We start from the raw sequence: 54140 nt of genomic DNA, 5'->3' as shown, positions 1-54140 counted from the left end.
CGGCTGCAATGGGACATCGACCGCGTGGTGCGCGACCATCCCGAGCTAAAGCTGACCGCGACCAAGGAAATGATGGTCTGACCTCCGGCCCGGCAGGGCGGCAGGCTCAGCGCGCGGGGCCGGTCCAAGCAGAGAAGGTCTCCGGATCGCACAGCACCGCCACCCGTTCGGCCGGGGTCAGCAGGGCAAGTGCTTCGGCCTGGCTGCCGGCGGCATCGATTTTGGCGCGCGCGGTCAACGCGTCCAGCCGTTCAGCCAAGGGTCGCTCGGGTAGGGCAACGGGCAGCAACGCGCGGTGACGCTCCGCGACGTCGGGCTCGGTCGCCATCCGCGCCATAAGATCGCCCTGGCCGATGCTGGCGGCCAGTTTGTGGCCCAAGGCGACGGCGGCGGTGATGATCGGCGGAATTTCACGCTCTTCCGGGGTGACGAGCAGGTTCTGGCGACGGGTCCAGCGGCCGAGGACCGGGCTGCCGGACCAGCGCGAGGTCAGGGGCGCCAGGATCAGTCCGGCGAGGATCGGCGACAGCCAGACCAGTTGGCCCGGCGCCAAACGCGCCAGGATGATGACCGTGGCGACGCCAATGGCGACATGCAGCCAGTGGTGGCGCAGCACGACCCCCCAGGGGGGCAGCTGCCCGGCGCGGACCTGCGCCTCCCATCCGCTATCGCGGCCGCGCAGGATCTCGCCAATCTGGCGGGTCTGGGTCAGCATCTGCACAGGCGCGATCAGGGTCGACAGAACGATCTCGAACAGCGCCGACATCAGCACCCGGCCACGGCCACCGGCGTTCTCGGCCAGTGGCCGGCGCCAGGCGCGGGCCACGGCGGCGAACTTGGGCAGCAGCAGAAACGACATCGCCGCGACGAACAGCCAGCGCAGCGGGACGGGATCGAACACGGGCCAGGCCGGGAACAGTTGGTACGTCGAAGGGAAATAGTCGGGCCGCGCCAGCAGCGCGTAGAGCGACGTGCCGAGCCCGACGAGGATCATGCCCAGCCAGATCGGCGACATCAGAAACCCGAGGATGCCGATGGTGAAATGCACCCGGCTGATGGCGCTGAAGCCCCGCGCGCCGATCACCTTGAGGTGCTGCAGGTTGCCCTGCGCCCAGCGCCGCTCGCGCACCGCCATGTCCAGCAGCGTCGGCGGCGTGCCCTCGAAGCTGCCGCGCAGGTCGTGGTCCAGCCGGACGGCCCAGCCGGCGCGCCGCATCAGCGCCGCCTCGACGAAATCGTGGCTGAGGACCGCGCCGCCCCATGGCGGCCGGCCTGGCAGCAGCGGCAGACCGCAACACTCGGCAAAGGCATGCACGCGGATGATGGCATTGTGGCCCCAGAAATTGCCGTCATCTCCTGACCAGGCGCTGATGCCGCGCGCGATGGCCGGGCCATAAACGCGGCCGGCGAACTGGACGACGCGGGCAAAGACCGACTGCCCGCCGACCAGCACCGGCATGGTCTGGATCAGCCCAACGTTGGGCTCGGCCGCCATGCGGTCCGACAGGGCGGCAATCGTCGCGCCGCTCATGATGCTGTCGGCGTCCAGGACGACCATCTGCTCGTAGCGACCGCCCCAGCGACGCACGAATTCGGCGACGTTGCCGGCCTTGCGCCCCTCCGGGCGGGTGCGGCGGCGGTACCAGACCGGCACCGGCGAGAGCGCGCGGAGCTGGGCGATGGCCTGCATCTCGGCCGCGATAGCATCGGGCTTGCGGCTGTCGGAGAGCACGAAAATCTCGGCCCGGCTGCCAAGGCCGTTGGCCTCGAGGTCCGCTGCCAGCGCCGCCAGCAGACCCGCCGAGCGGGCCGCATCCTCGTGGTAAAGCGGCATCAGGACGGCGACGCGGGCGTTGTTCTCCGCGCTCGTCTCCCGTGGCTGCGGCGGAAAGATGACTCCCGCCAGCATCGACGCGAACGACATCCCGATCCAGGCGAAGGTCAGCGTGAACAGGACCAGCAGGACGCCCTGGGCTAGCGTCGGGCCGCCGCCGAAGGCGTGCAGCATCTGCCAGAAGCCGACGCCGGCGATGATGGCGGTCAGGCCAAAGGTCACAACGCGCGCGCCGATGGTCGCGGTCGAGGCCGGGCGGCGGGCCGGCCCCTCCGGCACCTCGCCAAAGAACTCCTGTGCGGGCATCTCCAGCGGCGCCTCGGGGGGCGTCGGGGGCAGGGCTGTCAGCGCCAGCGGTGCGAGATCGCCCGGCGCCCCCGCTTCGGCGGCCCTTGCCACCTGCCTCGCCCCTGTCAGCCCTTGACCCATCGCGCCATCCACGTCTCTGTCAGCACCGTGCCGTCAGGCGCGCTGAGGCTGGCGCTGAGGTCGGCCAAGGGGGCATCGCCCGGCAGAAAGTCGAAGGCAAGCCGCAGCCGATCCTCTGCCGCCAGACGCTGCACGTAGTTATGGCCGATCTCGCCGACCGAGGTGGTGATGGTGATCCGTGGCTCAATTCCGATGAAGGGCGCCAGGTCGAAATCGAGGAAGTAGCTGCGCGCATTCGGGTTGTTCACCGACTTGCCCGAGCGGGTCGAATTCACCCGCGCCAGCGGCGCGAGGTCCGGCGGCAGTTTCGAGAATATCAGGTCATAGCCGAAATCATGCCGACGGCCGGGTTCCAGCGGCTCGCCCGGGCGCCAGAAGCTGACGATGTTGTCGTGAAACTCGTTCTCGACCGGGATCTCGACCAGTCCGACCGAACCCTTGCCCCAAGGCGAATGTGGCTCGAGCCAGGCCGAGGGACGGGTCTCGTAGCGCGCCTCGGCGTCCTGGTAGTCGTCAAAGCTGCGGGGCCGCTGGGCGAGACCAAAGCCTTCGGGGTTCTCGTCCTGGAAATCGGAAAGCTGCAGCGTGGGCGGCCCGGACAGGGCGCGCCACAACCGGCGGCCGCCGCCGGTGATCATCTGCAGGCCGTCGCTGTCATGGACTGCGCGGCGATAGTCGTCGATCCCGTCGCGGTCGGCATCGCTGAACCAGAACATCGATGTCAGCGGCGCGATCCCGGCGGCCGTAAGGCGCTTGCGCGGAAACAGGGCGACGCGGGTTGCGATCACCGTATCGGCGCCGGGGCGCATGATGAACTGGTAGGCGCCGGCGACCGAGGGGCTGTCGAGCAGCCCGTGGATGGTCAGCGCGCCATCTGCTACCCCCGGAGTGTGCAGCCAGAAGGCGCGAAACAGCGGAAACTCCTCGCCCTCGGGCAGGCCGGTGTTCAGCGCGAGCCCGCGCCCGGACAGACCGTATGTCGTGCCGCGTGCCACCGCGCGGAAGTAGCTGGCGCCCTGAAAGACGGCGAATTCGTCCAGCACGTCGGGACGGTTCAGCGTCGTGCGCAGGCGGAAGCCGGACCAACCCATCTTTCCGATATCGTCCAGATCGATGGGGTCGGGGAACAACTCGGCCTGGAAGTCCAGCGCGCGCGGGTCGAACGGCATCGGCCGCGCCTCGCCCTCGGGCGTGACGATGTTAATCTCGATCCGGTCGCGGTAGAGCAGGCCCGGCGGCAGCAGGTCGAGTCCGAAGCGGCTGTGATCCGCCCAAGGGTCGTGATCACGGCGAAAGCGGATGGCGCGAAACTGGTCGTAGCTGAGCTTGGCAAAAATGCCCGCGAGATCCACCTTGGGATCGACAAAGCTCTTGGCTGCGGTGGCTTCGGCGATGGCGACGACGTCGTCAAAACCGAATGGTCGGGGCGGTGAGACTGGCGCAGCCTTGGCCGGCTCGCCATCAGTGGTGGCGGCGATTTCCGCCGCGCCCTGGGCCAGGGCACTCGTTCCCAGCCAGAGTGCTCCGCCCGTGGCCGCCGCTGCCGTCAGAAACTCTCGCCGCTGCATGAGCCCGCCCCCGTTACGATCCGTCTGGGTGTCGCATCTGCCACAGGGCGCCACGCGGGGAAAGCCGCCCAGTGCTGCACCGGCGAAAGTCTGTAATTTTTTATATGCGCGGCCCGCGAGACCTGTCTTAGCCGAACGGTTGCATCGGCGCCGACGCCTATCGGCCCCCCGCGCGCTCGGACGCAGGCCTGACCCGCTTGAACACGCCGCTGGCGGTGGCGATCAGCGTGCCGTCGGCGTGGACCAGTTCCGAGGCGATGAATTGCAGGCTGCGCCCTCCGCCGGTGGCGCGGCCGGTGGCCGTGACTTCGCCGAAAAGGCCCGCGGCCAGGAAATCGACATTCAGTGAGACGGTCAAGAACGGTTGGCGACCCGTGGAATCCACCGTCAGGCTGGCCGTCGCGCCAGAGGCGCTGTCCAGCAGCATCGCCGCGATGCCGCCGTGCAGCACGCCATGGCGGTTGGTATGCTCTGGTCCAACCACCAGCCGGCAACGCGCGCGCCTATCGGGCTGGCCGATATCGAGGACATAGCCAACCAGCCGCTGGGTTCCGGTCTCGTCCAAGATCAGGCCGTTGCCTTCGTCTCCTGCGCTCATGATCGGCACCCTGGGCACCGGCCGTTCGCCATCCGCGCACCCATTCAGAAGATCTCGATCAGGCCGGCGGCGCCTTGGCCGCCGCCGACGCACATCGTGACGACCCCCCAGCGTGCCTTGCGCCGACGGCCCTCCAGCAGGATATGTCCCGCCATCCGTGCGCCGGTCATGCCGAAGGGGTGGCCGATGGCGATTGAGCCGCCGTTGACGTTCATTTTGGCCGGGTCGATCCCCAGCCGTTGCTGGCAGTAGAGGACCTGGCTCGCGAAAGCCTCGTTCAGCTCCCAAAGATCGATGTCGTCAACGGCAAGGCCGGCGCGCTCGAGGAGACGCGGGACGGCAAAGACCGGGCCGATGCCCATCTCGTCCGGCTCGCAGCCGGCAACGACAAAGCCGCGAAGGGCGCCGAGCGGAGCGATACCCTGGGCCGCCGCGCGATCGGCGCTCATGACCAGCAGCGCGGCGGCGCCGTCCGACAGCTGGCTGGCGTTGCCGGCGGTGATGAACTTGCCCTCGCCCCGGACCGGGGTCAGCGCCGCCAGACCCTCCAGTGTGGTGCCGGGTCGGTTGCACTCGTCGCGGTCGAGCGTGACCGTCCCGCTCCGGATCTCGCCGCTGGCCTTGTCGGTGACCGCTCGGGTGACCTCGAACGGGACGATCTCGTCGTCGAACAGTCCGCCCGCCTGTGCTGCGGCGATGCGCTGCTGAGAGAGCAGCGCGTATTCGTCCTGCGCCTCGCGGCTGATGCCATAGCGCTCGGCTACGATGTCGGCGGTGTCGATCATCGGCATGTAAAGGCTGGGGTAATTCGCCTCGATCCAGGCCTCGCGCGAATTGCGGGGCGGGGGCTGGACCAGGCTGATCGATTCGACGCCGCCTGCCAGCACCGCCTGCGCCCCCTCGACCTGGACCGCATGCGCGGCCATCGCCAGCGCCTGCAGGCCCGAGGCGCAGAAGCGGTTCACCGTCGTGCCGGCGATGCTGACCGGCAGGCCCGCGCGGACCACGATCTGGCGCGCGATGTTCCCGCCTGTGACATATTCCGGATAGCCGCAGCCCCAGAGCGAATCCTCGATAAGCGTCGGATCGATCCCGGCACGCTCGACCGCAATGCGCGCGACATGGCCGCCCATGGTGGCGCCGTGGGTCAAGTTCAGGCTGCCGCGGACGGCCTTGCCGATGCCGGTCCGGGCGGTCGAAACGATGACGGCGTCAGTCATGCGGTATCCTTTCGGTCAAGATCGGCAAAGCGCCCGCCGCTGTCGGCCAGCCGCGCCAGCAGCGGGGAGAGCTGCCAGAAATACGGATCGTCCTGGGCGTAGCTGCGAATATCCTGTGCGATCCGCTCGAGGCCATAGGCGTCGGCCCAGTGCATCGGGCCGCCCTTGTGGCGCGGAAAGCCGTAGCCGTGCAGCAGCACCGCGTCGATATCGCCCGGCCGCGCGGCGATGCCTTCGTCGAGGATCTTGGCCCCTTCGTTGACCATCGCGGCCATGTAGCGGGCGCGAATCTGGTCGGCATCAAGGCCGGGCTTCGGGGGACGTGAGGCGTCAATGATCGCCTCTGCCTCGGGGTCCGGGCGGCCGTTCGGCGCCTCGGCATCGTAACGGTAATAGCCGCCGCCTGATTTGCGCCCCAGCCGGCCGGCCTCGACCAGTCTGTCGGCAAAGATCGGCGGCCGCTCGCGTGGATCGCGGCTGGCGTCCAGCCGGCGGCGGTTGGCATAGCCGATGTCGAGGCCTGCCAGATCGCCGACCTGATAGGGACCCATGGCAAAGCCGAAGCCGGTGATGGCCCGGTCGACATCATAGGGCGAGGCGCCGTCCAGCACCGCGTGATCGGCGGCCGTGCGATAGGCCGAAAGCATGCGATTGCCGATAAAGCCGTCGCACACGCCCGAGCGCACGGCGATCTTGCCCATGCGCTTGGCCAGCGCAAAGGCGGTGGAGGTCACGTCCTCGGCGGTGGCGTCGGCGACGACAATTTCCAGCAGGCGCATGACATTGGCGGGCGAAAAGAAATGCAGGCCGATCACGTCCTGCGGCCGGCTGGTCGCGGCGGCGATGGCGTTCAGGTCGAGGTAGGAGGTGTTGGTCGCAAGGATCGCGCCGGGACGGCAGATGCGGTCCAGATCGGCAAAGACGGCGCGCTTGACGTCCATGGCCTCGAACACGGCCTCGATGACCAGATCGACTTCGGAGAGGGCGTCCAGTCCGGCGGCGGTGCGGAACTGCTCGGCCAGCATTCGCTCGCGCGCCGCGGCGGTCAGCTTGCCGCGCTTGACGGCGCCGTCCTGCATCGCGGCGATGCCCTTCGCGGCGCGGTCGGCGGCGGCCGGGTCACGTTCGATCAGAGTGACGTCGAGGCCGGCGCTGAGGGCCGAGGCGGCTATGCCCTGGCCCATGGTCCCGCCGCCGACGACGCCGATGCGCGCGACCGGGCGGGGTTTCGCATCGGTCGGCGGTCGGGCGGCGGCCCGCTCGGCGAAAAAGGCGTGGATCAGCGCGGCCCGTTCGGGCGAGGCCATCAGGTCGACGAAGGCCGCGCGCTCGAGTGCCATTCCCTCGGCCAGGGGCAGGGCCATGCCGCCGATGATGGTGTCAAAGGCGCGCAGGGGCGCCGGCTGGCCCTTGGCCGCCTTTTCAACCTTGGCCCGCAGCGCGGGCAGGGCGGGGACATCGATCGCGGGCGCCGGCAGGGCCGAGACGGGACGCGGCCCGCGCCCCTCGGCGATCCAGTGCCGCGCCTCGGCGATGCCCGCCGCGCAGGGGTCGCCACCCTCGGCGACGGTGTCGATCAAGCCCAGACCCAGAGCATCTTCCGCGGAGATCTGACGGCCCGAGGTGATCAGGTCGACCGCGGACTCAAGCCCTGTCAGCCGCGGCAAGCGTTGCGTGCCGCCCGCGCCGGGCAGCAGGCCCAAGGTGACCTCGGGCAACCCGAGGCGGGTGCCGGCAAGGGCGACGCGGCCATGTGCGCCAAGTGCAACCTCCAGCCCGCCCCCCAGGACCGTGCCGTGCAGCGCGGCGATTACCGGCCGCGACGCGGCCTCGATCAGGCCGATGACTTCGGGCAACAGCGGCGGCTGCGGCGGCTTGCCGAACTCCGATATGTCGGCCCCGGCGATGAAGGTCCGGCCGGCGCAGCACAGCACCGCGGCCTGCGCGTCATCCGCTGCAAAGCGCTCCATCGCAGTCACCAGCCCCTGCCGCACCGCCGCCGACAGCGCATTTACCGGCGGCGAGTCGACGGTGATGACGGCGATCTCGCCATTGCGGGCATAGCTAACGGCGTCGGTCATGCGTCAAGCTCCAGCACTGGGCCGGCGCGGCGGCCGGTCGGGGGGGTTCGGGGCGGCATCCTGCGCAGCGCGCCCGCAGGACGCAACGTCGCCTGCGGCAAGTGCCGCTGCAAGATGGCAGAGGCGTTAGGCAGCCAATGCCGACCAACGGGCGTCAGTTCACCGGGGTCAACAGCGGCCTGCCGGCAAAGAAAGCGTCCAAGTTGTCAACGGTCAACTGGGCCATGCGCGCCCGTGTTTCCTCAGTCCCGCTGGCGTGGTGCGGGCTGAGGGTGACGTTCGGCAGCGCGACCAGCGCCGGGTCCGGCTTTGGCTCGCTGAGATAAACGTCCAGCCCCGCCGACCCGAGGCGCCCGTCCTGCAACGCCGCGATCATTGCCGCCTCGTCCACCACCGACCCGCGGGCGATGTTGACCAGCATCCCTTGCGGGCCCAGCGCCTCGATCACTTGGGCCGAGACGAGCCCCTCGGTCCCGGCACCGCCGGGCGTCGCGACCAGCAGCACGTCCGCCCATTCGGCGAGGGCGACGGGATCGGCAAAATACTTATACCCGACGTCGGGCTTGGGATTGCGGCCGCAATAACCGACCGTCATGCCCAGCGCCTCGGCGCGGCGGGCGATCGCCATGCCGATATTGCCGAGCCCGAGGATCCCCGCCCGCTTGCCCGCGCTGGAGGTTGTCAGGGGGAACATCCCCTTCTGGCCCCAGCCGCCCGTGCGGACATAGGCATCGCCTTCGATCAGGCGGCGGCGCGAGGCCAGCATCAGCAGGATCGCCATGTCGGCGACGTCATCGCGCAGCGCCTCGGAAGTGTTGGTCAGGGTGATCCCGCGCCGCGTCAACTCGTCCAGGTCGATCTGGTCAAACCCGGCCGACGAGCAGGAGGCCATTTTCAACGCCGGCAGCCTGTCCAGCAGGGCGCCATCCAGCCTGAAATTGCCGTTGACCACCATGGCCGAGCAGACCGGCCCTGCCGCGGCCAGCACCGCCTCGCGCTCCGCGGGCGAAGCCGCCTGGTCCAGCCGGTGCAACTCATAAAGCTGTGCCAACATGTCCAGTTGCTGCGGGCGCAAAGGGACGGCGACGAGGACATGCGGTTTCATGGGTCTTCCTGCAGTTAGACATGGGCATGGCGCCCGGAACCTCTGTTCGTGACCGGGCCCCACGGGCGCCGAGTATCAACACGGCAACCCAGATGAGCTGGCGCGCACCCCGGGCAGCTTCCGGCACTACGAGAGATCATGTCGGCCATCCTCGGCGGAGGGTCAATGAGGCCCGCCACTCGCATCATCTGGAAGCCGAAGCAGATCAATGGGTTCGCCAGCGAATTTCGCCGATTGCGCCGGACACGGTTGCGCAGGATTTACACGCCAGCGAGTAAAGAGGGGCGGACCAGCGGGCAGATTGCTGGCGGGCAAGGGCAGGGCAGGGCGATGGACACGGAAACCGGAGCGGAAAAAGGCACGCCGGGCGAAGTCTTTGCGACCTTCCTCAAGCTCGGACTGACCTCGTTCGGCGGGCCGATCGCGCATCTCGGCTATTTCCGCGACGAGATCGTCACCCGCCGCCGCTGGCTCAGCGATCATGCCTATGTGGATCTGGTCACGCTCTGCCAGTTCCTGCCCGGACCGGCGTCCAGCCAGGTCGGCTTCGCCCTCGGGATGATGCGCGCGGGCTGGCTGGGGGCTCTCGCGGCATTCACAGCATTCACGCTGCCCTCGGCCCTGGCGCTGCTGCTGTTCGCGATGACTGCGGCGTCCTTCACGGGACCCATCGGTGCGGGAGCCCTTGAGGGGCTCAAGATCGTCGCCGTGGCGATTGTCGCCCAGGCCGTCCTCGGCATGGCGCGAACCCTGTGCCCGGACCGCGAGCGCGCCGCCATCGCAGCGGGTGCTGTGGTTGTTCTGGCCTTCGCGCCCGGACCTTTGGGGATGGTCTGCGCAATTCTGCTCGGTGCGCTCGCGGGGCTGACGCTGGGGCGTGGCGAGGCGGCCCCTGTGGGGGGCCATGTGACGATGCCGGTATCGCGCGGGCAGGGGCTTGCCGCGCTCCTCGCCTTTTTCGCTTTACTGACCCTGCTGCCGCTGGTGGCCGACAAGGCGCCGGCGCTCGACCTGATCGACAGCTTTTACCGCGCCGGCGCCCTGGTGTTTGGCGGCGGGCATGTGGTGCTGCCCTTGCTGCAGGCCGAGGTGGTGCAGCCGGGCTGGGTTACGCCGGGCCAGTTCCTCGCCGGCTACGGCGCGGCGCAGGCGGTGCCCGGGCCGCTGTTCACCTTCGCGGCTTATCTCGGCTCGGTCCGCGGCCCCGCGCCGAACGGGGTGGTGGGCGGTGCACTTGCATTGGCCGCGGTCTTCCTACCTGGCTTTCTGATCCTGATCGGCGTTCTGCCCTTCTGGGACCGGTTCAGGGCGATGACCCCGGCGCGGTCCCTGATGCAGGGCGCGAACGCCGCCGTCGTCGGCATCCTCGGTGCCGCACTTTACACGCCGGTCTTTACCAGCGCCATCGGCGGGATGCGCGACTTCGCGCTCGCACTCGTCTGCTTTGTGCTGCTCGTCGCATGGAAGCTGGCGCCTTGGGCGGTTGTCGTCATTGCTGCGCTTGGCGGGATCGGTCTGGCGCTTACTGGCTAGCCGGGTATCCCGAGCCCAAGCGAATTGCGACCCGGGCGCGGTTCGTGGATACACTCTGGTCGGCGGGACGCACCGCCGACCGGCCGCGCGAGGGGATGACGGGCATGCAGATCGAGGAAACCGCCCTTTCGGGGGTTCTGGTACTGACCCCGGCGCGGTTCGGCGATCACCGCGGCTTTTTCTCGGAAAGCTGGAACCGGCGCACGCTTGAGGAGGCGGGCGTCGCGCTGCCGGAGTTCGTGCAGGACAATCACTCGACGTCCGCAAAGGCCGGCACGTTGCGCGGCCTGCACTATCAGGCGCCTCCGCACGAACAGGGCAAGCTGGTCCGCTGCGGGCGCGGTGCGCTTTATGACGTTGCAGTCGATGCGCGGCGGGGCAGTCCAAGCTACGGCCAATGGTTTGGCACCGAGTTGTCGTTCGACAACGGGCGCCAGTTGTGGGTGCCGCCGGGTTTCCTGCATGGCTTCGTCACGCTGCAGGACGACACCGAGGTGGTCTACAAATGCACCGGCTATTACGACCGGCAGGCCGATGGAGCCGTGCGCTGGAACAGTCTCGGCATCGATTGGGGGATCACGACGCCGATCCTCTCTGACAAGGACGCCGCAGCACCGGCCTTCGCCGATTGGTCCTCGCCTTTCGAGTTCCGCCCATGAAGATCCTCGTCACCGGTGGCGCGGGCTTCATCGGCTCTGCGGTGGCGCGGCTTGCCATCGCGCGCGGCCACTGCGTCGTGAACCTCGACGCGCTGACCTATGCCGCGAACCTCGAAAATGTGGCATCGGTAGCAGGCAGCCCGCTTTACGCCTTTGAACACGCCAACATCCTCGACCGCCCGGCGCTGAGCCGCATCTTTGCCGCCCATCGCCCCGATGCGGTGATGCACCTGGCGGCCGAAAGCCACGTCGATCGCTCAATCGACGGGCCGGGCGTCTTTATCGAGACGAACGTGAACGGCACCTACAACATGCTGGAGGCTGCGCGCGCCTACTGGACGGCCGAGGGCCGCCCGGAGGCTTTCCGCTTCCACCACATCTCGACCGACGAGGTGTTCGGCTCGCTCGGCGAGACAGGCAAGTTCAGCGAAGACTCCCCCTACGATCCGCGCAGCCCCTATTCCGCGTCCAAGGCCGCGAGCGATCATCTGGTCCGCGCCTGGCACGAAACCTATGGTCTGCCAGTCGTGCTGACGAACTGTTCGAACAACTACGGGCCGTTCCATTTCCCCGAGAAACTGGTGCCTCTGGCGATCCTCAGCGCCCTGCACGGCCGACCGATCCCGGTCTATGGAGACGGTGGCAACGTCCGCGACTGGCTCTATGTCGAGGATCACGCCGACGCGCTGCTGCTGTGCCTTGAAAAGGGTCAGGTTGGGCGCAGTTACAATATCGGCGGCGAGAACGAGGCACGGAATATCAATCTGGTGCGCATGATCTGCAGACATCTCGACCGGGTGCGCCCGGACGGCGCGCCCCATGAGCGACTGATCACATTCGTGCCCGACCGGCCGGGCCACGACCGCCGCTATGCGATCGATCCGGCGCGCATCCGCACCGAACTCGGCTGGCGGCCCTCGGTCACCTTGAAGGAGGGGTTGCGCCGCACCGTCGCCTGGTATCTGGCGAACCGGGACTGGTGGCAGCCTCTGCTCGACCGTGGCGAGTTCGGCGCGCGATTGGGAACGGGCCCGCGCATGTTGGCTGGTGCGGGCGACAGTTCCGGGGGGATGGAAGTGTCATGACCGAATTGCTGGTCTTTGGCCGCAATGGGCAAGTGGCGACTGAGCTTGCGCGCCTCGCGCCACAGGCCCGGTTTGTCGGACGGGAAGCTGCCGACCTTTCCGACCCGGCCGCCTGTGCTGCGGTGATCCGCGCCGCGCGGCCAGCCGCCGTCATCAACGCCGCCGCATATACCGGGGTGGACCGCGCGGAATCCGAACCCCAGGCCGCGCAGGCGATCAATGCTAAGGCACCCGGTGCGATGGCAGTGGCCTGCGCCGAGTTGGGCGTCCCCTTCGTTCATATTTCGACCGATTATGTCTTTGACGGGACAGGTGACACGCCGCGAGCCGAAAACGCTCCCACGCGCCCGCTGGGCGTCTATGGCCGGACAAAGCTGGCGGGAGAGCGCGCTGTCACGGCCGCTGGCGGCCAATGGGCGATCCTGCGCACCAGTTGGGTTTTCTCTGCCCACGGGCAAAACTTCGTCAAGACGATGCGGCGGCTGGGGGCCGAGCGGGACCGCCTCAGCATCGTCGCAGACCAGATTGGCGGCCCTACGCCTGCGGCCGACATCGCCGCCGCGATCCTGACGATGGTGGAGGCGATGCGTGCGGACCCGGCCAAGGGCGGCATCTATCATTTCGCCGGCGCCCCGGACGTCAGTTGGGCCGGCTTCGCGCGCGAGATATTTGCCCGCTCGGGCCTGCCCGCGCAGGTGGACGAAATCCCAACCTCCAGCTATCCGACGCCAGCCAGACGACCCGCGAACTCGCGCCTAGACTGTGCAGCCATCCTGCGCGACTTTGGCATTGCACGGCCCGATTGGCAGCAGGGGCTGGACCGCGTCATCGAGGAGTTGTCGTCATGACCCGGCGCAAGGGCATCATTCTGGCCGGCGGCTCGGGCACGCGGCTCTACCCGATCACGCTCGGCCTCTCCAAACAGTTGCTGCCAATCTATGACAAGCCGATGATCTATTATCCGCTGTCAGTCCTGATGTTGACCGGCATCCGCGAGATTGCGGTCATCACCACGCCCGAGGATCAGGCCCAGTTCCAGCGCCTGCTGGGGGACGGCAGCCAGTGGGGCGTCAGCCTGACCTGGATCGTGCAGCCCAGTCCCGACGGGCTGGCGCAAGCCTATATCTTGGCCGAGGGCTTTTTGGACGGCTCGCCCTCCGCGATGGTCCTGGGTGACAACATCTTTTTCGGCCACGGCCTGACCGAACTTCTGTCCGCCGCGGACGGACGCGAGGAGGCGACGGTCTTTGGCTACCACGTCGCGGACCCCGAGCGTTACGGGGTGGTCGCCTTCGACGATCAGGGCCAGGCCGTGCAGATCATTGAAAAGCCACCTGTGCCGCCGACCAACTACGCGGTGACCGGGCTTTATTTCCTCGATGCCGACGCCCCCCGTCGCGCCCGCAAGGTCTCGCCCTCCGCCCGCGGCGAGTTGGAGATCACGACGCTGCTGGAAACCTACCTCCACGAGGGCAGGCTGAAGGTCGAACGCATGGGCCGCGGCTTTGCGTGGCTCGACACCGGCACGCACGGCAGTCTGCTGGATGCAGGCAACTTCGTGCGGACGCTTGCAAACCGCCAGGGCATGCAGTCCGGCAGCCCCGAAGAGATCGCCTACGATCAAGGCTGGATTACCGCGGCCGAACTGCGCGCGCGTGCGGAGCAGTTCGGCAAGAACGATTACGGGCTCTACCTCGCGCGGCTGCTCGAGTGAATGGCGGTGGGGGTCCTGGTCCCCTGGTCACTTCGCACCCACCCGTTTGCTGAGCGGAGGGCGGCTTTCCGATGCGCGGCGGAGGCCCCGACCTTCGGCCCGAAGAGAGCCGGTCGAACCTGCTGTAAATGCCCCGGTCCCTCCTGCCAACATGCGATCAGCCAGAAGACCGCCCGCGCGAATGTCCAGGGTTTATCCAAACTTCTCCATGGGTTAGGATACCTGGGCAGTCTGACTTCCAGACAGTCCGTCTGGTGCGTCCAGTCAGCGAGGGAGGGGGTGAGAGATGGATACCGTGAGTTGGCAGCGGATCGAAGGAGGGCTCGTCTTTCTGTCGGCGCTCGTTTTGTTCGTGTATCTGGGCGGCGGCATCGTCTGGTGGCTGGCCATCATCGTTTTCCTTGCCCCCGACATCAGCTTCGCAGCCTACGCGCTGGGCCCGAAGGTCGGCGCGCTGCTATACAACCTGGTTCATGTCTTTGCGTTTGGTTCGATCGTGCTAGCGGCCGGCGTAGCATTCGGTAGCCCGACGCTATCGGCGCTCGGCGCACTTTGGCTCGCTCACTCGGGGTTCGATCGCATGCTTGGCTACGGCCTGAAATCTCCGGAGGCGTTCAACATGACCCATTTGGGACGGATCGGCCGCCGGTCAAGCGAACCGTGACCGCTGCGGCAGGATTATACCCGGGCGGTCCGCAGTCTGCAGAAGAAACGAGAGTGCGGCGGCCTATTCTTTTGAGCAGTGCGTGAGACTCTTTTGGTTTCCGCCAGGCGGCGAAATCCGCAACCTTCCAAAAAAAACTGGAGCCCGCGGCAACGCGGGCTCCATTCGCATGAGATCGCCAGCAAACGACCCCGCTAGGCGCTCTCGCCGAGCGCACGGCTGACGAGCAGCGTGTCCACATACTGGACCATGCTCGCGATCTTGCCGTTCTCGAGCCGGTAAAGATGGGCGAAAGGCGCACGCATTGCGATGCCCGTGGCCTTGTAGATCCCGGAATAGACACCGAAGACCGCAACCCGATCGCCGTCCTCAAGAAAGGTCTGCGCATCAGCCTTGTAGTCGACCCACTCGGTCGCAAGGCGGTTGAACACACCTGCGATGATGGCATCGGGGCCGACATACGTTCCCGCGTAAGGAAAGCCCTCGGCCTCCGTCCAGGTAGCGTCGGGGGCAAGTGCGGCCATCAGGTTCTGGCCGTTCTGTTCGGGCGGGCCGTTGTAGGTGGCGCGGATCAGATCAAGGTTCTGCCCCATTGGTCAGCCCCACTTCATTTCGCCGGTGGCGACCTTGGAGCCGATGTCGAGCGCGACGCCCATCCCCAGACCCGGGAAACGTTCCTCCATCGCGGCCTTCAGCGCGGCAGCGTCGGCGGCCCGCGCCAGCTCTTCCTCGAAGGCCGCGAGGTAGGCCCGGGTGTGCTCCACCGCCGACAGATCGGTGGCGGCCTCGGGGGTCATGTGGCCGGCCACGACGATGGCGGGCTTGCGGGCCGCGATGCTGTCCAGATTGGCGATCCAGGCGGCGCGCGCCTCCTTGGTGGGAGTGTCGGCGGTCCAGACGTGGACGCCCGCAAACACCAGAACGCCACCGACAACCGCGTTCAGCGACGGGACATAGAGGTACCGGCGATTGTCGAGGCCCTCGGCAGGGACAATCTCGATCGCCTCGCCATCGACCGTCAGGCTGGCCGCGTCATAGGCCTCGGGCAGGATGATGTCGGCCATCGACTGCGGTCCATTCTCCTTCAGCTGGGGACCCCAGGTTTCGAGCTTTTTCGCGATGTTGCCGTTGATCGCTGCCAGGGTTTCGGATGCGGCGATGACTCGCGCCTCGGGGAAGGCCTCGGTGATCGGTTTCAGGCTGAAGTAATAGTCAGGATCGGACTGGCTGATGTAGATGCTGGTCAGCTTGCGGCCGGTCTGCCTGATCGCGTCGGCGACCGCAGCCCCGTCGGGAAAGGTAAAGCCGCCGTCAATCAGAACGGCCTCGCTCGCGCCGGACAGAAGGACGGGCGCGCGGAAAAATCCGTTCTCGCCGGCGGGAAACGGGGTCAGTGTCAGGGGAGTGGCGGCGCGGGTTAGTCCGGTCGTTGCGGCGAGGGCACCGGCGGCCAGGGTGGTCGTCACTACGGTTCTGCGGGTCATCATGACATTCTCCGTGGTTGTGCCCGCCTTGGGGCGGCAGCTGTGGGTGTTTCGCTCAGACTGCGGCGGGGGCGGCCGCCAATTTCGCGGCAAGGTTCGGATTGGCGAAAATCCCCGCGCCGCGGATGAGGCGCTCACCATGTCCGTCGTTCACGACAAGCGCCGGAACGCCATCCACGCCGAGACGGCCAATCAGGGCCTTTGCCCGAGAGATGCGCGCGCGATTTGCGGTCAGCAGCTCGGGATCTGCGGCGGCCAGACGCTCGGCCGCCTCGGCCAGAGGCAGGTCCGCAAGGATTTGTGCGAGCACGGAGCTATCGGTGATGTCACGGCCATCGACGTAGCGGGCGGTCTGGATCGCCCGAAGCGCCGCGATTTCCTGCGCGGGTTCTGTCAGCGCGACAGCCGTCAGCGCCAACGTCGCGGGACCCGAATCGAACCGCGTGGCTTGATCCGTCAGCACCTTGTCGCGATAGGTGTCGCTGAAGGGCTGGCCAGTCAGTTTTGCGATGCGGCGGTCGTTCGCCCAGGCATAGGCGGCAAAATCGTCGTTCATGAGCGGCGCGGACGCGTTGGAAAACAGGCCTGTCGGCAGCAATTCAACCGTCAGTTCGGGTTGGGCGCCCAGCGCCTTGATCGTCGCGGAGGCGCCGTAGCACCAGCCGCACAGCGGGTCGAACAGATAGGTGATCCGGGTCATCTCGGCCTCCTTTCCGCCGAAGATAACACTGTCATCCCAATCGAATTAGACATACGATCCGGACGCACTGTGTGTACTAGGTTGACAGTGGGTTGCGATGAACCTGAACCGCCTCGCCTACTTTGCCGCCGTCGTGGATGCCGGCTCGTTCACACAGGCAGCGGTGCGGTTGGGCGTGACCAAGGCCGTTGTCAGCCATCAGGTCGCCCAGCTGGAGCAGGATCTTCGCACGACGCTGTTGATCCGCACCACGCGCCGCGTGCAGCCGACCGAGGCCGGCGCGGCCTTCCACATCCGCTGCACCCAGATTCTGCGCGAGGCCGAGGACGCCTATGCCGAAGTCACGGCCGAGCATGAAACGCCCAGCGGCACCCTGCGCATCACGGCCCCGTTCGACTACGGAATCGCTAGCGTGGTGCCAGTGGTCACGGCCTTCACCGCGCGCTATCCGGCCTGCAATGTCGAGCTTGTGCTGGGCGACCGGACGCTGGACTTGATCGAAGGGCAGATTGACCTGGCGTTGCGGGTCGGTTGGCTGGACGATTCCAGCCTGCAGGCGCGCAAGATCGGCAGTTTCAGGCAGTACCTGGTAGGCAGCGCCCGCCTGGCCGATCAGATCGCGGCGATCCGCGAACCGGCAGATCTGCCCGCGGTGCCTTTCATCGCCAATGCGGCGCTGCGCAAGCCGCGCGCATGGCAGTTCACCCATGACGATCATCCGCCGCAGGATGTATTCCTGCCGGCCCGTATCGTGATCGACACCACGCTTGGCGTGCTGTCCGCCGTTCGCGCGGGCGGCGGCCTTTCCGTGTTGCCGGAGTTTCTGGTCACGCCTCTGCTGGCGAACGGCGAGTTGCTGTATGTCCTGCCCGATTGGCGCCTGCGGTCGGGGGGCATCCACACCGTGTTTCCCGCCGCGCGGTTCCGGCCAGCCAAGGTGACGGCGTTTGTCGATATGCTAGTGAAATCAGAGCATAAAGTGGCACTTCACGAGATTTTCTAACAAAACGAGCCGCCTTTCAGCGACCCGTTTTGGCTCCCCGCACGTGGACCTCAGCGATTCAGCCGGATCTTCGTTCCCCAAGGGTCTCGAAAGGTGAGGCCATCGGGATTTTGGGTGACCGGGAGACCGGCAGTCTCTGCCCGCGCGGCGATGGCGTCGAGGTTCGCGCCGTCGCGGACGACGATTCCGACTGCGTCCAACCCGGCCATGCCCGCGGGGCGTTTGCCTGCATGGCGGCTGTTCCAGACGTTCCCGGCAAGCTGGTGGTGATAGCCGCCGCTGCCGTAGAAGCTGGCGCCGGTATAGCGGGTCGCGATGTCGAAGCCGAGGATGTCGCGGTAAAAGCGGTCCGCCGCCTCGGTCTCACCCACCTGCAGGTGGACATGGCCGATGCAGCCGCGTTCGGGAAAGCCTGTCCAAGCGGTGCCGGCCGCGCTCGCGAGCAGGTCCCGCACGTCGAGCGGATCGGTCGACAAGCGCACCTCGCCGGTCGGCGTGGCCCAGCTTGCGAACGGTCGGTCGGCATAAACCTCGATTCCGTTTCCCTCGGGGTCAGCGAGATAGAGCGCCTCGCTGACGATGTGGTCGGATGCGCCTTGCAGCGGCACCCCAGCCTCGACGACGTGGGCGACCCAGCGGCAGAGGTCGGCGCGGCTGGGCATCAGGAAAGCTGTGTGAAAGAGCCCGGCCTGTCGCGGGTCGCGGGGAACGAGGGCCGTCTCGCTCTGGAGTTCCAGCAGCGGGGTCCTGCCGGTCCCAAGTAGCGTGCGGGCAGCGCCGCTTTCGGTCGCTTCAAGGCCGAGGACCTTGCGATAAAAGGCGGCGACCGTATCCAGATCGCGCACCTTCAGCCGGACGGTTCCAATCCGCATCGGCGCAGCATTCATGTCGAAAAGGGCGTTCGCGGCACTCATGGCAGATGTCCTCGGGGAATGCGGCCGCGGAGAAGCTCCGCGGCCGGCGAGAGAAAGGTCAGGTGCGGTCGCGGTTCAGCGACCAGGCGCCGTCGCCGAGGAGGGCCTGGACGACCAGCGTCACCGCCCAGAACGCCGGGAATTCCCAGCCGCCGCCTTCGTTCGAGAAGAAAAAGCCGGCCGCGCCGTGCGGCGCGTAGATCGAGCCAAGCAGGATCGGCACCAGCGCCAGCGACACCCAGCGCGTGTACGCGCCGAGGATCAGGGCGATGCCGCCAAACAGTTCTGCCGCCATGACCAGATAAGCCAGCGCAGCAGGCAGGCCGAGGCTGGCGAAGTAGCCCGCGGTGCCGGACGGCGTGAAAATGAACAGCTTAAGCCCGGCGTGGGCGAGGAAAAGGACGCCCAGGGTGACGCGCAGGACGGTCGCGGCGAGGTCGGCATTGGAGACGCCGTCGATCAGCGACGCGCGTTCGGCGGAGGTTGTTGCGTAGGTCATGGTTATGTTCCTTGAAGCAAGGTTCAGGCAGCAGGCTGCCAGGTTGGGCGTTAGCGCCGTTGCCGAGGCCTAGCCGAGCGTGATGTCAGTGCGGCGACCTCTCAGGGGGACGCCTGGCATCCGTGGCCCACAGGCTCCGTCATGCGGAAGAACCTAGCCCATGACCAAAGCAGCGATAATCTTCGGGCGGGGAAGATAATTGCTTCCCGATGGATGGTAATGGCTACCAGCCTTGATCCCAGTGCGGGGTCTGCCGGTATCTCTCGGTGAGGAAATCGATCACCAGGCGAACCTTAACCGCCAGATGGCGGCTGTGCGGATAGAGCGCCTGCACATCATAGGGATCGATTTCAAATTGCTGCAGCAGCCTCAGCAGCCTGCCCGCGCGGAGCGCCTCGCCCGCAACAAAGGCCGGGACATAGGCGAGTCCCAGGCCCATTTCGGCGGCCTGAACGCAGGCCTCGGCATTCGAATAGCGAACCCGGCCGGCAACGGCAGTCATCTCGGCCTCGCCATTCTTGCCCTTGAAGGGCCAGCGGTTGGGGTCCCGGTAGTTGGTGTCGATGATGCAGGAATGCCGCGAGAGAGCCGGGGGCGTCGCCGGCGCCCCATGCTTTTCGACATAGGATGGCGCGCCGACCAGTACGATCCGGACCGCGCACAATCGGCGCAGGATGAGGGTCGAATCCCCCGGTCGCCCGACGCGGATGGCAAGGTCGAACCCCTCATCCACGACGTTGACCAGCCGGTCCGAGAAGGCGACGTCCAGTTCGATATCCGGGTAAAGCCGCGCGAAATCATTCAGGGCCGGAACCAGTTCCAGCGTGCCGAATGTCAGCGGTGCCGTCATGCGCAGGCGCCCGCGCGGAGACTGGGAGATGTTGCGGATGTCGAGGTCGAGCGTGTCCAACTCGTCCACGAGCGGCCGCAGCCGATCGTAATACGCTCGGCCAGCCTCGGTCGGTGCCACGGACCGCGTTGTGCGGTTGAGCAGCCGCACGCCCAACTCGGCTTCTAGCCGGGAAATCAGTTTTGAGGCCTGACCCGACCGCGTCCCCAGCCTGCCCGCGGCCTCCGTGAAGCTGCCGGTCTCGATGACGGCGAGGAACATCCGGTCGCATTCAAGGCGGTCCATTGCTTCCTCGCAGCGCGGAATGTGGTGGGGCTGGCGCCAATTTAACGGAATGAGTGGCGACTGGCCATCAACTCGCGGTAGAGCGAATCCGATCCGCGGGCCGCCCGTCGTGGGCACTGGACGTCACGGACGTTGGTCCATTTTCTCGCTAGGGGCTGGGGCCGTCGTCGCGACGGGCGCCGCCGACGCTCGCCTGCGGACTGCCCGGCAGGGTCCGAGCCAATGAGTCCCGCTCTGTGGCGAAGTTGGGCAGCGCGGCAGACGGTCCAATCCGAGTTGAACGCGAGAGCCATCTTAGCCCACGCGCACTGTCAGTCCGGCCCCGTCCCGCGAAGTAAGCGCCTTTCATGGACGGCAGGCAACCTGGCGCGCTTCGGCCGGATTTGCCGGTTTTGAACTGGCTCCTCTGCAGGGGGTAAGTTATGGGGCGCGCAGCGTCCCAGTTAAGTGTCGGAGCAACCATGACATCCACGATCAAGCTTTACCTTGGGGCGCATAAAACTGCCACGACCCATCTCCAGGGCATCTTGATAAAGAATGCGGACCTGCTGGAGGCGGCGGGAACCTCTGTCACCGCCCCGCGCCAGCTGCGACCGGATTGGCTGGAAATGTACTTTGCTGCGGTCAGGCAGCAGGTAAAAAAGCCTGAGCGTGGTCCTCGCCCGGATACGAGGACGGCTCTGCGAAGGGTGATGCCAGAGGCGAATGACTGGATCCTCACCGACGAAAACATCATCGGCACGCCGCGACAAGTTCTCAAGGACGGCGGATTCTATGCAAATACCCGGCAGCGGCTGGAGACGCTGAAGGAAGTGTTCGGCGACCGCCAGATAGAGGTGTATTTCTCGGTGCGCCGATATGGCGATTTCTTTTCTTCGATGTACTCGGAAATTGTCCGCAACCAGGGTTTTATCCCCGCTGAGGAGTATGCCGGCGCCTTCGATCCGATGGCTTGGAGCTGGAGTTCGGTGATCGAGCCGATGGTTGATGTCTTCGGAGAAAGTGCCGTCACGATCTGGGACTTCGCCTCGTTCAGAGACCTGCTGCCGGACCTCGTCAACCGACTTACCGGGACTGACCTGGGCCCGCGTCTTGTCGCCGAATACGCGCCTGAGGCCACGCGCCCCTCGCTGTCGCAAAAGACCCTGGACGTGCTCGCGGACCTTGCGCCTGCGATTGGCCCGACAAACTGCCTGCCCCTGACCGAGATGATCAACGCGAAATATGCTGTTGCCTCTGGCTACGCGCCAGGCTCGCCCTACCCGGAGAATGAGCGGCAGAGAATTAACGCGAGATATCTCCCAGACCTAGAGTCTTACAAAGCTCGCTGGGGCGGCGTTAACTTCCTCTAGGGTTCCGGGGCCGTCGTGGCTCCGCCGGGATCCGGCAGCGCCACGAAGGTCGCGGATAACAGGTCTTCAGAAGGCCGCGGCGGAAGACTCGTCGTAGCCGCAGTGCTCGAAGACCCACCCTTGCTTGTCGCGCACCGCATCCTCTTCCTTCTTTGAAAAGAAGGTCCGGAAATCTGCGTCCGGCTTGCGGTCTGAGTTTTCCTTGGTTTTCGGTAAGTCTTCCGGTCGCAAGGGGATGCCTAAAGCTTCGCCGACCTTGATTATATCTTCGTCCCTGTGTTCCAAGCGGAACATGTGCGTGGCCACATAACGGCCATCGGCATGGGTGATGTAGTAGTCCGATTTGAAACTGTCGCTCAGCACGAAGTCCGAGAACATAACCCGCTGCTCGTCCACGCTGTCGGGAAGGGTCAATTTCTTCCATGTCGTTTGCCAGTAAAACTGCGAAATCGCGCGCCGGTAGGGATTGCGGACGGAGATGATCCGCTTGTACTCGTCCCAGAAGGCCTCTCCCAGGTGAGCGACGACCTGTTTGGCTGAGGCGTGGTTTCGCCAGTAGGGTTTTTGGGGGCCGCGGTTAAGACGAGCGCCCACGATCCCATAGTCCGTCACCATCTCTGGTACCCGCTCTCTTACAACGTGGCCGGGTGGAGTGCACCACGGCTCGAGCAGCATCTCAAAGGAGGTACCCCCAGTCTTATGTGTCTTTAAAAACACGAATTTGTGGGGGTAGCTGATCATAACCATTGGGCGGGCTCCAGAAGGCCAAGAGGGTACGAGCGCGCGGTCTACACCCTCATAAGTTGAGTGGACAAGGGGACAGCCACGCAGCTAGATGGGTTCGCCTACCATTGTTTGACGAAAGCTAGAATACCATGGCAACTGAATTCGAAGGGGAAGACCTCCTTGGCGAGTACCGGCCTCTTGGTGGCGATCAGCTGATTGTTACGTTCTCGAATTTCGCCAAACGACCACCCTCGCGGCCCTTCGCGACAAGTTTTCTCGCCTCGCGCGGCATCTCGTACCTTGCGATCCGGGCCCGCCGGAATGAGTGGTACCATACCAGAGAGTTCGAGATGCTTCGTCGCAAGATCGGCTACGAGAACCACGGCTACAATCGGGTGATCACGTATGGCTCCAGCATGGGGGGGCATGCTGCGCTTCGTCTGGCCGGCTTTTTTGGGGCAGAGCGCGCCATCGCTGTGGCGCCGCAGTACTCGATCGATCGTTCGGTGATGCCGACAGAGACGCGGTGGCCAGCAGAAGCCGAGAAGGTTGCCCTACTCTCGAGAGACGATCCGCACTCCATCAGCGAAGGCATAGAGAAGCTGGTAATATTTGACCCGCTGGACACCTTGGACGCCGCGCAGGCGAAGCGGGCATTGCAAGTTCCGGGCACGGTCGCGATCAAGGCCCCTCTGGCCGGCCATGGTGCCCTTCAACAACTCAAGACCGCCGGGCTGCTGTCTACCTTCCTTGAAGGGTTGCTGGCGCCTCAGGTTGACCTCGGTGCCGCCCGCAGGCTGGTGCGCCAGTCAACGAAGGTGCCTACGTCCAACTACTTTTACAATCTTGTGTGGCGGCGGTGGAAGGACACCGACCCGGCGAAGGCCCTTGCTCTCGCTGCCCAGCGAGAGAAGGCTAACGGCCTGCCGGACTGGAAGAGCCTGTACCTGATGGCGATGCTCGCAAAACGCGCGGGCCGGCCACCCTTGGCACGGCAATACTGCGCCCGATCTCTTGAGGACATCGCCAATGTCAAAACCCTTAGCTTGGCGCTGAACCTCCTGCAGATGCGCGAGTCTGAGCTTGCGGAAGACGTGCTGAACGCGCGTGTGCCGAAAGTTCGACACAAGGCGATCGAGAACCTGTGCCGGCACCTCGTCGAAGCCTAGTCCGGTCCAAGAACGCCTTGGTAACGGTGGCGGGGGCGGTGGGATTCGAACCCACGGTGGAGTTTCCCCCACGTCGGTTTTCAAGACCGGTGCAATCAACCGCTCTGCCACGCCCCCGACGGCGATGGCCTAGCCGATCGCGGGGGCGCGCGGCAAGGGGGGTGGAACCTCGCGCGGCGAGGTCCGTTCCCCTTGCCCGTCCCCACCGCAGGAGCGCGTCATGGCCGACGACACGAGCGACCCCGTCCGAACCCCGCATCGCAGCGGCGTGATCACCGAACCGGACCTGCCAGCGCCGCCTTTTCCCGAGCAGGACCAGCCTTGGCCCGGCCTCGATGCAAAGATGGAGCCGCGCCCCGACCTGGGCGAGACCAGCTATCGCGGGACCGGCCGCCTCACGGGCAAGCGCGCGCTGATCACCGGCGGCGACAGCGGCATCGGCGCCGCGGTCGCGATTGCCTTTGCCCGCGAGGGTGCGGACGTCGCGATCAGTTACCTGCCGGCCGAGGAAGAGGACGCGCGCAAGATCATCACCCTGATCGAAGCCGAGGGCCGCAAGGCGGTCGCCCTGCCGGCGGACATCCGCGAGGAGGAGGCCTGCAACAAGCTGGTCGCTGATGCGGTGGCCGGCCTCGGCGGGCTGGAGATTCTGGTCAACAATGCCGGCCGCCAACAATGGTGCGACAGCATCGAGGATCTGAGCACCGAGGATTTCGACGCCACCTTCAAGACCAACTGCTACGCGCCCTTCTGGATCACCAAGGCTGCGCTGAAGCATCTGAAATCCGGCGCATCGATCATAATCACGTCGTCGGTGCAGGGGTTCTCGCCGTCCGAGACGCTCTTCGACTATGCGCAGACCAAGGCTGCCAACCGCGCCTTTGCGCAATCGCTCGCCAAGCAACTCGCGCCCAAAGGGATCCGGGTGAACGCGGTCTGTCCGGGGCCGTTCTGGACGGTGCTGCAGACTTCGGGCGGTCAGCCGCGCGAAAAATACATGGAGCATGGCGCCGACACGCCACTCGGGCGGCCGGGGATGCCGGTCGAGATCGCGCCGATCTACGTCTTGCTCGCCTCGGACGAAGCAAGCTACATCACCGGCGAATATTATGGCGCCGTGGGCGGCCGCGGTTTGTGACGCAGCCTCCGCGGCCCGGGGGCGCCGGGGGCGCGAGGTTGCTTGGACGAACGCCAGTTCTATCGCCCGATCGTTGCTGACGAGGGGCCGCCGCTCGCCGGGGGTCCCTTGCGCTTTGCCGCATTCGAGGTGCTCTCGCGCAGCCGCTCCCCGCACCGGATCGCGGCTGAGGCAGCACCGCCGGAAGTACTGGCGGCCTTCACCGGGCGACGCAGCTTTGCCGGGCTGGACCTGGGCGCGCCGCAGGTGATGGGTATCATCAACGTCACCCCGGACAGTTTTTCCGATGGCGGGCAGTGGTTCGATCCCGACACCGCTGTGCGCCATGGCCGCGAGCTCGTTGCGGCAGGGGCCGCGATTCTTGATATCGGCGGGGAATCGACCCGGCCCGGCGCGACCCAAGTGCCGGCCGCGGTCGAGGCCGCGCGCATCGGTCCGGTGCTCGGCGCCCTCGCCGGTCTGGCGCCGCTCTCGGTCGACACGCGCAAGGCGCCTGTGGCGCGGATGGCGCTGGATGCTGGGGCAGGGATTATCAACGATGTCTCGGCCCTGTCCTTCGATCCGGCGATGGCCGGCGTCATCGCCGCCAGCACGGCCGATCTGGTCCTCATGCACGCCCAGGGCACGCCCGAGACGATGCAGGATGATCCGCATTACGATGACGTGCTGCTGGACGTCTACGAGGTGTTGGAGGCGCGCGTCGCGGCGGCCGAGGCGGCTGGTATCCCTCGCGCCCGCATCGCGGTTGATCCCGGCATCGGCTTTGGCAAGTCGCAGGACCACAACATCGCGCTGCTGCGTGGCATCGCGCTGTTCCACGGTCTCGGTTGCGCCCTGATGCTGGGTGTCTCGCGCAAGAAATTCGTCGGCACCATCGGCGGCGGGGCGCCGGGCGCGGGTCGCGATCCCGGCACGCTCGCGCTGACGCTTGCGGCGCTGGGCCAAGGGGTGCAGATTCACCGTGTACATAATGTCGCCGACGCCGTTCAGGGCATCAGGCTCTGGTCGGCAGTGGCGCGATAACAAATGACGAACGAGGCGCAGATGGCCAGATCACTTTTCGGCACCGACGGCGTGCGCGGCCGGGCCAACAGCCACCCGATGACGGCCGAGATGGCGCTGCGCCTCGGGGCTGCCGCAGGGCGCTATTTCCGCCGAGATGGCAAGAATGGGCACCGCGTCGTGATCGGCAAGGACACGCGCCTGTCCTGCTACATGATCGAGACGGCGCTGACCGCGGGCCTGACCAGCACCGGCATGAATGTGCTGCTGCTGGGGCCGGTGCCCACACCGGCGGTCGGGTTCCTGACGCGCTCGATGCGCGCCGATGTGGGAATCATGATCTCGGCCAGTCACAATCCGGCCGACGACAACGGCATCAAGTTCTTTGGCCCCGAAGGCTTCAAGCTGAGCGACGAGGCCGAGGCCGAGATCGAGGCCCTGGTCGGCGGTGACATCACGCTGGCCCAGCCCGAGAACATCGGCCGCGTCAAACGCATCGACGACGGCCGCGGCCGCTATGTCGAATATGCCAAGACGACCTTTCCGGCCGGCCAGCGACTGGACGGGCTGAAGGTGGTGATCGATTGCGCCCATGGCGCTGCCTACAAGGCCGCGCCGGATGTGCTGTGGGAACTGGGGGCCGAGGTCATTCCGCTGGGCGTCAAGCCGGATGGGCTGAACATCAACGCTGGCGTGGGATCCACCCATGTCGCGGCGGCGCAGGCAGCGGTCAAGAAGCATGGCGCCGATCTGGGCATCAGCCTCGATGGCGATGCCGACCGGGTGATGATCGTCGACGAAACCGGCCGCGTCGCCGATGGCGACCAGATCATGGCGCTGCTGGCCGGCCGTTGGGCCGCGCAGGGCCGGCTGAAGGGTGGCGCCCTGGTCGCGACGGTCATGTCGAACCTCGGGCTAGAGCGGTTCATGGAGGGACGCGGCCTCCGGCTGGAACGGACGGCGGTGGGCGATCGCTATGTCGTCGAACGGATGCGGGCAGGGGGCTTCAACCTCGGCGGCGAACAATCGGGCCACATCGTCATGACCGACTACGCCACCACCGGCGACGGGCTGATCGCGGCGCTGCAGGTGCTGGCGGCCATGGCCGAGACGGGCGAGCGCGCGAGCCGCCTCGCCGAACAATTCGCCCCGGTGCCGCAATTGCTCAAGAACGTGCGCTATGCCGCCGGGGCCGACCCGCTGGGCACGGCGGGCGTGCAGCGCGTCATCGCCGATGCCGAGGGCCGGCTGAACGGCAGCGGCCGCGTGCTGATCCGTAAATCGGGTACCGAGCCGCTGATCCGCGTGATGGCCGAAGCCGAAGACGAGACCGTGCTGCACGAGGTGGTGGACGGTATCGTGGCGGCGGTCGAGCACGCGGCCTGAGCACGCAGTTCGGCGGAGGCAGCTGCTTCAGCCGCGGGCGGGGTCGTAGTCATAGACCCAGGCAAAGCGGTCAAAGACCATTCTCGGCACAAATCTTGAGCCAAGCCGCAGCGCCGTATGCCCCGCCAATCGCTGCAGCCCGTTCAGATGATAGTTGCGCGCATTGGCGTCCGCAGCGGCGACGATGCGCGCGACGCGGGGACGACGCTCAGCCTCGAAACGGGCGAAGGCAGCTGCCTGATCCCTGGCGGCGCCCAGATAGTGGGTCAGCCGAAACGCATCCTCGATGGCCATGCAGGCACCCTGGGCGAGGAATGGCAGGGTGGGATGCGCGGCATCGCCAATCAGCACGCGCCGCCCGTCCTGCCAGCGGTCGGCCAGCGGGTGCCGGAAAAGACCCCAGTGTCCGCACGCGTCCACCCGCGCAAGCCATTCGGGCACAGGGCCGCCGAAATCCCGGAAGGCTGCGCGCAGATCGTCCGGGTCCCCGGGCTGCGACCAACCTTCGGCGGTCCACTCCGGCGTCTCCAAGACGGCGACGATGTTGCGCAGGCCTTTGCCCAGCGGGTAGCTGACCAGATGCCGGCCAGGACCCATGAAGACCTGCGCTACCGGCGAGGGCTCTGCCTCTGTCGCGATTAGCGCCCGCCACGCGGTCTGGCCGGTAAAAAACGGCACCTCAGGGCCGTTCATGGCCGCGCGCTGCGCCGAATGCAGGCCATCCGCACCGACGACCAGTTCGGCATCTGCCGGGGGCTCGGTCAGCGGACTGCCGAGGTGGATGGCGGCGCCGGCGGCGCGGGCGGCGGATTCAAGCAGCTCGACCAGCCGGGCCCGGTGGACGAAGCGAAAGATCGCTTCCGGCCGGTGCCGGGCAAAGTTCAGTCGCGCGACCTGGCGCCCTCCGCTTTCGCGCAACACCACTGCCTCGGACGGATGCGAGATACGGTCGAGCCCGGCGGAGAGGCCAAGCGCATCAAGCGCACGGCCTGCGTTGGGTGAGATCTGTATCCCGGCACCCACCTCGCGCAGTGCGCCGGCGCGTTCGTGCACCGTGACGTCGGCACCGGCCCGGGCGAGGGCTAGCGCAGCACTCAGTCCAGCGATGCCCGCGCCGATGATGGTGACGCGGCGGCCAGTCAGGGCAGATTCAGGCGCGATGTTCCGCCCCGAGCATTGTGCGGAACTGGTCCACATCCTCGGCGGACACGCCAGCGGCGGTGAGAACTTCGGCCGCAAAGCTGATGGGCGCAGTTCCAGGCGCCGTGATAACGCCGCCATCAGCGACAGCATGCGGCACATCGCGGTAATGCGCCGCGCCTTTGTAACCCTGTGCCCGCTCGATGAAATCTGCGCTGTTCGAGGTATGTGCCCGCGCATCGACAAGCCCGGCGCGCGCTAGGGCCAGCGTTCCGCCGCAGATCGCAGCGATGGTCTGGCCGCGACTCGCCGCGTCCTGCAGCGTTGCCTCGATCTGCGGCGCCTCTGGTCTGGCCCAGATATCGCTGCCGCAGAGTACGATCACCTCATCGCCTTCGGGGGCAAAGTCGGGCAGGTCGACCGTCAGCCCGCCAATCGACGTCACGCGGCCGCCGCCGGGTGTCGCATGGCTCACGCGCAGCCCGTAGAAGTCGCTGCCGGCTGCCGAAATCATCGGCGTTTCCCAGTCGGCAAAGCCCTGCGGCAGCACGACCAGCACGGGCTTCAGATCGGCCATGGCAGCACCCCTTTGCTGGTAGCGTTTCCGTGGCGGCGGCTGACCCGTCGCGGGACCGGCTTCACTCGTCGCGGTGCACGCGCTCGCGGCGCTCGTGACGCTCCTGCGCCTCGAGGGTCATGGTCGCGATCGGCCGGGCGTCCAGGCGCTTTAGGCTGATCGGCTCGCCCGTGCGCTCGCAATAGCCGAACTCGCCCGCATCGATCCGACGTAGTGCTGCGTCGATCTTGCTCACCAGCTTGCGCTGCCGGTCCCGGGTCCGCAACTCCAACGCGCGGTCGGTTTCCTCGCTGGCGCGGTCAGCGATGTCGGGGACGTTGCGGGCGCTGTCCTGCAGCCCTTCGAGCGTTTCTGCCGATTGCGCCTGAAGCTCCTGCTTCCACGCCTTCAGCTTGCGCCGGAAATATTCCAGCTGCTGCTCGTTCATGAAGGGCTCGTCCTCGGCGGGGCGATAGTCTTCTGGAAGGAAAGTCTGCGGCTTCATCGTGGCTCCCACGCGGCCGGGGGATAAGGTCTCCCGGCCTCCCGCGCGTCGCCATAATGGAGAAGATCGGTCTTGTCACGCCCCTCGCACCGCGGTGAGGCCGCGTTTGCCGGACGTCGGGGCAGGGGAGGCCGCCGGGGGAGGGTGCTCACCGATGCCGGATCGGAGGAGCGGGGCGCGTCAGCTCAGGTCAAGGCGGTGGAATCCAAGAGAAAGTCCTCGTGCTCAAGGCGAAGGAACCTTGCCGACTCTCGCTGGCTCGTCTGCCGGGCGACACGGAAAATTTTTCCCGCCCTGTCCGGTGATAATTTCGCTCAAAGCCCGGCGAATCGCGAAATTACAACGCACGGTTGTAGCGAATGAACGGTGTTCGGGTGGCGACCTTGTCGTAGAGCATCCGGCCTGCGTAGTTGAATTCCTGCGTCAGCCAATAGACCGATGGCACGCCCGCATTGTCCGCGGCGGCATAGACAGCCTCGATCAGCGCGCGGGCCACGCCCTGGCCGCGCGCCTCGGGCTTTGTGAACAGGTCCTGCAGATAACATACGCCTTCAGGGCGCCACATATGCGGGTGAAAGACGTAGTGGGTCAGCCCGAGCAGGTGCCCTTCATCACCGACCGCGACCAGCCCGGCGAAATCGCGCGGATCGCGCGCCATCAGTCGGGCGAAGGCCGTATCGTAAAACTCTTGGGGCAGATCCGGCCGCTCGTAGTAAAGTTGATAGCCCTCGAAGAGGCGCTGCCATTCCGCCTTGTCGGCGGCTTCCACGGGCCGGATCGTCACGCTCATCGGGGTCACCTGCGCCTTGCGATGGGGCATCCTGACCCGGAATCCGCGAGTGCGCCAGAGGGGTGCGACGCCTCAGCGCATGAACCGCGCGGGGGCCGTCGGCGTTGCACTGACACCCGCGCCGAGCGGCGCACAGAAATACTGGAGGAGCGATCATGATCGATGCCAGCGAGATCAAGGAACATATGGAAGTGGTCGGCGCCGATGGCGTGCATGTCGGCATTGTGGATCACATGGACGGCAACCGGCTGAAGCTGACGAAGAACGATGAGAAGCACGGGGTCGTCAGCGACCATCATCACTACGTTCCGCTGGCCGATGTCGGATCGGTCGACAACGGCAAGGTCTGGCTCTCGGCCAATGCCTCCGAGGCCAAGATCCTGATGCAGGAAAAGGACGGCTCGCCCGTTGAAGGCGTCTAAGCGCCGGGATCGGCAGGGCGCGACCTAGGCGCCCGCCAAGTCTTATCCTGGCGTCCGCGCCCTCAGCGGGCGCAATACGCCTCGGCAGTAGTCGCAAAGTTCTTGTAGCGGGCCCAGAAGGCGTTGTCGGTGCCGGTCTTTGACATGCGCACCGACTGCGCTTGATCCGGGTCACGAAAGAACGCCGCAGCGCGTCTCTGATCGCTGGGCGAGAGGGTCTGGTCGGCAACCTGCTGGATGCAGTTGCATACCGAACCGTTGCCGCTGGCACGGGCGGATCTTGCGCAGGCACTGTCGATCGGGCCGGCCATGGCGAAGGGCGCGGTCAGGGCCAGCACGGCGGCCCCCAGCAGAGCGCGGTTAAGCATTGTCCTGTCTCCTCGTTGCGCCGTGAAGGCGTCTGTTTTGCTTATCCGGACGAGGATAGCACAAGCGCCGCGGCCCACTCAATTCCGCGATGCCCGGCACCGCAGGCTGTGGCCACCCGCCCGACCAACCACCGCATCTTGCAGCACGCCCGGCGAGAGCCGCCGAAATACAGCGCGAATCGCCCCGCGCGGCTGCACGCGCCCCCTTCCCGCACGCCCGGCGCTGCACTATAGCCCGGCCATGACCGACATCTCGCTGATCCGCAATTTCTCGATCGTGGCCCATATCGACCACGGCAAATCCACGCTCGCCGACCGGCTGATCCAGTCGACCGGGACTGTCGCCGACCGCGACATGAAAGAGCAGATGCTGGACAGTATGGATATCGAGCGCGAGCGCGGTATCACCATCAAGGCCAACACCGTGCGCATCACCTATCCGGCGCGCGACGGGCAGACCTATATCCTGAACCTGATCGACACCCCCGGCCACGTCGACTTTGCCTATGAGGTCAGCCGCAGCATGCGCGCGGTCGAGGGATCTCTGCTGGTGGTCGACGCGACCCAGGGGGTCGAGGCGCAGACCCTCGCTAATGTCTACCAGGCCATCGACGCCGGGCACGAGATCGTGCCGGTGCTGAACAAGATCGACCTGCCCGCGGCAGAGCCCGATCGCGTCAAGGAACAGATCGAGGATGTCATTGGCATCGACGCCAGCGACGCGATCCCGATCAGCGCAAAGACCGGCCTCGGCATTCCCGACGTGCTGGAGGCGATCGTCACCCGCCTGCCGGCCCCCAAGGGCGAGCGGGACGCGCCGCTGAAGGCAATGCTGGTCGACAGCTGGTACGATGCCTACCTCGGCGTTGTCGTCATGATCCGCGTCATGGATGGCGTGATCCGCAAGGGCGACCGGGTGCGCATGATGCAGACCGGCGCGGTCTACGGCATCGACAAGCTGGCGGTGCTGACCCCGGCCATGAAGGACATCGCCGAACTCGCCCCCGGCGAGATGGGCGTCTTTACCGCCTCGATCAAGCAGGTCCGCGACACCCGCGTCGGCGATACCATCACGCATGAGCGCAAGGGCACCGACGCCCCGCTGCCCGGCTTCAAACCCGCGCAGCCCGTCGTGTTCTGCGGCCTCTTTCCGGTTGACGCCAACGACTTCGACGCGCTGCGCGAGGCGATCGAGAAGCTGGCCCTGAACGACGCCAGCTTCAGCTCCGAGATGGAGACATCGGCCGCCCTCGGCTTTGGCTTTCGCTGCGGCTTCCTGGGGCTGCTGCACCTCGAGGTGATCCGCGACCGGCTCGAGCGGGAATATGACCTCGACCTGATCACCACCGCGCCGTCGGTGGTGTTCCGCCTGCACATGAAGGATGGCGAGGTGCGCGAGTTGCACAACCCCGCCGACATGCCCGACCCGATGCAGATCGACCATATCGACGAGCCGCGGATCAAGGCCACGATCATGGTGCCCGACGACTACCTGGGCGACGTGCTGAAGCTGTGCCAGGACCGCCGCGGCATCCAGCTGGACCTGACCTATGCCGGCAGCCGGGCGATGGTGGTCTATGACCTGCCGCTGGCCGAGGTCGTGTTCGATTTCTACGACCGGCTGAAATCGGTGACCAAGGGTTATGCCTCGTTCGACTACCAGATCAGCGAATACCGCGAGGACAACCTCGTGAAGATGTCGATCCTGGTGAATGACGAGCCGGTGGACGCGCTGTCGATCATGGTCCACCGCGACCGCGCCGACGCCCGCGGCCGGGCGATGGTCGAAAAGCTGAAGGACCTGATCCCCCGGCACATGTTCAAGATCCCGATCCAGGCGGCCATCGGCGGGCGGGTAATCGCGCGCGAGACCCTGTCTGCGATGCGCAAGGACGTGACGGCCAAGTGTTACGGCGGGGACGCCACGAGAAAGAAAAAGCTCCTGGAAAAGCAGAAGGCGGGTAAGAAGAAGATGCGCCAGTTCGGGAAGGTGGAGATTCCGCAGTCGGCGTTTATTTCGGCGTTGAAGATGGATGGGTGAGGGATGAAAGAGCCGGTCACGGGTACTGGAGAGGGGGAAGGGGAACAAGAAGGCGAACCGGGCACCGCTGGAGGGGCGGTCCAAGAAGCTGAGAGCGAGGCTGCGAAAACGACCGTCGCTTCCGAGAAGCAGGCTGCTAGGGAGATTAAGGGGAATCTTCCTTACACCGCTTCTCCGGGTCTGATTAAGGGTGTCCTCGACGCGGTAATTGCCGCCGAACGCCCCAACCGCCTGAGCAACGTCTACATGGAGACAGTATTCGGATTGTCGGGAGGGGGCGCCCGCTCTGTGCCGCCCATACTCAAAAAGATGGGCTTTCTTAACAGCGATGGCTCGCCAACGGACCTTTACTCAAAATTTAAGACCGAGACCGGGCGTGCTGCGGCAGCGCTAGGTGGATTAAAAAATGCATTTCCTGAGATTTTTAGGAAGAATGAAGTCGCACATAAGGCAACCGACGTCCAGCTTCAAGACATCGTAGTAGAAATCACCGGTTTGACCAAAAAAGATCCGGTACTTCGACACATAATTAACACTTTTAACAATATAAAAGCATACATACCGGCCAACTTTATTTCGGACGGGAATCAAGCCAGAAGGGACGACGAGGTGGAAAAGGTCCCGCCGCTTCCACCGAAGTCGGATCCAGGCCCCGCCGCGGCGACGTTCGGGTTGTCATACCAATTCAACATTGTGCTTCCTGAGAGCCAGGATGAACGTACCTTCGACGCGATATTCCGAAGCCTCAAAAGAAATCTCTTAGAATGATGAGTTCAGAGAGGGTAGAATTATTTTGCCTAAAAGGCGCGCTTACGTACCGCGATTTACGATTGGCTCTGCCTTCAAGTAATGCTTCCACCGGCCGGACTGATCTCGAGCTTTATACTGACGCACTCATTGACCGGCACTTGGATCAAATTGATAAGAGGATCAGATCTGACGCCCATCGGATGGGCGAGTTCTACCGGATGTTCTATTCTCTTGAGAATGATATCAGGGAGTTAATCGCGAATACCATGGAGGAACTTCATGGGCCTAACTGGTGGGGTGATAAGGTGCCTCAAGCCGTTCGTGATAACGTCAAGAAGAACAAGGAAAACGAGGACAGTGAGGGGCTGGAAGCTCGCTCGGTTCGAAGGATTGATTATACAACCTTCGGGGAGCTGGGCGAGATCATCAAAGCCAACTGGGACGATTTCCGCGGACTGTTCTCAAACTGCAGCATTCCTCGGTTTGAAAAAGTGATAAAACGGCTTAATGTTGCGCGGGGACCGATAGCCCATAGTGGTTATATCGTACCTGAAGAAGCGGTGCGACTTAAACTGACTATCAGGGATTGGTATACAATGATCGGCTAGGCGTCAGCTGCTCCATACTAAAAACGCCCCCCAGGATCACTCCCGGGGGGCGCTGACCTGCTCAAATACCCGCAACAACGCTGCGGCGATCCAAACACCCTTTCTCACCTGGCTCGCGGGTCAGGCGGGGGCGGGGGGCTGGCCCTCCGCCTAGCCGTCCGACCCCCTCGCTGGCTTGGCAAAATGCCTAGGTCGTCATGCGCCGAAAGGACGCACCCCCCAAGACACGGACGCCTCCGCCAAAGTTTCGGCGGCCCGCAAGTGTTTTCATCACCCCCAAACGAGCACGAAAAAGGGCCGCCCGAAGGCGACCCCGTGGCCCGCGCGAGCAGAACCGTCAAATCCCGGCTGCGCTTAGCCGATAAACGTCGCGACCGCATCGCCCACGGCCTGCGCAGCATCCGCATGAACCCAGTGCCCTGCGCCGGCGATACGTTGCACCTCAATCTGCGGGAAATAGCGGCGCAGCGCGGCCTCGCCTTCGCGGCTGATGTAATCGCTCTCGGCCCCGGCAATCGCTAGAACCGGGCCGTCGAACGCGCCCTCCGCCAGCCCCTCCGGCCAGCCGACCAGTTCTGCCATTTCCGCCCGCAGCGCCGCGAGGTTCATCTTCCAGCGCGCCGGCTCGCCCGGGCGCAGTTCCAGCGATTGCAGCACAAAGGCGCGGGTGCCTGCGTCCTCGACCCGTTCGGCCAGGCGCGCATCGGCCTCGCTACGGCGGGTGATGCTGGTCAGGTCGGTCGCAGCCATCGCGTCGATCAGCGGCGTCTGGCTGTGGGCGTAGGCGAGGGGCGCGATGTCCAGCACGACGAGTCGGCGCACCATCTGCGGGTGCAGCAGCGCCAGGGCCATCGCCGCCTTGCCCCCCATCGAGTGGCCGACCACGTCGGCGATCCCGCCCTCGGCCGCGATCACTTCGGCCAGGTCGCCGGCGAGGGCGGCATAGCTGTGATCGTCCGACCAGCCACTGTCGCCGTGGTTGCGCATATCGACCTGAATCACGCGCCGGCCCGCAAGGCGCCGGGCGAGACCGCCGAGGTTGCGCGCGCTGCCCAGCAGGCCGTGCGCGAGGATGACCGGGGGCAGGGCGCCGGGCTCGCCCGTGATGATGGTGTTCAGCTTCATGCCGGCACGCTAGCCGGTCTGGTGCCGGGTTGCCACGCTGCTATGCTGCGCCGCGAGGACAGAAAGAGGCCGGGATGCAGGCAGAGCAGGTGCAGCAATGGGCGGGCGAGGTGGCCGCGCTGATGGCGAGTCGCTTTGGCGGCGCGCGGCGTGGGCCGGTGCCGGACCTTGCGACCATGCTGCAACGCCGGGGCGGGGCGCTGCCGCGGCGGCTGCGGCGCGAGGCCGTGCTGCTGGCCGAGGCGGACCGCCTGAGCCATCAGCCGCGCATCGCGCGCCAGCTTGACCTGCGCGCGGCGCAGCGGGCCCATCTGGCGCTGACCCAGCACCTGCGCCCGCTCGGCGCGCTCAGCCGTTGGCGCGACCGCATCGGCGGGCCGCTGGCAGCGGCCGTGCTGGGGCTGATGCTGATCGCCGCGGCGGTCATCTGGATGATGGTCCGGCGCGGCGCGATCTAGACCGCGGGCGGGCCTTTCCAGACGAGCGGGGGCGGCGCGGCCTCCATCCAGGCGCAGCAGTCGGCGTAGAAGGCGACGTCGCGCGCATACCATTGCCGCAGGTTTTCCACCGCACGCGCGCTCAGCGGCGGCGTGCCCGCATAGTCGTTGCGATGTGCCAGCACGGGATCGTCGAAAGGCCGGGGCGCGATTTCGGCAAAACCAAGGTTTGCGGCGAGCCGGGCCCAGTCGTCATCGAAATGCTCGGTTCGCACGATGCCGACCGGCGGGCGTTGCTGCAGGAAATAGCCGCTGGGGGTGAACCAGTCGACCTGCTGGACCGCGGTGTGGTTGATCGAATTGATCGCTCCGCGCGCCTCGACGCCGCGAATGCCGGGATCGAACAGCGCCTCGGCCAGGTCATTCGCCTCCGGGAAGGCGGCAAAGGCACGCACCTCGCCCGGGTGCCAGGGCGTGTAGAATCGCGGCTGCCCGCAACGTTTGCGGCTGTAAAAGCCCGACCGGAACCGGGCCTCGGGTTGGCGGATGCTGAAGGCATAGCTGCCACGCCGCGGTAGATCGCGCAGCCGGACGGGATGGCGATGCTCGAGGAACGCCAGGGCGCCCAGCCGCTCGTTCACCTCCAGGCCCAGCTGCGCCAGCTGGGTTCCGCCGGTCTTGCCGATATGCAGCAGGTTGACCGGCCATCGGACCGGGGCGGCGCCGGCCGTGTCAGCCAGCGCGCGCCCGCCAGGCATCAGAGGCCGGCGTAGAGGGGGAAGCGCCCGCACAGATCGGCCACTTCGGCGCGCACCCGCTCCTCAACCTCGGCATTGCCCTCCTCGCCATTGGCGGCAAGGCCATCGACCACGGCGACGATCCAGCGGGCGATCTGGCGGAACTCCTCCTCGCGAAAGCCGCGCGTGGTGCCCGCCGGCGCGCCGAGGCGCACACCGCTGGTGACGAAGGGCTTTTCCGGGTCGAAAGGCACGCCGTTCTTGTTGGCGGTGATATGGGCGCGGCCCAGCGCCGCCTCGGTCGCCTTTCCGGTCACGCCCTTGGGCCGCAGGTCGGCGAGGCAGAGGTGGTTGTCGGTCCCGCCCGAGACGATGTCGATGCCGCCCTTCATCAACTCGTCGGCCATGGCCTGCGCGTTCTTGACGACCTGCGCGGCGTAATCCTTGAACGAGGGATCCAGCGCCTCCTTGAAGGCGATGGCCTTGGCGGCGATGACATGCATCAGCGGGCCGCCCTGCAGGCCGGGGAACACGGCGCTGTTGATCTTCTTGGCGATGGCTTCGTCGTTGCACAGGATCATGCCGCCACGCGGGCCGCGCAGGGATTTATGCGTGGTCGTGGTCGCGACATGGGCGTGGGGCACGGGCGAGGGGTGGACGCCGCCAGCGACGAGGCCCGCGATATGGGCCATGTCGACCATCAGGTAGGCGCCGACCTCGTCCGCGATCTCGCGGAAAGCGGCCCAGTCCCAGACGCGGCTGTAGGCGGTCCCGCCGGCCAGGATCAGCTTGGGGCTTGTCTCGCGCGCCTTGCGGCGAACCTCGTCCATGTCGATCATCTGGTCCTGCTGGCGTACGCCATAGCTGACCACGTCGAACCACTTGCCGGACATGTTCACGGGGCTGCCATGGGTCAGGTGGCCCCCGCTGTTGAGGTCGAGGCCCATGAACCGATCACCGGGCTGCAGCAGGGCCAGGAACACCGCCTGGTTCATCTGGCTGCCGCTGTTCGGCTGAACGTTGGCATAGGCGGCGCCGAACAGTTGCTTGGCGCGCTCGATGGCCAGTTCCTCCACGATGTCGACATACTGGCAGCCGCCGTAATAGCGTTTGCCGGGGTAGCCTTCGGCATATTTGTTGGTCAGCACGCTGCCCTGCGCTTCAAGGACGGCGCGGCTGACGATGTTCTCGGAGGCGATCAGCTCGATCTCCTCGCGCTGCCGGCCAAGTTCCTGGCCGATGGCCTTGGCGATGTCGGGGTCGCGTTCGGTCATGCTCTGGGTGAAGAACGCGGTGGTGGTATCGGACATCGTGGTCTCCTCGGCCTAGGTTGCTCGGTTCTTAGCGGGTCACGCGCGCTGGGCAAAGAGGCGGTTTTCCCGGGCGGTCGGCGCGCCAGTTTGCGGCGCGCTGCGGGGCAGGGGCGACATGCGCCCCCGGGCCGACGTTTCCGCCAGCCGCCTTGCCAAGTCCAGCAGGGACGGCCATCAACCTTGCATGACCGATGCCATCCATTTCGTCGCCAGCACCACCGCGACCGCCGCGCTTGCCCGGGCCGATCTGATCGCGCGCTACGGCCAGACCCCGGTGGACAAGGCAAAGGTGATCGTCGCCCTCGGGGGCGACGGCTTGATGCTGGCGACGCTGCATGCCCGCCACGGACTGCCGGTCTATGGCATGAACCGGGGCACCGTCGGTTTCCTGATGAACGACTATGTGGCCGACGCCCTGCCCGAGCGGCTGGCAGTGGCAGAGGCGACGGTCATTCACCCGCTGTCCATGACGGCCGAGACGATCGACGGGCGCCAGCACAACGCGGTTGCCATCAACGAGGTCGCCCTATTGCGGGCGGGTCCCCAGGCGGCGCGCCTTCAGATCAGCGTCAACGGCCGCGTGCGCATGGAGGAACTGGTGTGCGATGGCGCACTGCTCTCCACGCCCGCCGGCTCGACCGCCTACAACTACTCCGCCCATGGACCGATCCTGCCGCTGGAATCGGACGTGCTCGCGCTGACCGCGATTGCCGCCTTTCGCCCGCGCCGCTGGCATGGAGCGATCCTGCCCGATACCGCCCGGCTCAGGTTCGACATCCTCGAGCCGGACAAGCGCCCGGTCATGGCGGACGCCGATTCGCGCGGGGTCGAGCAGGTGCTGTGGGTGGAGGTGACTTCCGATCGCGAGGTCAGCCACCGATTACTGTTCGATCCCGGTCACGGATTGGACGAGCGGCTGATGCGCGAGCAGTTTGTCTGAGGCACGCGCAGCAATACACCATTTGGTTCGCATCCCGCGGGTATAAACCTGATTAATACGCCCCAAGGTTGACGGCGGAAAATCGTGTCCTCACGATAAATCCGTCGCCACAACCCGCGCGATTCACTCAGGTAAAATAATGAGCAAAGTGACATGCCGTCCGTCGATCACGCGTTTTCCCGCCTCCGCGAAATTGACCGTGACCTTGTCGCCGATGCGAGACTGGACCTGTCCCACGCCCCATTCGGGCGCACCTGGGTGGCGCACCAGCATTCCCGGCTCGAGGATTTCCAGCATCAGAGCCTCCCATGCAATCCCAGCGGAGGCTAGGGTGGCATGAGCGACGCAGCAACACCGGCCGAGGATGAACAGCCTCAAGCCGGCGGTCTTGCCGCGCTTGTCGCGGCGCGGCTTTGCCATGATCTGATCTCGCCGCTGGGGGCAATCGGCAACGGCGTCGAACTGATGCAGTTGACCGCCGCGCCGGGAACCGAGCCGCCCCCCGAACTGACCCTGATCGGCGAGAGCGTGTCTGCGGCGCGGGCCCGGATCTCGTGCTTCCGCATCGCCTTTGGCCCTGCCTCGGGCGAGCAGCGCCTCAGCAAATCCGAGCTGGAATCGCTGCTGCGGGACATGGCTGCAGGGGGGCGGCTGCGGATCGACCTCGACTCGCAGGGCGATCAGACCCGGGCCGAGGTCAAGCTGCTACTGCTGGCGCTGAATTGCCTCGAGACGGCGCTGCCTTGGGGCGGCCGGGTGCTTGTTTGCCGGGCCGTTCCCGGCTGGCGGTTGGTGGCCGAGGCGACCCGTACCAAGCCTGACCCGGCGCTCTGGGCCTGGATCGGCGGTGAGCCGTGCTTGCGCCGTCAGAACACGACTCCCGCCGAGGTCCATTTCCCGGTGTTCGCCGCTGAAGCTGCAGCCCAAGGGCGTCAGCCCCGTTGGGAGGTTGACGAGACCGGCGCCGAGATCGCGTTCTAGACGCCGGTCGGGCAGGGGCGCAGCGCGCGCCCCCGCGTCCTCAGAAGCCGGACTTGATCTTTTCAAACTCCGCCAGTTGACGCTCACGCATCTCTGGCTGGTTCGGCGTCTGATCCAGCACCGGGGCGTCGATGGCGTTGATGCCGGCCTCGACCTTCTGTTCCTCGGTGATCTGCTTCATCGCCTCGCTTGAGGTATGGCCATAGCCAATGGTATCCAGCAGCGCCACGCCGGCTGAAGGTGCCAACCAGGCGTTGATGAAGTCATAGGCCTTTTCTTCTTTGCCGGGGCCGTCCTTCAGGTTGACGAAGCCGCAGAAGAAGCTGGACCAGCCTTCCTTGGTGTCGCGCTTGAAGCCGACCGGAAAGTTGTCCTTTTTCAGGTAGGTCGGCCCGTCGTTCCAGGACCAGGCGACATCGACCGCGCCGGAGGCCATAAGCTGCGCCATCTCGGCCGGGTCGGCCCAGTAGCTGCTGACATTGGCATGCGCCTTGCGCAGCCAGTCGGCCGCCGCGGTGAACTGCTCGTCGGTGATGTTGTCCCAGTTGGTGACGCCCGTCGCGAGGTAGGCCAGGGCCCACACGTCATCTGCGCTGTCGGGCAGCGAGGTCCGGCCTTCGTATTTCGGGTCGATGAACACGTTCAGGCTGGCCACATCCTCGGCCGGGACCTTTTCCGTGTTGTAGGCGATGGCGGTCGCGCCCCAGTCGGTTGGAATGTACCACACGCCCTTGTCGTCCTTGAACACGGGCGAGTTCAGAAACTTGGGGTCGAGCGTCGCGAAGGCCGGGATCTTTGACGTGTCCCAAGGCTCGATCAGGCCGGCGTCGCGGTATTTCGAGACCATCTGGCTGCAGGGGTGGGCGACGTCCGCCTTGAAGCCCGAGGCGAGCTTTTGATAGGCCTCGTCGTCATCCCCGTAAAAGGCAAAGGTCGGGCTCTGCCCGTTCTTGTCGATATACCCCTGAAAGATCGAGGGCTCCTCGAAGCCGGCCCAATCAAACACCGTCAGCTCGGGGTCGGCAGCAAAGGCCGGCATGGCCACACTGCCCAGCGCGAAGGCGACAAGGCCGCGGAGCGCAAGGCCCGTCGGGATTACAAGGCGGGGAAAACTCATGCGCTACGGCCTTTCCATGCGGAGATCTGGGCAAATGCTAGGTTGCGGCCGAGCGGCACGCAAGCGCCGTAGTCTTGGGGAGGAGTCCGGCCGAGCGGTGGTGCGGGCCTGTCGGCGGCTGTCACAGGAGCCGTCACCGGAGCCGGTCACAAGGCTCTGTGGATTGGCCGCCCTGCTCTAAACTTTGCGGGCATAAATGCGGGGTCGCAGAAGTGAATTTTCTGCACAACCACACTGTTCTTATCAATGCGCTACCACCGCCCCGAGGCGCCACCGCCGCCCGAGCGGCCGCCGCCGAATCCGCCGCCGCCGCCACCGCCACGAAAGCCGCGAAAGCCGCGCTCATTACGTCCCCAGCGGCCCGCAGGCAGCATGACAGGCGTGGTGACCGTTTCACGCGCGGTCCAGCCGCACGCCGGGCAGCTGCGCAGCAAGATATTGCCCGCTGTGGCTATGCCGCCGGGCAGGTTGCCGGGCGCGGGCTCGATCCGTTCAGTGGTTTTTGCACCGCATTGCTGGCACCGCGCCCCGCGCCGACGGCGCAACAGGCTGCGCACCATGCCAAGGCCGGTGACCCCGAACACGCCGAACACCGCCAGCGGCAGCAAACTTTCGAACCATGGACGGCCCAGCTTGTGGGGCGGTGGCGCCGTGCCCGTCGCCAAGGGCCGGGCAATCGAGTTGATCACGGCAAGCGTGCCGTCGCGCAGTCCCTGCGACATCTGCCCGTCGCGCAGCGAGGGCAGCATCACCCGCTCCATGATAGCGCCCGCGCGAATGTCGCGATCCCGCCCGTAGGCGGCCCCCAACTCGATCCGCGCCTCCCGCGCCGCGGGGATCAGCAGCACCATGAAGCCGTCGTTGCGATCCGCTGCGCCGACGCCCCAGGCGTTGAAGAGGCGCTTCGCGAACGCGTCGAGGCTGGCATCCCCGTAGCGGCTGCGGTCCTCCAGCGTGACCACGGTGCCCTGCACCCCGGTATCCCGGTGCAGCGCGATCAGGGCCTCGTCTATGGTCCGCGTATCCTGTGGGCTCAGCACGCCGGCAAAATCATTGACCGAGGTGTGGGCGTAGGCCGGCAACGGTTGGGCCGCCTGGGCACCCGGCGGCGCGGCCATCAGGCAAGCAAGGGCCAGCCACCGCAGCAGCGCGATCATGTCGTCAAGGTCGCTGGCCCGCCGACGATGCGGGGATCAATCGAGCCGATGGCGTCCTTGTCTTTGCCGGCATAGTCGATTGCGCCCAGCACCGTTTGGATCGCCGCGATGCGGGCGCGGCGCTTGTCGTCCGAGCGGATGACCGTCCAAGGCGCAGCCGGCGTATGCGACATGTCCAGCGTCTCGCGGATGGCATTGCTGTAATCGTCCCATTTGGCCAACCCCTCGACGTCGATCCAGCTGAGTTTCCATTGCTTCAGCGGATCCCCCTCGCGGTCGAGGAACCGCTTCAGCTGCTCGGCTTGGCCCACGTCCAGCCACAGCTTGACCAGGATCACGCCGTCCTCGACCAGCAGGCGCTCGAAATCGGGAAGCTGGCGAAAGAACAGCTGCCGCTGCTCCTCGGTCGAAAAGCCGAACACCTTTTCCACAACGCCGCGATTGTACCAACTGCGATCAAACAGCGCGATTTCGCCCGCGGCGGGCAACCAGTCGGTGTAGCGCTGGAAATACCACTGGCCCGCTTCGCGCTCGGTCGGCTTTGGCAGGGCGACGATATAAGCGCTGCGCGGGTTCAGGTTCTCGCGCATCACTTCGATGGTACCACCCTTGCCGGCGGCGTCGCGACCCTCGAACAGGACGACCAGACGTTTGCCGGTGTCGATCAGATCGCGCAGCATCTTGACCAGCTCGATCTGCAGCGCCTCCATCCGCGCCTCGTAGTCCGACTTTTTGATCTCTTCGCGATAGGGATAAGACGTGTCGAGGATGTCGTCCTTGTCCGCCTCCTTGATCGCGCGCCGGATCTTGGCGGGCGCGCCATCGCGCAGATACCGCGTGATCTGCCCGACCAGCGGGACATCCTTGGAAACAGGGGCAGAGGTCTTGGCCATGTCGCCTCGCAAGCTGAGATGTGGGCACTATTCCCGCCCGCACGTCCACCTGCAAGGCAGCCCTCAGTTGCGCCCGATCTCACCCAAATCAAACGGCGTCGTCTGATAGATCTCGTTCAGCCAGTTGCCGTAAAGCAGATGCGCGTGGCTGCGCCAGCGGTTGCTGGGCGCCCGGGCCGGGTCGTCATCGGGAAAATAATTCGCCGGCACGTTGATCGCGGCGCCCGTGGCGACGTCGCGGTCGTATTCCTGCTTCAGGGTATCGCTGTCGTATTCGAGGTGGTTGAAGATATAGAGGGTGCGCCGTGCCGGGTCCTCGACCAGGCACGGTCCGACCTCGTCCGAGGCGAGCAGCGTCACCAGCCCCGCAGCCTCGGTGTCGGCCTGGCGCACCTCGGTCCAGCGGCTGACCGGCACCAGAACATCATCCGAGAAGCCGCGCAGATAGGGAGAGGCCGGCGCGAGGTTGCCGTGGCGGAAGCAGCCGAAGGCCTTGGCATCCAGCGCGCGCTTTTCGATGCCGTGCAGGTGGTAGGCCATCGCCATGCCGCCCCAGCAGACGCCGAATGTCGAATGCACATGGCTCTGCGCCCAGTCAAAGACGCGGCGCATCTCGTCCCAGTAGGTGACCTCTTCGAACGGCAGGTGCTCGATGGGGGCGCCGGTGATTATCAGCCCGTCGAACCGCTCGCCCGAGGCCTCGACGTCCGAAAAAGGGCGATAGAATGCTTCCATATGATCGGCGGCAGTGTTGCGGCTGGCGTGGTCGGACATGCGGATCAGGTGGAAATCGATCTGCAGCGGCGTCGCGCCGATCAACCGGGCAAACTGGTTCTCGGTCTGGATCTTTTTCGGCATCAGGTTCAGCAGCCCGATGCGCAGCGGCCGGATATCCTGCGTCGCGGCGCGGCCCGGGGACATGACCATGACGCCTTCGCTGCGCAGGATGTCATAGGCGGGCAGATCCTCGGGCAGGGTAATCGGCATCAGGAAACCTCGGTTTGGTGCGTGCCGCGTGCGGCGGCGGTACGGTCGATCGCAAGTGCGATCAGGTCGTTGAAATCGTCCGGGCCGGTCAGCGCGCCCACCTCGGCGGCGGTGACGCTGACGCCGCGGCGGGCCATGGCGGCATAGCGCGGCTGGCGGGCGGCGAGGGCGCGGGCATAGGTCCAGCGGATGAAGGCGTCGGGATCGACCGGGCCGGGATGGGCCAGGCCGTAGGCTTGCCAAGCCTCGGTCAGGAATTCGGGGCGGTAGTACATCGGCTTCGGGGCGCGGTTGAAACGTTCGATCAGCGCGGATGTATGTTCGGGCGAGCCCTCGATCCAGACTGGCAGCATCATTCCGGCGAGCGCGTTCAGGACCGGGTCGCCCGGGTCCGCAGCGTCGATTACCTCGCAGATCGAGCCGGAGGTGTCGCAGACAAAGTTCGGATAGCCATAAAGGTCGCGCGCGCGGCGGATGAAATGACCGGCATCGAGACTGGCCGCGACTTCGGCGGCGCGGTGCAGGTCCTGCCGCCGCCGGTATTCGTCGATCGGCAACCCGCCCATGTCAGGACCACCCGGCTTGCCGAGCCAGCAGGACAGCGGTGCCAGATTGTCGAAGGTGATGTTGCTCTCGACCCGCAGGGAATCGGACAGCAGCAACTCGCGCAGGCGCGGCAGCCGCATGGCTTCGCGCTTGAACTCGTCTGCGATCTCCTCGCCCAGATAGCGGGTGCCGATGCGGTAATCGACACTGTAGTGATACCAGTCACCCGTCCGGCGGAGCATCGCCGCCAGATGCGTCTTGCCAAGGCCGGACATGCCAAACAGCATGATCCGCTTTTCGGGCGCCTCGCGCCATGCCGCGCCGCTTGCGTAGATCATTTCCACCGCCTCGACCCAAATTTCGCTGGAGCCTCGCCTGCAGGCGTCAGCCGCCGCGCACCACCTCTATCATGCGGGCGACATTTGCCGGGTCCGCATCCGGCGTTATCCCGTGCCCGAGGTTGAAGACATGCGGGCCGCCCGAAAAGGCCTGCACGATCCGCCGGGTCTCGGCATCGAGGGCCGGGCCGCCCGTGACCATGTGGCCCGGCGCGAGGTTGCCCTGCACGCATCCGTCCGGCTGCAGGTTGGCGGCGGCCCAATCGGCGCTGACAGAATTGTCGAGCGCCAGGCAATCGGCGCCGGTAGCTCGGGCAAAGCCGATGTAGCGCTCCTTCGCCTCGCGGGGAAAGGCGATGACTGGCACATGCGGATGGCGCGCCTTCAGTGCGGCGATGATCCGCGCCGTGGGGGCGAGGGCGAAATCGTCGAAATCGGTGCCTTTCAGGCTGCCGGCCCAGCTGTCGAACAGTTTGACGACCTCGGCCCCGGCCTCGATCTGGGCCGACACATAGGCAATCGTCGCTTGCTCGATGCGGCCGATCAGCGCAGCAAAGCCGGCGCGGTCCTCTGCGATCATGCGGTGGGCGGCGCCCTGGTCCTTGCTGCCGCGGCCTGCGACCATGTAGGTCGCGACAGTCCAGGGCGCGCCGGCAAAGCCGATCAGCGTGACCTCGGGCGGCAGTTCGCGCGACAGGATGCGCACGGTCTCGTAGATGGGGGCGAGGGTGTCGTGGACGTCGTCCGCCCCGCGCAGCGCGGCAAGGCCGCCAGCCTCGGCCAGCGGCGTCAGGCGCGGCCCCTCACCGGTGACGAACCACAGATCCTGCCCCAGCGCCTGCGGCACGAGCAGGATATCGGCAAAAAGGATTGCCGCATCAAAGCCAAAGCGGCGGATGGGCTGCAGCGTGACCTCGGCCGCCAGCTCGGGGTTGTAGCACAGCTTCAGGAAGTCCCCGGCCTCGGCGCGGGTCGCGCGATACTCCGGCAGATAGCGGCCAGCCTGGCGCATCATCCAGATCGGCGGCACGTCTTGGCGTTCGCCGCGAAGGGCACGTAGGATCGTCTTTGTCATGGGGTCCTCGCTGCTTCGGCTGACGCTTGCACCCGGTGGGGGGGCGGTTGTCAAGCGACGGACTTCGCGCTAGCCCGCGGGACATGGATCGTACGCCGACACCCCTTAACCCGCTTCGCATCGGCACGCGCGGCTCTGCCCTCGCACTCGCCCAGGCCCACGAGACGCGCGACCGCCTGGCCGAGGCGCATGGCCTTCCGCCCGAAGCCTTCGAGATCGTGATCATCCGCACCACGGGCGACCGCATCACCGATCGCAGCCTGCGCGAGCTTGGCGGCAAGGGCCTCTTCACCCGCGAGATCGAGCAGGCCCTGTCCAATGCCGAGATCGACATCGCGGTCCATTCGATGAAGGACATGCCGGTCCTGCAGCCGGAAGATCTGGTGATCGACTGCATTCTGCCGCGCGAGGACGTGCGCGACGCCTTCGTCAGCCACCGTTACGCCAGCCTCGCCGACATGCCGGATGGCGCCGTGATCGGCAGCTCGTCCCTGCGGCGGCAGTCGCAGGTCGCCCATCGCCGCCCCGGCCTGCGCCTCGTCGAGTTTCGCGGCAATGTGCAGACCCGGCTGGCCAAGCTGGAGCAGGGGGTGGCGGACGCGACTTTTCTTGCGATGGCGGGGCTTGCCCGCCTTGGCATGTCCGCGGTTGCGACCCAGGCCGTGCCCCCTTCCGAGATGCTGCCCGCGGTCGCCCAGGGCGCCATCGGCGTTGAACGGCGGGCGAGCGACGACCAGATCGCGGCCTTGCTGTCGGCCATCAACGATCCCGCATCGGCAACGCGGGTGACGGCCGAGCGTGCCTTCCTCCGCCGCCTCGACGGCAGCTGCCAGACCCCCATCGCCGGCCTGGCCGAGATCGCCGCCGACGGTACGCTGCACCTGCGCGGCGAGATCCTGCGCCCCGACGGCAGCGCCGTCCTGCGCGGCGAACGGCGCGGCCCCGGCAGCGATGCAGCCCGGATGGGCGATGATCTTGCGGCAGAACTGCTTGCCACCGCACCCGCGGGCTTCATGGATTTTCTCAGCTAGGCAGAAATTCTGCCTCAGGTTGATGATAATTTTGGTCGCACAAATGGTGTCGTCTGTTATCAAACGGAATTTTAAGGTGCCTCCGCAACCTTAAGGCGTGTTGCGTCTTGTGGAGATGCCATAGCCAACTTAAACGGCCACGGAGAGATCGAATCTTCGAGGCTGCGTATGACAACTCCATGGGTTTCTATGTCGGCACTATCGCGATTGGTTCGCGTACTCTCGCTGCGGCCGAGCCTCCGGATCTACGTTTAGTTGCTACCCACAATCAGTTCCGTCTGACCTCTCCCGGGGAGAAAGCGATGACCGGACGCGCGCCCATCAAGCTTTTCTACTGGAATATGCCGAACTTCGGCGACGCCTTATCGGTCGACGTTGTGCGCCTGCTCAGTGGCGGTCGCGAGGTCAGATTTGGCCATGCGGCATGGGCGCATATGGCAGCCATCGGCTCGCTCATTGGAATGATCGGCAAGCGCTTTGAGCAGAAGGACCGCGATCCCTCGGTCGGGCCGCTGGCGGTCTGGGGGTCCGGGGTCATGCATCCTGGCGGGCGCCAGCTGCTGGACCGGCTCAAGCTGTTCGCGGTGCGCGGGCCGGTCACCGCCTCGACGCTGGGCATCAGCCCACAGATTGCGATGGGCGATCCTGGGCTTTTCGCGGCCGACCTTCTGACCGAGCGTCCGGCGCGGACAGACCGCATCGGGCTTGTGGCGCATCACAGACTTGCCGACGATTCTCGGCTGGCGAAGCTGCAGATGGATAATCCTGAGATAACGCTCATTGACCCGCGGACCGAGGATGCACTGTCGGTGGTCCGGCAGATCGCCGCCTGCCGGCTGATATTGTCCTCCTCGCTGCACGGGTTGATCGTGGCCGACAGCCTCGGCATTCCCAGCATCTGGCTGGATCCGACCGGCAACCATGACCACCCCGAGCTGAAATTCCTCGATTACGCGGCTTCCATCGGGCGGCCCTTGGTGCGCCCCGTGCTGCTGTCAGAGATCGAGTCGCATCTGCACACCGATGCAGGGGATGTGGCCCGTTACCAGGACGGGATCGAGCGATCGAAGGCCGAATTGCGCCGCAGCTTTTACGAGATGCTGGCATATATCCAACGCCCTAAGGCCCGGAAACTCGCGGACGGCGCGGCCTATGCAAGGCTCAGGACGCCGGCAGTCAGGGCTCAAGTTGTCCAGGCGACCGTGTCCGACACGGTAGCTCCGGCAGCCCCGGCGCGGAGCCAAGCCGCAGGGCAGGAATTGGCTTCCTAGTTTGTAGGGGAAGTCGCGGCGGCGGAACGTCCGTCCCCGAACCAGTGACCGCAACCAAATCGATCTCAAGAATCCGCGTCGAGAACGCAGGCCGCGGTCCCCGGCGGGGCTGAGCGCAGAGCGGTGCCCACGGGCGGCACGGCGGCGTCAGACCTGGCCCAGCTTCGCCAGCCGAGCGGCCCGCAGTTGGGCGAAATCATCGCCGGCGTGATAGCTGGACCGGGTCAGGGGCGTTGCCGAGACCATCAGGAAGCCCTTGCCATAGGCGGCGCGGCCATAGCCGTCGAACTCCTCGGGGGTGACAAAGCGGTCGACGCGGTGATGCTTGGGGGTCGGCTGCAGGTACTGGCCGATGGTCAGGAAATCGACATCCGCCGCGCGCATGTCGTCCATGACCTGCAAAACGCCCTGCCGATCCTCGCCAAGGCCCACCATGATCCCGGACTTGGTGAACATTGCAGGGTCCAGCTCTTTCACCCGCTGCAGCAGCCGCAGCGAGTGGAAATAACGCGCACCGGGGCGTACCGTGGGGTAGAGGCCGGGCACGGTCTCGAGGTTGTGGTTGAAAACGTCCGGCCGCGCCTCGACCACCTTTTCGAGGCTGCCGGTATCGGACTTGAGGAAGTCGGGGGTCAGTACCTCGATCGTCGTGCCAGGGGCGCGGTGGCGGATCGCGCGGATCGTCTGGGCGAAATGATCGGCGCCGCCGTCGGTCAGATCGTCGCGGTCGACCGAGGTCACGACCACATGGTTCAGTCCCAGCTTTTGAACGGCATGGGCGACCCGTCCCGGCTCGAACAGATCCAGAGTGTCAGGGCGGCCCGTGCGCACGTTGCAAAAGCTGCAGCCGCGGGTGCAGATCTCGCCCATGATCATCATGGTGGCGTGGCCCTGCGACCAGCATTCGCCGACGTTGGGGCAGCCGGCTTCCTCGCAGACCGTGGTCAGGCGGTTCTCGCGCATGATCTCGCGTGTGCGGGCGTAGCCGGCGCCCGACGGCGCCTTGACGCGGATCCATGACGGCTTTTTCGGCTGCGTCTGGTCGGGCCGGTGGGCCTTTTCGGGATGACGCAGCACGGGGATGTCGGTGACGGCCGGGGCAGGGCCGGTGCCACCCTCGGCGGCGGCGGGCGCCTGCGGATCGGGTTCGGCATTCGGCGTGCCTTCGCGCGCGATCAGATCCACGGCTCGGTCCTCCATCGGGTCGGATTCGACATAGACCTTCCGTCACGGTTGATCAACGCGCCCCGACAGGGCATCAGCCTGCCCGACCGATGCCGCACTGCAGCGGCGCGGGATGACGCAGACGACGAGCGAAAGAGGGATTTGACCGTGACGATGATTGGCAAGCGCGTGCCGCAGGTGACTTTCCAGACCCGAGTCCGCGACGAGGCGGTGGGCGGGCCGAACCCCTATCGCTGGCAGACTCTCACCACCGACGATTATTTCAAGGGCAAGCGGGTGGTGCTGTTCTCGCTGCCGGGCGCCTTTACGCCCACCTGCTCGACCTACCAGCTGCCCGGTTTCGAGGCCGCGGCAGAGCAACTGGCCGCCGGCGGGATCGATGCGATCTACTGCCTGTCGGTGAACGACAGCTTTGTCATGAACCAGTGGGCCAAGTCGCAGGGGCTGTCGGCCGTAAAGGTCATCCCGGACGGGTCCGGGCAGTTTACCAAAGGCATGGGCATGCTGGTGCGCAAGGACAACCTCGGCTTTGGCCCGCGCAGCTGGCGCTATGCCGCGGTGGTTGACGACGGCGAGATCATCGCCTGGTTCGAAGAACCCGGACGTTGCGATGACTGCGCGGACGACCCCTATGGCGAGACCTCGCCCGAGCGGATCGCGGAATGGGTCGCGGCCAATCCGGCCGGCAGCCGCGCCGCGCCGCAGATGGAATTGGCCTGAAGCAAATCGCGGCGCGCCTGCGATGGCGCGCCGCCCTCTCAGCCGATCATGGGCGATCCGGGACCGTAGGTGTCACGGTAGTACCGGTCGAGGCGCATCAGCGCTAGCCGCAGGACGATCTTGCCCGACCGGGCCGACCAGCCGAGGCGCTGCTCGGTCGCCTCGACCCCCTCGAGGAAACAGCAGACGCGCAGCACCATGTCGCCCATGCCGGGGCCGAGGTCGCGCAGCGCCGCTGCGACCCGCCCCCGCGCATTGTCAGAGCCGCCGCCAAAGCCGGCAGCAGCATTGCGGCTGACGTCGATGCCCGAGGTCAGGAACCGGTCCCAGTTCTGCGCCACACGCGGCCCCATCTGGGCCAGTTCGAAATCCTCGCGCAGTCGCTCGCCGGCGGCGACCATTTCGGGCGTCAGAAAGCTGCGACCGTCGCGGTCGCGGCGGCGGGCGAGCACCAGCAGCGGGCTCTCGGACAGATTCACCCGGACCCGGCGCGTACGGCCATCCTCTGGATCTGTGATATAGGCGTCGCCGAGGCGCGGGTGGGATGCCACGTGGTCAAACGGGCTTTGCGACTCCGCCATGCCGTGAGGATCGCCCAGGTCGGCTGGCCGGGCAACCGGCCGCGCCGAGGCCAGGTCGGACGGACGCGGCATCGGTACCGGGCGCTGCCCGGTCAACATCTGACGCAGCGCCTCGCGGCCCAGCGAGGAAATCTGGTAGAGGACCAGGCGACCCTCGCCGATCTGGACCACCCAACCGTTCAGGGCAAGGCGCTCGGCCAGCGGACGGCCCAGAATGGCGGTGCGGATATCGTCGCGGGTGATGATCGCCTTTTCCATGCCTGAGGCGACCGCCATCTGCGCGCCCGATTCAGCCAGGCGGCGCAGCACGCGCCGCAACTCGTCCGCCTCGGCGGTGCGGGCTGCAGCGTCGGGCGAGGGGGCTGCACCGGCGCCTTTGCGCGAGAGCGCCCCGTCAACCAGCGGATCGTCGCGGCGCGCCTCGATGCGGCGGATGCGGCGCAGGATGGTCGAGGCATGACAACCGGCCTCGCGCGCGAGGGCACGGATCGTCTCGCCCCCCTCGACATGACGCAGGTAAAGTCGCGCGTCTTCGCCCGGTTCGATGGCTCGCGCACCTGCCTCACCAGACTGCAGGCTCAGCCCGCAGCGGGCTGGGTCAGCCGCGAAGTCACCACTCAGTAGCGTCATCCCTAGTTTCCCTTCAGCGTGGCGGGGCGCAGGCAGCCGGCAAACCCACCGATTGTTTGCCCCGGTCGGTCGGGGTCCGTGGTTAACAAGGCTCAACACTCACTAATAAAACCTAAAGATTTGGTAGCGCAGCGCGCGCCCGTGGCGTCCAGGACGCAACGCCCGTGAAGGTTGAGTTTAACTTCCGCACCACCCCTTTGACGGAGCCCTCGGATGTCCTGCCTGCCCGCGAACTTTGACCTTAAAACTTCAGAATTAGTGGACTTTACACAGATTGTGCCCGATGCCCCTGCACCGCAACGGCCGCGCATGCTGATCCGCGCGGCGCGGGCCGGGCAGGCCAGTTGGCGCCGAGCGCGCGACCTGCCAAGGCTGATGCGTGTTGCGGCCGCCCCCAGCCATGCGCAGGCGCTCGCCTGGCTCCGCATCGAGGAGGCGCGCCTGGATGCTGCGCGGCGCGAGCGGTCAGGCCACTACATGCTTGACCGGCACATTACCGTGCTGATCGCCCTGCTGGCCGAGATGGGCGAGGGACCGGCGGAGACGAGGGTGGTGACCTCGACCCTCGCCGGCGCTGCGATCTTACCGTTTCGCGGACCGTTCAGCGACCGCGGAACAGGCCGCCCAGAACGCCTCTGACGATCATGGATCCGGCGCGCGTGCCGACCGAGCGCGCGACGCTCTTGCCAAATGTGGTGACAATCGAATCGCCCCGTCGCGTAGATGCGGTGGGCGTGCCCTGCCGCGGTATGGTCAGGCTGGCGTTCGTGCTGCGGGCGCGGGTCTTGGGCATGTCGAACAGTGCGTCCGTCTCGGCTTTTCGTGCCTTCTCTGCCACCGCTGCGGCGGCGGCATCAGCGGCCGCTGTGGCCCGCGCCGACAGCAGTTCGGCCGCCGATTCGCGGTCCAGCAGCGCTTTGTATTTCAGCCCCAGCGGGGATGCCGCCATAACCGCCGCCCGCTCGGCCTCGGTGATCGGGCCCAGCCGGCTGAGAGGCGGACGGATCAGCGTGCGCTGCGAAACGCCAGGCACCCCCTTGGCCTCCAGCAGCGAGGTCACGGCCTCGCCAACCCCGACCTGCTGGATAGCCTCGGCAATCTCGAAATCCGGATTGGGCCGGTAGTTTTCCGCCGCCATGCGCAACGCTTTCTGGTCCTTGGCGGTGTAGGCGCGCAGCGCGTGCTGGACGCGGTTGCCCATCTGGCCCAGCACGGTGTCCGGCAGATCGGCCGGGTTTTGCGTGACAAACCACAGCGAGACACCCTTGGACCGGATCAGTCGGGCGACCTGCTCGATCTTGGCAACCAGGGCAAGCGGCGCGTCCTGAAACAGCAGGTGCGCCTCGTCAAAGAAGAAGGCGACCACCGGCTTTTTCGGATCGCCCACTTCGGGCAGTTGCTCGAACAGCTCGGACAGCAGCCACAACAGGAAGGTCGCGTAAAGGCGCGGCGACTGCATCAGGCGCTCGGCCGCGAGGATATTGACCGCCCCCTTGCCCGAGGCGTCGACCCGGATCAGGTCGGACAGCGCCAGGGCAGGCTCGCCGAACAGATGATCGCCGCCCTCGCTTTCAAGGACCGTCAGGCGGCGCTGGATCGCCCCGACCGAGGCTGCCGCGACATTGCCGTAGCGCAGGGACAGGTCTGCACGATTCTCTCCGACCCAGACCAGCATGGCGCGCAGGTCGGCCATGTCGAGCAGCGCCAGCCCTTCCTCATCCGCGACGCGAAAGGCGATGCTCAGCGCGCCCTCCTGCGCCTCGGTCAGGCCCATCAGGCGCGACAGCAGCAGAGGGCCCATCTCGGCCGGTGTGGTGCGCACCGGGTGGCCGATATCGCCGAAAATGTCCCAGAACGTGACCGGAAAGGACTGATAATCAAGGCTGACGCCGATTTCGGCCGCGCGCGATTCAAAGGCCGCGTGCTGCGGGGCGGTGGGGCTGCCGGGCTGGGAGAGACCGGCGAGGTCGCCCTTGACGTCGGCAAGCACCACCGGGACCCCTGCGAGCGAAAAGGACTCAGCCAGGGTCTGCAGGCTGACCGTCTTGCCGGTGCCGGTCGCGCCGGCGATCAGGCCGTGGCGGTTGGCATAGCCCAGCAACAGGTGCTGCGGGGATTTGTGATCGGGGCCGCCGCCGCCGACAAAAACCGTTCCCGCCTCATGATCGACGATTGCCATGCCCGCCCCTTGTGCCTGCGCTGATTTTCCGCACCAGAATAACCGTTTGCCGCCGGGGCGCCACTGTGGAGGCACGGCGGTCCGCGCGATTGGTGGGCATCCCCCGTGCAGGCCCCGCTGGCCAAACTGTTGACGCGGGTGTGAGCGGCGCTTACTGTCCGCACCAATGATGACCGGCCAGTCCGGCAGGGGGAGAACGAAAGGCCCGCACGGAGGAGTGCGGGCCTTTTGCATGGCGGGGGCGAAGCCGCGCCGGCGCCGTCCGGTTGGTTCCAGCAAATCCTTATACGATTTGGTGAGTCGGTCGTGCGGCTTGAGGCACTGACATCGCCCGCTGCGCGTGCTAGATCGCGGCCAACATCGTTGCCACGAAAGGACAAATGATGGCTTTCACGACCAAAGTTGCGCTGATGGCCGCGCTGATGGCTGGCGCGACGCCCGCGGCGCTTTTGGCCCAGACGGCGACGCCGGACACGCCTGCCGCCGATGCCGCGGCAACGACGCCCGCGCCCGACGCGACGACCCCGGCCGCCGGCGCTGACACCGCAGCGCCTTCGACCGACGCGCCTTCGACCGACACGCCCGCGACGGATACCCCGGCGGCCGACGCGGCTGCGACGGACAAGCCAGCGGCCGACACCCCGGCGGCCGACACCCCCGCGACTGACACCCCGGCTGCGCCCGCCGATGGTGCCGCTGCCACGCCGGCAAGTCCCGCT

Annotated in this window: 56 protein-coding genes and 1 tRNA gene (2 of these 57 running past the window's edge); 25 read left to right on the top strand and 32 right to left on the bottom strand. The window is 66.3% G+C overall.

Translation table 11 applies throughout. The features are described 5' to 3' along the window. Positions 1-81 carry the 3' portion of a peptide chain release factor 3 gene (locus DRW48_RS13070; protein ID WP_114076803.1) on the top strand. Its footprint begins 1518 nt before the window's first position, so 81 of the gene's 1599 nt are visible here — the last part of the coding sequence; the start codon falls outside the window, past its left edge; it ends in the stop codon at positions 79-81. A 25-nt stretch (positions 82-106) separates the two neighbouring features. On the opposite strand, the gene mdoH is transcribed toward DRW48_RS13070, so the two are convergent. The 6 genes from mdoH to DRW48_RS13040 all read right to left on the bottom strand — a co-directional run bounded on the left by mdoH (position 107) and on the right by DRW48_RS13040 (position 8835). Then, positions 107-2233: a glucans biosynthesis glucosyltransferase MdoH gene (gene mdoH, locus DRW48_RS13065; RefSeq protein WP_241963274.1), complete on the bottom strand. Its 2127-nt coding sequence runs from the start codon at positions 2231-2233 to the stop codon at positions 107-109. A 14-nt stretch (positions 2234-2247) separates the two neighbouring features. After that, on the bottom strand, positions 2248-3831 hold the full coding sequence (locus DRW48_RS13060) for an OpgD/OpgG family glucan biosynthesis protein (RefSeq protein WP_114076802.1): 1584 nt from the start codon (positions 3829-3831) through the stop codon (positions 2248-2250). Between the two features lie 157 nt (positions 3832-3988). Beyond that, positions 3989-4429, bottom strand: a complete 441-nt coding sequence (locus DRW48_RS13055; protein ID WP_114076801.1) for a PaaI family thioesterase — start codon at positions 4427-4429, stop codon at positions 3989-3991. Positions 4430-4473: 44 nt separating this feature from the next. Continuing rightward, a complete protein-coding gene (locus DRW48_RS13050; RefSeq protein WP_114076800.1) occupies positions 4474-5649 on the bottom strand; it encodes an acetyl-CoA C-acyltransferase in 1176 nt (391 codons plus the stop codon). After that, positions 5646-7730 carry a 3-hydroxyacyl-CoA dehydrogenase NAD-binding domain-containing protein gene (locus DRW48_RS13045; protein WP_114076799.1) on the bottom strand — a complete coding sequence of 695 codons (2085 nt, stop codon included), beginning with the start codon at positions 7728-7730 and terminating at the stop codon, positions 5646-5648. Before DRW48_RS13045 ends, DRW48_RS13050 begins: the two co-directional genes overlap by 4 nt. Positions 7731-7884: 154 nt before the next feature. Continuing rightward, entirely contained in the window at positions 7885-8835 is a 951-nt protein-coding gene (locus DRW48_RS13040; protein ID WP_114076798.1) for a 2-hydroxyacid dehydrogenase, read from the bottom strand. 330 nt (positions 8836-9165) lie between these two features. Between DRW48_RS13040 and chrA the strand changes: the two genes are divergently transcribed. The 6 genes from chrA to DRW48_RS13010 all read left to right on the top strand — a co-directional run bounded on the left by chrA (position 9166) and on the right by DRW48_RS13010 (position 14490). Further along, positions 9166-10368 (top strand): chromate efflux transporter, encoded by a 1203-nt coding sequence (gene chrA / locus DRW48_RS13035; protein ID WP_114076797.1) that lies wholly within the window; start codon positions 9166-9168, stop codon positions 10366-10368. Positions 10369-10472: 104 nt separating this feature from the next. Further along, the gene (rfbC, locus tag DRW48_RS13030) at positions 10473-11027 is read left to right on the top strand and encodes a dTDP-4-dehydrorhamnose 3,5-epimerase (RefSeq protein WP_114077571.1); all 555 of its coding nucleotides are present in this window, start codon (positions 10473-10475) and stop codon (positions 11025-11027) included. Then, positions 11024-12112 (top strand): dTDP-glucose 4,6-dehydratase, encoded by a 1089-nt coding sequence (rfbB, locus tag DRW48_RS13025; protein ID WP_114076796.1) that lies wholly within the window; start codon positions 11024-11026, stop codon positions 12110-12112. The genes rfbC and rfbB overlap by 4 nt, the downstream gene beginning before the upstream one ends. After that, entirely contained in the window at positions 12109-12960 is an 852-nt protein-coding gene (gene rfbD, locus DRW48_RS13020) for a dTDP-4-dehydrorhamnose reductase (RefSeq protein WP_114076795.1), read from the top strand. Before rfbB ends, rfbD begins: the two co-directional genes overlap by 4 nt. Continuing rightward, positions 12957-13826, top strand: coding sequence for a glucose-1-phosphate thymidylyltransferase RfbA (gene rfbA / locus DRW48_RS13015; RefSeq protein WP_114076794.1), 870 nt, complete (start codon positions 12957-12959; stop codon positions 13824-13826). The genes rfbD and rfbA overlap by 4 nt, the downstream gene beginning before the upstream one ends. A 286-nt stretch (positions 13827-14112) precedes the next feature. Continuing rightward, positions 14113-14490 (top strand): DUF4260 domain-containing protein, encoded by a 378-nt coding sequence (locus DRW48_RS13010; protein WP_114076793.1) that lies wholly within the window; start codon positions 14113-14115, stop codon positions 14488-14490. A gap of 194 nt (positions 14491-14684) precedes the next feature. Here the strand turns inward: DRW48_RS13010 and DRW48_RS13005 are convergent, their stop codons facing one another. Genes DRW48_RS13005 through DRW48_RS12995 form a run of 3 tightly spaced genes read right to left on the bottom strand, consistent with a single transcriptional unit; the run spans position 14685 to position 16674 of the window. Continuing rightward, entirely contained in the window at positions 14685-15083 is a 399-nt protein-coding gene (locus tag DRW48_RS13005; protein WP_114076792.1) for a nuclear transport factor 2 family protein, read from the bottom strand. A 3-nt stretch (positions 15084-15086) separates the two neighbouring features. After that, positions 15087-15974, bottom strand: a complete 888-nt coding sequence (locus DRW48_RS13000) for an MBL fold metallo-hydrolase (protein ID WP_199286105.1) — start codon at positions 15972-15974, stop codon at positions 15087-15089. 55 nt (positions 15975-16029) lie between these two features. Next, the gene (locus tag DRW48_RS12995) at positions 16030-16674 is read right to left on the bottom strand and encodes a DsbA family protein (RefSeq protein WP_114076790.1); all 645 of its coding nucleotides are present in this window, start codon (positions 16672-16674) and stop codon (positions 16030-16032) included. 97 nt (positions 16675-16771) lie between these two features. On the opposite strand from DRW48_RS12995, the gene DRW48_RS12990 reads away from it, so the two are divergent. Beyond that, positions 16772-17677: a LysR family transcriptional regulator gene (locus DRW48_RS12990; protein WP_114076789.1), complete on the top strand. Its 906-nt coding sequence runs from the start codon at positions 16772-16774 to the stop codon at positions 17675-17677. A 50-nt stretch (positions 17678-17727) separates the two neighbouring features. On the opposite strand, the gene DRW48_RS12985 is transcribed toward DRW48_RS12990, so the two are convergent. From DRW48_RS12985 to DRW48_RS12975, 3 genes are all read right to left on the bottom strand, one after another. Next, entirely contained in the window at positions 17728-18591 is an 864-nt protein-coding gene (locus tag DRW48_RS12985; RefSeq protein ID WP_114076788.1) for a VOC family protein, read from the bottom strand. 58 nt (positions 18592-18649) lie between these two features. Then, positions 18650-19090 (bottom strand): DoxX family protein, encoded by a 441-nt coding sequence (locus tag DRW48_RS12980; RefSeq protein ID WP_114076787.1) that lies wholly within the window; start codon positions 19088-19090, stop codon positions 18650-18652. Between the two features lie 223 nt (positions 19091-19313). Then, positions 19314-20225 (bottom strand): LysR family transcriptional regulator, encoded by a 912-nt coding sequence (locus tag DRW48_RS12975; RefSeq protein WP_114076786.1) that lies wholly within the window; start codon positions 20223-20225, stop codon positions 19314-19316. 461 nt (positions 20226-20686) lie between these two features. Here DRW48_RS12975 and DRW48_RS12970 point away from each other — a divergent pair, with 461 nt between their 5' ends. Continuing rightward, positions 20687-21577 (top strand): hypothetical protein, encoded by an 891-nt coding sequence (locus tag DRW48_RS12970; RefSeq protein WP_162784766.1) that lies wholly within the window; start codon positions 20687-20689, stop codon positions 21575-21577. A 66-nt stretch (positions 21578-21643) separates the two neighbouring features. Here the strand turns inward: DRW48_RS12970 and DRW48_RS12965 are convergent, their stop codons facing one another. After that, positions 21644-22192: a hypothetical protein gene (locus DRW48_RS12965; protein WP_162784765.1), complete on the bottom strand. Its 549-nt coding sequence runs from the start codon at positions 22190-22192 to the stop codon at positions 21644-21646. A gap of 260 nt (positions 22193-22452) precedes the next feature. Here DRW48_RS12965 and DRW48_RS12960 point away from each other — a divergent pair, with 260 nt between their 5' ends. After that, the gene (locus DRW48_RS12960; RefSeq protein WP_114076783.1) at positions 22453-23472 is read left to right on the top strand and encodes a hypothetical protein; all 1020 of its coding nucleotides are present in this window, start codon (positions 22453-22455) and stop codon (positions 23470-23472) included. 27 nt (positions 23473-23499) lie between these two features. Here DRW48_RS12960 and DRW48_RS12955 read toward each other — a convergent pair. After that, positions 23500-23589 (bottom strand) — tRNA-Ser (locus DRW48_RS12955). A 103-nt stretch (positions 23590-23692) separates the two neighbouring features. Between DRW48_RS12955 and DRW48_RS12950 the strand changes: the two genes are divergently transcribed. The 3 genes from DRW48_RS12950 to glmM are packed head-to-tail and all read left to right on the top strand — an operon-like array spanning position 23693 to position 26998. After that, positions 23693-24610: an SDR family oxidoreductase gene (locus DRW48_RS12950; RefSeq protein ID WP_114076782.1), complete on the top strand. Its 918-nt coding sequence runs from the start codon at positions 23693-23695 to the stop codon at positions 24608-24610. Between the two features lie 42 nt (positions 24611-24652). Continuing rightward, positions 24653-25633 (top strand): dihydropteroate synthase, encoded by a 981-nt coding sequence (folP, locus tag DRW48_RS12945; protein ID WP_114076781.1) that lies wholly within the window; start codon positions 24653-24655, stop codon positions 25631-25633. Positions 25634-25654: 21 nt separating this feature from the next. Then, positions 25655-26998, top strand: a complete 1344-nt coding sequence (gene glmM, locus DRW48_RS12940) for a phosphoglucosamine mutase (RefSeq protein WP_114077570.1) — start codon at positions 25655-25657, stop codon at positions 26996-26998. Positions 26999-27025: 27 nt separating this feature from the next. On the opposite strand, the gene DRW48_RS12935 is transcribed toward glmM, so the two are convergent. The 4 genes from DRW48_RS12935 to DRW48_RS12920 all read right to left on the bottom strand — a co-directional run bounded on the left by DRW48_RS12935 (position 27026) and on the right by DRW48_RS12920 (position 29989). Then, positions 27026-28195 (bottom strand): FAD-dependent oxidoreductase, encoded by a 1170-nt coding sequence (locus tag DRW48_RS12935; RefSeq protein ID WP_114076780.1) that lies wholly within the window; start codon positions 28193-28195, stop codon positions 27026-27028. Continuing rightward, positions 28149-28715: a DJ-1/PfpI family protein gene (locus tag DRW48_RS12930; protein ID WP_114076779.1), complete on the bottom strand. Its 567-nt coding sequence runs from the start codon at positions 28713-28715 to the stop codon at positions 28149-28151. The genes DRW48_RS12935 and DRW48_RS12930 overlap by 47 nt, the downstream gene beginning before the upstream one ends. Before the next feature lie 61 nt (positions 28716-28776). Further along, the gene (dksA, locus tag DRW48_RS12925; RefSeq protein WP_114076778.1) at positions 28777-29199 is read right to left on the bottom strand and encodes an RNA polymerase-binding protein DksA; all 423 of its coding nucleotides are present in this window, start codon (positions 29197-29199) and stop codon (positions 28777-28779) included. Positions 29200-29536: 337 nt separating this feature from the next. Continuing rightward, a complete protein-coding gene (locus DRW48_RS12920; RefSeq protein WP_114077569.1) occupies positions 29537-29989 on the bottom strand; it encodes a GNAT family N-acetyltransferase in 453 nt (150 codons plus the stop codon). A gap of 155 nt (positions 29990-30144) precedes the next feature. On the opposite strand from DRW48_RS12920, the gene DRW48_RS12915 reads away from it, so the two are divergent. Continuing rightward, complete coding sequence (locus tag DRW48_RS12915; protein ID WP_114076777.1) at positions 30145-30411, top strand: DUF2171 domain-containing protein; 267 nt, start codon at positions 30145-30147, stop codon at positions 30409-30411. A gap of 62 nt (positions 30412-30473) precedes the next feature. On the opposite strand, the gene DRW48_RS12910 is transcribed toward DRW48_RS12915, so the two are convergent. Beyond that, on the bottom strand, positions 30474-30779 hold the full coding sequence (locus DRW48_RS12910; protein ID WP_114076776.1) for a hypothetical protein: 306 nt from the start codon (positions 30777-30779) through the stop codon (positions 30474-30476). 241 nt (positions 30780-31020) lie between these two features. Here DRW48_RS12910 and lepA point away from each other — a divergent pair, with 241 nt between their 5' ends. Genes lepA through DRW48_RS12900 form a run of 3 tightly spaced genes read left to right on the top strand, consistent with a single transcriptional unit; the run spans position 31021 to position 34178 of the window. Continuing rightward, on the top strand, positions 31021-32820 hold the full coding sequence (gene lepA, locus DRW48_RS12905) for a translation elongation factor 4 (protein WP_114076775.1): 1800 nt from the start codon (positions 31021-31023) through the stop codon (positions 32818-32820). 3 nt (positions 32821-32823) lie between these two features. Then, positions 32824-33588 (top strand): DUF5343 domain-containing protein, encoded by a 765-nt coding sequence (locus DRW48_RS16005; protein WP_162784764.1) that lies wholly within the window; start codon positions 32824-32826, stop codon positions 33586-33588. Continuing rightward, complete coding sequence (locus DRW48_RS12900) at positions 33585-34178, top strand: Swt1 family HEPN domain-containing protein (RefSeq protein WP_162784763.1); 594 nt, start codon at positions 33585-33587, stop codon at positions 34176-34178. The genes DRW48_RS16005 and DRW48_RS12900 overlap by 4 nt, the downstream gene beginning before the upstream one ends. A 354-nt stretch (positions 34179-34532) precedes the next feature. Here the strand turns inward: DRW48_RS12900 and DRW48_RS12895 are convergent, their stop codons facing one another. Beyond that, positions 34533-35303, bottom strand: a complete 771-nt coding sequence (locus DRW48_RS12895) for an alpha/beta fold hydrolase (protein ID WP_114076773.1) — start codon at positions 35301-35303, stop codon at positions 34533-34535. 74 nt (positions 35304-35377) lie between these two features. Between DRW48_RS12895 and DRW48_RS12890 the strand changes: the two genes are divergently transcribed. Then, positions 35378-35761 carry a hypothetical protein gene (locus DRW48_RS12890; RefSeq protein ID WP_114076772.1) on the top strand — a complete coding sequence of 128 codons (384 nt, stop codon included), beginning with the start codon at positions 35378-35380 and terminating at the stop codon, positions 35759-35761. On the opposite strand, the gene DRW48_RS12885 is transcribed toward DRW48_RS12890, so the two are convergent. Together DRW48_RS12885 and glyA are read right to left on the bottom strand one after the other, a co-directional pair. After that, positions 35758-36498: a hypothetical protein gene (locus DRW48_RS12885; protein ID WP_114076771.1), complete on the bottom strand. Its 741-nt coding sequence runs from the start codon at positions 36496-36498 to the stop codon at positions 35758-35760. The genes DRW48_RS12890 and DRW48_RS12885 overlap by 4 nt on opposite strands. Beyond that, positions 36498-37787, bottom strand: coding sequence for a serine hydroxymethyltransferase (glyA, locus tag DRW48_RS12880; RefSeq protein ID WP_114076770.1), 1290 nt, complete (start codon positions 37785-37787; stop codon positions 36498-36500). The genes DRW48_RS12885 and glyA overlap by 1 nt, the downstream gene beginning before the upstream one ends. Positions 37788-37974: 187 nt before the next feature. On the opposite strand from glyA, the gene DRW48_RS12875 reads away from it, so the two are divergent. After that, on the top strand, positions 37975-38730 hold the full coding sequence (locus tag DRW48_RS12875; RefSeq protein ID WP_114076769.1) for an NAD kinase: 756 nt from the start codon (positions 37975-37977) through the stop codon (positions 38728-38730). 123 nt (positions 38731-38853) lie between these two features. On the opposite strand, the gene DRW48_RS12870 is transcribed toward DRW48_RS12875, so the two are convergent. Next, positions 38854-39027, bottom strand: a complete 174-nt coding sequence (locus DRW48_RS12870; RefSeq protein ID WP_114076768.1) for a DUF3553 domain-containing protein — start codon at positions 39025-39027, stop codon at positions 38854-38856. Positions 39028-39066: 39 nt separating this feature from the next. On the opposite strand from DRW48_RS12870, the gene DRW48_RS12865 reads away from it, so the two are divergent. Next, positions 39067-39711, top strand: a complete 645-nt coding sequence (locus tag DRW48_RS12865; protein WP_114076767.1) for a histidine phosphotransferase family protein — start codon at positions 39067-39069, stop codon at positions 39709-39711. A 40-nt stretch (positions 39712-39751) separates the two neighbouring features. On the opposite strand, the gene DRW48_RS12860 is transcribed toward DRW48_RS12865, so the two are convergent. From DRW48_RS12860 to hemE, 6 genes are all read right to left on the bottom strand, one after another. Further along, on the bottom strand, positions 39752-40828 hold the full coding sequence (locus tag DRW48_RS12860) for an ABC transporter substrate-binding protein (protein ID WP_114076766.1): 1077 nt from the start codon (positions 40826-40828) through the stop codon (positions 39752-39754). A gap of 251 nt (positions 40829-41079) precedes the next feature. Further along, on the bottom strand, positions 41080-41985 hold the full coding sequence (locus tag DRW48_RS12855) for a TPM domain-containing protein (RefSeq protein ID WP_241963273.1): 906 nt from the start codon (positions 41983-41985) through the stop codon (positions 41080-41082). Beyond that, positions 41982-42878 carry a polyphosphate kinase 2 gene (gene ppk2 / locus DRW48_RS12850; RefSeq protein ID WP_114076765.1) on the bottom strand — a complete coding sequence of 299 codons (897 nt, stop codon included), beginning with the start codon at positions 42876-42878 and terminating at the stop codon, positions 41982-41984. Before ppk2 ends, DRW48_RS12855 begins: the two co-directional genes overlap by 4 nt. Positions 42879-42941: 63 nt before the next feature. Continuing rightward, positions 42942-43865 (bottom strand): homoserine O-succinyltransferase, encoded by a 924-nt coding sequence (locus tag DRW48_RS12845; RefSeq protein ID WP_114076764.1) that lies wholly within the window; start codon positions 43863-43865, stop codon positions 42942-42944. Beyond that, complete coding sequence (locus DRW48_RS12840) at positions 43865-44749, bottom strand: ATPase (protein ID WP_114076763.1); 885 nt, start codon at positions 44747-44749, stop codon at positions 43865-43867. Before DRW48_RS12840 ends, DRW48_RS12845 begins: the two co-directional genes overlap by 1 nt. A 46-nt stretch (positions 44750-44795) precedes the next feature. Further along, positions 44796-45824, bottom strand: coding sequence for a uroporphyrinogen decarboxylase (gene hemE, locus DRW48_RS12835; RefSeq protein WP_114076762.1), 1029 nt, complete (start codon positions 45822-45824; stop codon positions 44796-44798). Between the two features lie 83 nt (positions 45825-45907). Here hemE and hemC point away from each other — a divergent pair, with 83 nt between their 5' ends. Both hemC and DRW48_RS12825 read left to right on the top strand, forming a co-directional pair. Next, a complete protein-coding gene (hemC, locus tag DRW48_RS12830; protein WP_114076761.1) occupies positions 45908-46855 on the top strand; it encodes a hydroxymethylbilane synthase in 948 nt (315 codons plus the stop codon). 179 nt (positions 46856-47034) lie between these two features. After that, positions 47035-48126 (top strand): polysaccharide pyruvyl transferase family protein, encoded by a 1092-nt coding sequence (locus tag DRW48_RS12825; protein WP_114076760.1) that lies wholly within the window; start codon positions 47035-47037, stop codon positions 48124-48126. 147 nt (positions 48127-48273) lie between these two features. On the opposite strand, the gene lipA is transcribed toward DRW48_RS12825, so the two are convergent. Next, entirely contained in the window at positions 48274-49209 is a 936-nt protein-coding gene (gene lipA, locus DRW48_RS12820; RefSeq protein ID WP_241963468.1) for a lipoyl synthase, read from the bottom strand. A 255-nt stretch (positions 49210-49464) separates the two neighbouring features. Here lipA and DRW48_RS12815 point away from each other — a divergent pair, with 255 nt between their 5' ends. Next, positions 49465-50031, top strand: a complete 567-nt coding sequence (locus DRW48_RS12815; protein ID WP_114077567.1) for a peroxiredoxin — start codon at positions 49465-49467, stop codon at positions 50029-50031. 38 nt (positions 50032-50069) lie between these two features. Here DRW48_RS12815 and DRW48_RS12810 read toward each other — a convergent pair whose 3' ends face one another. Then, positions 50070-51242: a DUF6456 domain-containing protein gene (locus DRW48_RS12810; RefSeq protein WP_241963272.1), complete on the bottom strand. Its 1173-nt coding sequence runs from the start codon at positions 51240-51242 to the stop codon at positions 50070-50072. Between the two features lie 309 nt (positions 51243-51551). On the opposite strand from DRW48_RS12810, the gene DRW48_RS16145 reads away from it, so the two are divergent. Beyond that, entirely contained in the window at positions 51552-51881 is a 330-nt protein-coding gene (locus DRW48_RS16145) for a DUF6477 family protein (RefSeq protein ID WP_199286104.1), read from the top strand. On the opposite strand, the gene DRW48_RS12800 is transcribed toward DRW48_RS16145, so the two are convergent. Beyond that, positions 51844-53421, bottom strand: a complete 1578-nt coding sequence (locus DRW48_RS12800; protein WP_114076758.1) for a helicase HerA-like domain-containing protein — start codon at positions 53419-53421, stop codon at positions 51844-51846. The two genes, DRW48_RS16145 and DRW48_RS12800, sit on opposite strands and share 38 nt — an antisense overlap. A 383-nt stretch (positions 53422-53804) precedes the next feature. Between DRW48_RS12800 and DRW48_RS12795 the strand changes: the two genes are divergently transcribed. Next, positions 53805-54140 carry the start of an invasion associated locus B family protein gene (locus tag DRW48_RS12795; protein ID WP_241963271.1) on the top strand. 564 nt of this gene lie beyond the right edge of the window, so only the first 336 of its 900 coding nucleotides appear in the window; its start codon is at positions 53805-53807; its stop codon lies beyond the right edge, outside the window.

The sequence above is a fragment of the Paracoccus suum genome, assembly GCF_003324675.1.
In the GTDB taxonomy this organism is placed as follows: Bacteria; Pseudomonadota; Alphaproteobacteria; order Rhodobacterales; family Rhodobacteraceae; genus Paracoccus; species Paracoccus suum.
Note: the sequence above shows the minus strand (reverse complement) of the source record. Positions and strands in the feature narration are given on the sequence as shown.

Coding starts and splice junctions, on each gene's coding strand:
- DRW48_RS13060 (WP_114076802.1), bottom strand. CDS start 3,831: ATGCAGCGGCGAGAGTTTCTGACGGCAGCGGCGGCCACGGGCGGAGCA.
- DRW48_RS13055 (WP_114076801.1), bottom strand. CDS start 4,429: ATGAGCGCAGGAGACGAAGGCAACGGCCTGATCTTGGACGAGACCGGA.
- DRW48_RS13050 (WP_114076800.1), bottom strand. CDS start 5,649: ATGACTGACGCCGTCATCGTTTCGACCGCCCGGACCGGCATCGGCAAG.
- DRW48_RS13045 (WP_114076799.1), bottom strand. CDS start 7,730: ATGACCGACGCCGTTAGCTATGCCCGCAATGGCGAGATCGCCGTCATC.
- DRW48_RS13040 (WP_114076798.1), bottom strand. CDS start 8,835: ATGAAACCGCATGTCCTCGTCGCCGTCCCTTTGCGCCCGCAGCAACTG.
- chrA (WP_114076797.1), top strand. CDS start 9,166: ATGGACACGGAAACCGGAGCGGAAAAAGGCACGCCGGGCGAAGTCTTT.
- rfbC (WP_114077571.1), top strand. CDS start 10,473: ATGCAGATCGAGGAAACCGCCCTTTCGGGGGTTCTGGTACTGACCCCG.
- rfbB (WP_114076796.1), top strand. CDS start 11,024: ATGAAGATCCTCGTCACCGGTGGCGCGGGCTTCATCGGCTCTGCGGTG.
- rfbD (WP_114076795.1), top strand. CDS start 12,109: ATGACCGAATTGCTGGTCTTTGGCCGCAATGGGCAAGTGGCGACTGAG.
- rfbA (WP_114076794.1), top strand. CDS start 12,957: ATGACCCGGCGCAAGGGCATCATTCTGGCCGGCGGCTCGGGCACGCGG.
- DRW48_RS13010 (WP_114076793.1), top strand. CDS start 14,113: ATGGATACCGTGAGTTGGCAGCGGATCGAAGGAGGGCTCGTCTTTCTG.
- DRW48_RS13005 (WP_114076792.1), bottom strand. CDS start 15,083: ATGGGGCAGAACCTTGATCTGATCCGCGCCACCTACAACGGCCCGCCC.
- DRW48_RS13000 (WP_199286105.1), bottom strand. CDS start 15,974: ATGACCCGCAGAACCGTAGTGACGACCACCCTGGCCGCCGGTGCCCTC.
- DRW48_RS12995 (WP_114076790.1), bottom strand. CDS start 16,674: ATGACCCGGATCACCTATCTGTTCGACCCGCTGTGCGGCTGGTGCTAC.
- DRW48_RS12990 (WP_114076789.1), top strand. CDS start 16,772: ATGAACCTGAACCGCCTCGCCTACTTTGCCGCCGTCGTGGATGCCGGC.
- DRW48_RS12985 (WP_114076788.1), bottom strand. CDS start 18,591: ATGAGTGCCGCGAACGCCCTTTTCGACATGAATGCTGCGCCGATGCGG.
- DRW48_RS12980 (WP_114076787.1), bottom strand. CDS start 19,090: ATGACCTACGCAACAACCTCCGCCGAACGCGCGTCGCTGATCGACGGC.
- DRW48_RS12975 (WP_114076786.1), bottom strand. CDS start 20,225: ATGGACCGCCTTGAATGCGACCGGATGTTCCTCGCCGTCATCGAGACC.
- DRW48_RS12970 (WP_162784766.1), top strand. CDS start 20,687: ATGACATCCACGATCAAGCTTTACCTTGGGGCGCATAAAACTGCCACG.
- DRW48_RS12965 (WP_162784765.1), bottom strand. CDS start 22,192: ATGGTGACGGACTATGGGATCGTGGGCGCTCGTCTTAACCGCGGCCCC.
- DRW48_RS12960 (WP_114076783.1), top strand. CDS start 22,453: ATGGCAACTGAATTCGAAGGGGAAGACCTCCTTGGCGAGTACCGGCCT.
- DRW48_RS12950 (WP_114076782.1), top strand. CDS start 23,693: ATGGCCGACGACACGAGCGACCCCGTCCGAACCCCGCATCGCAGCGGC.
- glmM (WP_114077570.1), top strand. CDS start 25,655: ATGGCCAGATCACTTTTCGGCACCGACGGCGTGCGCGGCCGGGCCAAC.
- DRW48_RS12935 (WP_114076780.1), bottom strand. CDS start 28,195: ATGTGGACCAGTTCCGCACAATGCTCGGGGCGGAACATCGCGCCTGAA.
- DRW48_RS12930 (WP_114076779.1), bottom strand. CDS start 28,715: ATGGCCGATCTGAAGCCCGTGCTGGTCGTGCTGCCGCAGGGCTTTGCC.
- dksA (WP_114076778.1), bottom strand. CDS start 29,199: ATGAAGCCGCAGACTTTCCTTCCAGAAGACTATCGCCCCGCCGAGGAC.
- DRW48_RS12920 (WP_114077569.1), bottom strand. CDS start 29,989: ATGAGCGTGACGATCCGGCCCGTGGAAGCCGCCGACAAGGCGGAATGG.
- DRW48_RS12915 (WP_114076777.1), top strand. CDS start 30,145: ATGATCGATGCCAGCGAGATCAAGGAACATATGGAAGTGGTCGGCGCC.
- DRW48_RS12910 (WP_114076776.1), bottom strand. CDS start 30,779: ATGCTTAACCGCGCTCTGCTGGGGGCCGCCGTGCTGGCCCTGACCGCG.
- lepA (WP_114076775.1), top strand. CDS start 31,021: ATGACCGACATCTCGCTGATCCGCAATTTCTCGATCGTGGCCCATATC.
- DRW48_RS16005 (WP_162784764.1), top strand. CDS start 32,824: ATGAAAGAGCCGGTCACGGGTACTGGAGAGGGGGAAGGGGAACAAGAA.
- DRW48_RS12900 (WP_162784763.1), top strand. CDS start 33,585: ATGATGAGTTCAGAGAGGGTAGAATTATTTTGCCTAAAAGGCGCGCTT.
- DRW48_RS12895 (WP_114076773.1), bottom strand. CDS start 35,303: ATGAAGCTGAACACCATCATCACGGGCGAGCCCGGCGCCCTGCCCCCG.
- DRW48_RS12890 (WP_114076772.1), top strand. CDS start 35,378: ATGCAGGCAGAGCAGGTGCAGCAATGGGCGGGCGAGGTGGCCGCGCTG.
- DRW48_RS12885 (WP_114076771.1), bottom strand. CDS start 36,498: ATGCCTGGCGGGCGCGCGCTGGCTGACACGGCCGGCGCCGCCCCGGTC.
- glyA (WP_114076770.1), bottom strand. CDS start 37,787: ATGTCCGATACCACCACCGCGTTCTTCACCCAGAGCATGACCGAACGC.
- DRW48_RS12875 (WP_114076769.1), top strand. CDS start 37,975: ATGACCGATGCCATCCATTTCGTCGCCAGCACCACCGCGACCGCCGCG.
- DRW48_RS12870 (WP_114076768.1), bottom strand. CDS start 39,027: ATGCTGGAAATCCTCGAGCCGGGAATGCTGGTGCGCCACCCAGGTGCG.
- DRW48_RS12865 (WP_114076767.1), top strand. CDS start 39,067: ATGAGCGACGCAGCAACACCGGCCGAGGATGAACAGCCTCAAGCCGGC.
- DRW48_RS12860 (WP_114076766.1), bottom strand. CDS start 40,828: ATGAGTTTTCCCCGCCTTGTAATCCCGACGGGCCTTGCGCTCCGCGGC.
- DRW48_RS12855 (WP_241963273.1), bottom strand. CDS start 41,985: ATGATCGCGCTGCTGCGGTGGCTGGCCCTTGCTTGCCTGATGGCCGCG.
- ppk2 (WP_114076765.1), bottom strand. CDS start 42,878: ATGGCCAAGACCTCTGCCCCTGTTTCCAAGGATGTCCCGCTGGTCGGG.
- DRW48_RS12845 (WP_114076764.1), bottom strand. CDS start 43,865: ATGCCGATTACCCTGCCCGAGGATCTGCCCGCCTATGACATCCTGCGC.
- DRW48_RS12840 (WP_114076763.1), bottom strand. CDS start 44,749: ATGATCTACGCAAGCGGCGCGGCATGGCGCGAGGCGCCCGAAAAGCGG.
- hemE (WP_114076762.1), bottom strand. CDS start 45,824: ATGACAAAGACGATCCTACGTGCCCTTCGCGGCGAACGCCAAGACGTG.
- hemC (WP_114076761.1), top strand. CDS start 45,908: ATGGATCGTACGCCGACACCCCTTAACCCGCTTCGCATCGGCACGCGC.
- DRW48_RS12825 (WP_114076760.1), top strand. CDS start 47,035: ATGGGTTTCTATGTCGGCACTATCGCGATTGGTTCGCGTACTCTCGCT.
- DRW48_RS12815 (WP_114077567.1), top strand. CDS start 49,465: ATGATTGGCAAGCGCGTGCCGCAGGTGACTTTCCAGACCCGAGTCCGC.
- DRW48_RS12810 (WP_241963272.1), bottom strand. CDS start 51,242: ATGACGCTACTGAGTGGTGACTTCGCGGCTGACCCAGCCCGCTGCGGG.
- DRW48_RS16145 (WP_199286104.1), top strand. CDS start 51,552: ATGCTGATCCGCGCGGCGCGGGCCGGGCAGGCCAGTTGGCGCCGAGCG.
- DRW48_RS12800 (WP_114076758.1), bottom strand. CDS start 53,421: ATGGCAATCGTCGATCATGAGGCGGGAACGGTTTTTGTCGGCGGCGGC.